Raw genomic sequence first — 55,605 nt, forward strand, 5'->3', positions numbered from 1 at the left:
CGCCACCACCAGCGAGACCCCCGCCGCTGTCTCGCCACCCTCGGCCTCACAATCGGACATCACGATCGATAACACGAGAACGCCGGAGCCCTGGGTTCGGGCGTATGCGCTACGTTTCGATCTGATCAGGGGTGTGGCGCTGCCCACGGACGAGTCCCTGAAGCTCCTTCACTCGATCTTGGAGGACCTGTGAGCATCCGTAGCGTGCCGAAGATCCAGTGGCGGAAGAGCAGCCGTAGCGGTGACACGGGCGGTGACTGCGTCGAGGTGGCGGGACTTGCCGCGAACGTCGGCATGCGGGACTCCAAGGACCCCGACGGGCCGAAGCTCGTCTTCGCCTCCGCCCAGTGGCTCGCGTTCGCGCAGCGGGTGAAGAGCGGCGCCCTCGACCTGGACTGACCCGACCGTCCCCCGGGCCCGCCTCCGGCGCACGAGCCGGGGACCGCTGCCCGTCTCCGGCGACGGTGCTCCGCTCCGGAGGCGGGGTGTCACTCCTCGGTGGCGGGGCTGCCGCCGGCGACGACCTCGGCGAGCAGGTCCTCCTCGGTGGAGCCGCGCCGCCAGTAGCCGGTGAAGACGACGGCGCGGCGGCCCAGCCCGCGCTCGGCCACCAGGTGCCGCCGCAGCGCCTTGACCACGGCGGACTCGCCCGCGATCCACGCGTAGGCGCCGTCCGGGACCTCCGCCGCGCGCACGGCGTCCAGCAGCCCGCCGGGGGAGACCCAGGTGACCTGCGCGTCGGCCGCGGTCGGCAGGTCCTGCCGGTCGCCGGGATGCGGGACGTCGATCCAGACCCGCGCGGACGTCCCGGCGGGCAGCCAGGCGAGGTTCCCGGCGATGGCGGGCAGCGCGGTGAGGTCGCCCGCCATCACCACCGGGGCGCCGGGCGGCGGCCGGAAGTCGCAGCCGCCGTTGTCGGGACCCGTCGGGCCGAGGACGGTGACGCGGTCGCCCGCGCTCGCCGCCGCCGCCCAGCGGGCCGCCGGGCCGGACGCGCCGTCCATGTGGAGCGCGAAGTCGACGTCCAGCTCGCCGGGGCGCTTGCCGCGGACGGTGTAGGACCGCATGATGCCGCGCACGGCCGGGTCCAGCGCCCGCCAGTCGGCGAACCACGTGTCGGCGCCGCTCCCGCGCGGCATCACGGGGGCGTCCTGGTGCGGGTGCGGCAGGAACAGCTTGAACCGCTGGTCGCGCCCTCCGCTGACGAAGCCGTCCACGGCCTCCCCGCCGAAGGTGACGCGCACCATGGACGGGCCGAGCCGCTCGGCCCGCAGGACGTGCAGGTCGAAGAAGGCGTACGGGTGCGCCGGTGTCCTCGGCATCGTCCGCCTCTCAGCCCGTCTTCTTCGCCGACCGGATGGACGCGGCGAGCGCCTCGACGACCGGCGCGCAGCCCTCGTAGGAGAAGCGGGGCTCGGCCTGCCAGGCGATGACCTGGCCCGCCTTCACCGCGGGCAGGTCCTTCCAGGACGGCTTGGAGCCGAGGTCCTTCGGCTGGAGCGCCTGCGTGCGGGAGTCGAGCAAGATGACGTCGGCCTTGTACTTGTCGGCGTTCTCCCAGCTCAGCTCCTCGAAGTAGCCGTCCTTGCCCGGCTTCTCCGGGACGATCAGGTCGACGCCGAGTTCCTTGAAGTAGATGAGGTCGGTGTTCTTGGCCGGGCTGGAGGCGTAGAACAGGTCGGGGCTCGCGGAGGCCGCCAGCACCTTCAGCCCCGGCTTGGCCTCGGCTGCGGCGCGCAGGGACTCGGCCGCCTTGTCGAACCGCGCCTTGGCGGCGGTGACCTTCGCCGACTTCAGGTCGGCGCCGAGCGCCGCGGCGAGCGCGGCGGTCCGCTCGATCGGCTTCGGCAGCGCGACGGCGCCCGTGGAGATGCCGGCGGAGGCCGCCAGCGCGAAGATCTTCTCCTTGCTCTCGGCCGGGACGTAGAAGAGCTCGCCCGGCACGAACATGTTGTCGACGAGCAGGTCGGGGCGCAGCGCGGCGTACTTCTCGATGTTGAACTCGCCGTAGGCGTTGCCGATGACCTCCAGCCGGTCGACGGGCAGGTTCCCGGCCTGCGGGTCGGGCTTGCCGTCCGCGAGCTTCGTCGGGCCGTACACGCCGACGAGCTGCCGGTCCACGCCGAAGTCGTAGAGGGCGGCGGCGGCGCCGACGTACGCCACGACCCGCTGCGGGCGCGCCTTCAGCCGGATCCGCGTGCCGCGGTCGTCGGTGAACGCCCAGGCGCCGCCGCCCGGCGAGGCCGTTCCGCTCGCGTCGTCACCGCCTCCGCACGCGCTGATGAGGGCCCCGAGGGCGAGGGCGCCGCCCGCGCCGAGCAGGCCGCGGCGGGTGAGGCTCTGTGCCCCGATGTTCGACATTTCCGACGTTCTCCCAAATCAAGGTGCACGGCCGGATGGTCGGCCGATGGCGACTTAGGTTAACCTAACCTAAGATCTTGTCCAGAGTGGGGGCCGTCACGGTGGTCCCCGGCCCTCCCCCGGAGCCCGTCACGTGTCGTCGACGAAGTCGCCGCCGGTCGCGCCGCCCGCGCCCGCCCCGCGGCCGGCGCCCGCCCCGCCGCCGGGCGCGCGGTGGGCCGCCGGGCTCGCCGGCGCGCTGCTGCTCCTGCTCGCCGCCGTCGTGCTGAGCCTCGGGGTCGGCGCGAAGCCGCTGCCGCCCGGCCAGGTCTGGGACGGGCTGCTGCACGCCGATTCGCCCGCGTACGCGCTCGTCCGCGAGATGCGCCTGCCGCGCACCCTGCTCGGGCTGCTCGCGGGGACGGCGCTCGGCCTCGCCGGCGCGGTCATGCAGTCGCTCACCCGCAACCCGCTCGCCGACCCCGGCATCCTCGGCATCAACGCGGGCGCCGCCGCCGCGGTCGTGTCGGCCATCTCCTTCCTCGGCGTCACCTCGTTCACCGGGTTCGTGTGGTTCGCGTTCGCCGGCGCGGGCGCCGTCGCGGTCCTGCTCTACGCGGTCGGCGGCGGGCGCGCCGCCACCCCGGCCCGGCTCGCCCTCGCCGGGTCGGCGCTGAACGCCGCGCTCTACTCCTACGTGAACGCGGTGCAGCTGCTCGACACGGCGTCCCTCGACCGGATGCGCTTCTGGACGGTCGGGTCGCTCGCCGCCGCGCAGGGCTACACCGTCGTCCGCGTCGCGCCGTTCGTCCTGGTCGGCTTGGCGGCGGCCCTGCTGCTCGCCCGCCCGCTGAACGCGATGGCGATGGGCGAGGACGCCGCCCGCGCGCTCGGCGCGGACCCCGTCCGCGTCCGGATCGCCGCGATCGTCACCGTCACGCTGCTGTGCGGCGCGGCGACGGCGGCGTGCGGGCCGATCGTCTTCGTCGGGCTGATGGTGCCGCACCTGGTCCGCGCGCTGACCGGCCCCGACCTGCGTCGGCTGATCCCGTACTGCGCCGTCCTCGCACCCGCCCTGATGCTCGCGGCGGACGTCCTCGGCCGCGTGGTCGTGCGCCCCTCGGAGCTCCAGGTCGGGGTCGTGATGGTCGGCGCGGGCGGGCCGGTCTTCCTGTACTTCGTGCGGCGGCCCAGGAGGTCCCTCTCATGAGCGGAGCGAACCGGGGGGCGTGGGGGGTCGTCCCCCCACAGGAAACGCAGAGCGGAGCGAACCGGGGGGTGTGGGGGGTCGTCCCCCCACAAGGAGCTCGCAGCGGGGCGACCCGTTCCGTCGTTGTCCGGACATCGGGGGTGTCGTTCCGGTTCCGGCCGCGTGCCCTCGTCGTCGCCGGGGCCTGCCTCGCCGTGGCACTGGGGACGGGCGTGCTGCTCATCGGCAGCGGCGACTTCCCGATGAGCCCCGCCGACGTCGTGCGGACGCTCGCCGGGCGGGGGTCGCCCGCCGACTCGCTCATCGTGAACCGGATCCGGCTGCCGCGCGTGGCGGCCGGGCTGGCGGTCGGCGCGGCGCTCGGGCTCGCCGGGGCGGTCTTCCAGTCGCTGGTCCGCAACCCGCTCGGCAGCCCCGACATCCTCGGGTTCAGCCAGGGCGCCGCGACCGGCGTCCTCGCCGTGATCGTGCTGACCGGCGCCGGCAGCATCGCGGTCGCTGCGGGCGCGGCCGCCGGCGGCCTGCTCACCGGCCTGGTCGTCTACTTGGTGGCCGGGCGGCGCGGCGCGCACGGGCAGCGGCTCATCCTGGTCGGCATCGGCGTCGCCGCGATCCTGACCGGCGTCAACGGCTACCTGATCACCCAGGCGCAGATCACCGACGCGGCCCGCGCGGTGCTGTGGCTGACCGGCAGCCTGGACGGCCGCGACTGGGCGGACGCCGCGCCCGTCATCGCGGCGCTCGCGGTGCTCGGCCCGCTCGTGCTCGCCGGGTGCGGGCGGGCGCTGCGAATGCTGGAGATGGGCGACGACGCGGCGCACGGCCTCGGCGTCCCGATCGACCGGGTCCGGGTGCTGCTCCTGGCCGCGGCGGTACTGCTGACCGCGCTCGCCGCCGCGGCGGCCGGGCCGGTCTCGTTCGTCGCGCTGACCGCGCCGCAGCTCGCCCGCCGCCTCACCCGCACGGCCGGGCCGAACCTGCTCCCGGCCGCGTGCATGGGCGCCGCGCTGCTCGTTGCCGCCGACTTCGCGGCGCAGCGCGGATTCCCCGGCCATCAGCTCCCGGTCGGCGTGGTGACCGGGCTGCTCGGCGGCGGGTACCTGGTCTGGCTCCTCGTGACCCAACGCAAGACGGGACGGATGTGATGAAGGACGCGACCGCGCGGCTCGCCGGCGCCGGGCTCACCCTGGCCTACGACAAGCGCACCATCGCCGAGGACCTCGACGTGGCGGTCCCGGAGGGCTCGTTCACGGTGATCGTGGGCCCGAACGCGTGCGGGAAGTCGACGCTGCTGCGGGCACTCGCGCGGATCCTCAAGCCCGCGGCCGGGACCGTGGTACTGGACGGCCGCCCCATCGCCGACTGGCCCGCCAAGAAGCTGGCGCGGACGCTCGGGCTGCTGCCGCAGTCGTCCATCGCGCCGGAGGGCATCACGGTCGCCGACCTCGTCTCGCGCGGCCGGTATCCGCACCAGAGCCTGCTGCGGCAGTGGTCGAGGGAGGACGAGCGGGTCGTCGCCGAGTCGATGGCCGCGACCGGCGTCGGGGACCTCGCCGACCGGCACGTGGACGAGCTGTCGGGCGGGCAGCGCCAGCGCGTCTGGATCGCCATGGTCCTCGCCCAGCAGACGCCGCTGCTGCTGCTGGACGAGCCGACGACCTACCTGGACATCGCGCACCAGATCGAGGTCCTCGACCTGTGCGCGCGGCTGCACGAGGAGGGCCGGACGGTCGTCGCCGTCCTGCACGACCTCAACCACGCCGCCCGCTACGCCACGCACATGATCGCGATGCGGGACGGCCGGATCGCGGCCGAGGGCGACCCGTCGTCCGTCGTCACCGCCGAGCTGGTGGAACAGGTCTTCCGGCTGCCGTGCCGGGTGATCGACTGCCCGGAGACCGGGACCCCGCTGGTCGTCCCGGCCGCCCGCACCCGCGTCGCCGCGCCGAACTGAGGCGCCCCCACCGGACGGGCGGCGGCCGGAATCGTTGTAGCCTAATAATGGTTGTAGGGCTATAACGATTGGAGGCGGCGTGCCCGAACTCAGCCCCCGGCGCAGGCTGGCGGTCCTGGCCATCTGCTGCCTGAGCCTGCTCATCGTCAGCCTGGACAACACCATCCTCAACGTCGCGCTCCCGTCCCTGCAGCGCGACTTCGGCAGCTCCCTGTCGGGGCTCCAGTGGACGATCGACGCGTACCTGATCGTCCTGGCGTCCCTGCTGATCCTGTCCGGCTCGACCGCCGACCGGCTCGGGCGGCGCCGCGTGTTCCAGACGGGGCTCGCCCTGTTCTCCGTCGGGTCGGTGCTGTGCAGCCTCGCGCCGTCCCTCGGCCTGCTCGTCGCGGCCCGCGTCGTGCAGGCGGTCGGCGGATCCATGCTCAACCCGGTCGCGATGTCGATCATCACGAACGTGTTCACCGGGCCGCGCGAGCGGGCCCGCGCCATCGGCGTCTGGGGCGGGGTCGTCGGGCTCAGCATGGCGATGGGGCCGCTCGTCGGCGGGGTCCTGGTCGACTCGGTCGGCTGGCGGTCGATCTTCTGGCTGAACGTGCCGATCGGGCTGGCGGCGCTCGTGCTGACCGCGCTGTTCGTCCCCGAGTCGCGCGCCCCGCGCCCGCGCCGGCCCGATCCGCTCGGCCAGGCGTTCATGATCCTGCTGCTCGGGACCCTGACCTACGCGATCATCGAGGCGCCCGGCCGCGGCCTGGCCGACCCGGCCGTCTACGGCGCCGCGCTCGTGGCAGCCACGTCCCTGGCCGGGTTCGTCGTGCACGCCCTGCGCGCCCCAGAGCCGCTGATCGACCTGCGCTTCTTCCGCAGCGTCCCGTTCTCCGGCGCGACCGTCATCGCGGTGAGCAGCTTCGCGGCGCTCGGCGGGTTCCTCTTCCTCAACACCCTCTACCTGCAGAACGTGCGCGGGCTGTCGGCGCTGCACGCGGGCCTGTTCCTGCTGCCGATGGCGGCGATGACCGCGCTGTCCGCCCCGCTGTCGGGACGGCTCGTCGGCAGCCGCGGCCCGCGGCTCCCGCTCCAGATCGCGGGGGCGGCGATGCTCGCCAGTACGCTGCTGTTCGCCGCGTTCGACGCCGAGACGCGCAACGCCACGCTGTTCACCGCGTACGTGCTGTTCGGGATCGGGTTCGGCATGGTGAACTCGCCGATCACGAACACCGCCGTGTCGGGGATGCCGCGCGCCCAGGCGGGCGTCGCCGCGGCCGTCGCCTCCACCAGCCGGCAGATCGGGCAGGCGCTCGGCGTCGCGGTCATCGGCGCCGTGCTCGCGGCCGGGACGACCGCCGCCGCGCACGCCGCCGCGCCGGCCTTCGTCTCCGCCGCCCGTCCGGCATACTGGGTCCTCGCCGGATGCGCCGCCGCCGTCCTGGCGCTGGGCACGGCCACCACCGGCCGGCGGGCCGCCCGCAGCGCCGCGCGCACCGCCGACCTGTTCGGCGCCGACGAGCCGGCGCCGGACGCACGCGATGTGACGGGAGCGAGTGCGCGATGACCGATCCCGCCGTCCAGCACGCCGACACCGCCGCGCGGGCCTGGCACAACCTGCGGGTCCTGCTGCACGAGCGCGGCGACCGGCGCCGCGAGGCGACCGAGGCCCTCGGCATGAGCTTCTTCAGGGTCAAGGCGCTGCGGTACATCGCCGCCGCGACCGCGCCGCTGACCCTGCGCGGCCTCGCCGAGCTGCTGCTCACCGATCCCCCCTACGTCACCCTGGTGGTGGACGACCTGGTCGGGCGGGGCCTCGTCGAGCGGACCGAGAACCCCGCCGACCGCCGCTCCAAGATCGTGACCGCGACGGCGGCGGGGCGGGCCGCGGCGGCGGAGGCCGAGCGGATCCTGGACACCCCGCCGCCGTCGCTCTACGACCTCCCGGCCGAGGACCTGGAGGTCCTCGACCGGGTCGCGGCGCGGCTCGTCTCCGAAGGCTGACCGGGCCGGGGCCTCAGGAGCCGGCGGGGACCTTGTAGGTCTCGGCGGCCTCCGACTCCATGGGCTGCCGCTCGACGACCAGGCCGCCGAGGGCCTTGGCGTCCGTCCGCAGGATGTAGGTCTTGCGGGTGCCCGGCTCGTCCACCTTCGAGAAGTCCATCGGCGTGCCGTAGCCGCCGTCGTGGGCGGTGGTGGAGCGGTGCGCGGTGACCAGGCCCTCGCGGGTGAGGTCCTTGGCGGCGCACGCCTTCTTCAGCGCGTCCGTGAAGATGACCGCGCCCGTGTAGCCGTTGACGACGGCGCTGTCGCGCGGCTGCCCCGGGTACTTCCTGCCGTAGTCGTCCGCCAGCTTCTTGATCGGCGCGAGGTCGGCGGAGATGGGCGCGCCGGCGCTGGCCAGGTAGAAGTCCTTGAGCAGCGCGGGCGCCGCCGCGGTCTGCAGGAGCTGCGGGGAGAACCCGGAGTTGCTCGCCACGATCGGCGCCGCCATGCCCTTGGCGCGGGCGAGGCCCGCCAGCGACGCCGACTGCTTCGGTCCGGCGCTCATCAGGATCGCCTTGACGCCCGCGCTCTTCAGCGCCGCGACCTGGGCCGACATGTCGTTGTCGGTCGCCTTGATCTTCTGCTCGACGAGCGTCAGGCCGAGCTCGCCCGCCGCGTACTTCGCGCCGGCGAGCGCGCTCTCGCCGTAGTCGCCCTCGAAGTACACGTGCCCGACCTTGTCGCCCTTCGCGAGGCCCTTCTCCCGGGTGAGGAAGTCCAGCGCGTTGATCATGTCGATGTCGTAGGTGGTGCCGGTCACCTGGATGTACCTGCTCCCGAGCAGCGTGGTCGACCAGGCGTTCGGGATGACGAACATCTTGTCCGCCGTGATGCGCCGCTTGAGCGCCGTCACCATCGGCGAGCCGACGAACTGGGCGATGCCGATGACGCTCGACTGCATCTCGCTGTACCCGGCGACGGCCTTCTGCACGTCGTAGCCGTGGTCGCGGACGACCAGCTCGATCTTGCGGCCGCAGACGCCGCCCTGGGCGTTCAGCTGCTCGAAGTACAGCTGCTGCGCCTGCGTGAGGCTCTTGCCGAGCGGCGCGTACACGCCGGTCAGGTCGGTCTCGACGCCGACGCGGATCGTGTCGTCGGTGACGCCGGGCCCGGTCTTGACGCCGTCCTTGCCGGTACCGCCGGACCCGCCTGACGCCTTGCCGCTGCAGCCCGCCGCCATGCCCAGCGGCAGCGCCACGGCCAGCGCGGCCGCGGCGACGCGGACCGCACGCGGCCTTCGTATGCGCTTCATCGGTTCTCCTTCGTAGATGCCCCGGCCTTCAGGCCGGGGAGGAAACGGGATCTTGTGGAGCAGGTCGGAGAAGCCGGTGTGTTTCGGCGTCCGCCAGGTTGGCTCGCAGCGCAGCTGCTAGAACGTGGGGTATGGCGCGGCAGGTCAGGCGGGGTTTTAGGTACCGCTTCTACCCCACAGCCGAGCAGGCGGCCGAGTTGTCGCGCACGTTCGGCTGTGTGCGGCTGGTGTACAACAAGGGGCTGGAGGAACGCACCCGGGCCTGGAACGGCGAGCGGCGCCGCATCTCCTACGCGCAGTCGTCAGCCGCGCTGACGCAGTGGAAGAAGACTCCGGAGCTGGCGTTCCTTGCCGAGGTGTCGTGTGTGCCGCTGCAGCAGGCGCTGCGGCATCTTCAGGCGGCGTTCGCCAGCTTCTTCGCCAAGCGTGCCGCGTATCCGCGGTTCAAGTCGCGCAAGCGGTCGCGTTGCTCGGCCGAGTACACCCGCAGCGCCTTCACCTGGCGCGACGGCCACCTCACGCTGGCCAAGATGACCGCGCCGCTGGACATCCGCTGGTCGCGGCCCCTGCCCCAGGGGGCCGAGCCGAGCACGGTGACCGTCTCTCGCGACAGCGCCGGACGCTGGTTCGTGTCCCTGCTGTGCCAGGACACCATCCCTGCGGCTCCGGCCACGGATGCGGCGGTCGGGATCGACGCCGGGATCACCTCCCTGATGGCCCTGTCCACCGGGGAGAAGATCATCAATCCCCGCTACGAGCAGTGTGATCGCGCCCGCCTGGCGAAGGCGCAGCGGGAGCTTGCCCGCAAGGCTCCGGGTTCGGTGAACCGGGACAAGGCCCGCCGGAAGGTGGCCCGGGTGCATGCGCGGATCGCCGACCGGCGCCGCGACTTCCTGCACAAGCTGTCGACCCGTCTCGTCCGTGAGAACCAAACGGTCGTGATCGAAGACCTCGCCGTCGGCAACCTGCTCAGGAACCGCAAGCTCGCCCGCGCCATCTCCGACGCGGCGTGGCGGGAACTGCGGTCGATGCTGGAGTACAAGTGCGCCTGGTACGGGCGCGACCTGGTGGTGGTCGAGCGCTGGTTTCCCTCCTCCAAGCTGTGCGGGACCTGCGGCACGGTCCGCGCGACGCTGCCGCTGGACGTCCGCGAGTGGACGTGCGGGTGCGGCGCGGTGCATGACCGCGACGTGAACGCGGCACGCAACATCCTGGCCGCCGGGCTGGCGGTGTCGGCCTGTGGAGACGGTGTAAGACCTCAACGGGACTCCTCCCGGACGGGGCACTCGTCGGCGAAGCAGGAAGCCCGGCGGGCGACCGCCGGAATCTCCCGCCTTCAGGCGGGAGAAGAAGTCAAATCGGTTGCTCCTCTTGCTCGAATCGGGTGAGGGGACGCGCGGCCCGGCGCCGGGACGCGGCGGCGCGCAGCCGCGTCCACGCCCCGGTCAGGCCGCCGGGAAGGAACAGCACGACGGCGACGACGGCGGCGCCGTACAGGATCCGGGCGGCCTCGGCGGGGGAGACGCCGCCCGAGCCCGGCGCGGCGACGAGCGGCAGGTCGTCGCCGAAGCGGGTGAGGAGCTGGGGCAGGACGGAGACGAACACCGCGCCCGCGACGGCACCGGCCGCGGTGCCGAGCCCGCCGATGACGATCATGGCGAGGTAGTCCAGGGACAGGAACACGCCGAAGTAGTCGGGGACGGTCCGCCGGAACGCCAGCGCGAGGAGCGCCCCGGCCGCGCCCGCGTACATCGACGACAGCACGAACACCCCGGCCCGGTAGCGCGCCACCGGGACGCCCATCACCGCCGCCGCGGTCTCGTGGTCGCGGATGGTGTTGAGGGCCCGTCCCGGCCGGCCGCGCAGGATGCCGCGCGCGATCCACACGGCCGGGACGAGCAGCGCGACGGCGAGGAACCACAGCCGCTCCAGCGCGCCGAGCGGCACGGCGAACACCACCAGCTCGGGCGCGTCGTCGAAGCGGAACCCGGCGATCTCCAGCGGCGGGACGTCCCGACCGTTGAACCCGCCGGTGACGCTCTCGGCGTTGAACAGCAGGTGCTGCCCGATGAAGATCAGCGCCAGGGACGCGATGCCGAGGTAGGTGCCGCGCAGCCGTCCGGCGATGGGGCTGAACAGCCCGCCCGCGACGCCCGCGAGCACGATCGCCCCGGCGAACGCCAGCGGCGTCGGCAGCCCGAGGCCCGCGAGGCGCGGCCCGGAGTCGGACGCGAGGTAGACGTACCCGTAGGCGCCGACCGCCAGGAAGAAGGCGTGCCCCATCGACAGCTGCCCGGTGGCGCCGGTCAGCAGGTTCAGGCCGATGGCGCCGATCGCCGCCGACATCGCGAACAGGCCCGTCTGCAGCCAGAACGCGTCCAGGTAGAACGGCAGGGCGAGCAGGACGAGGGTGCACGCGGCGGCCGCCGCGCACCGGATCCGGAGGTCAGACACGCGACAGCTCCCTCGTCCCGAACAGCCCGGCGGGGCGGACGAGCAGCACCGCGAGCATCACCAGGAACGGCGCCACGTCGCCGATGCCGCGCCCGAGGAACGCCAGGTCGCCCTGGTACCCCGTCACCAGCGACTCGGTGAGGCCGACGGCGAGGCCGCCGACGAGCGCGCCCGTCGTGGAGTCCAGGCCGCCGAGGATCGCGGCCGGGAACGCCTTCATCGCGGCGAACGAGGTCGCGCGGTCCAGGCCCGGGGTGGGGAAGACGGTCAGGAACAGCGCCGCCACCGCCGCGAGCGCCCCCGCGATCGCCCACGCGGCGAGCGAGACGCGGGTCAGCCGGACGCCCATGAGCGCGGCGGTCTCGCCGTCCTCGGCCGCCGCCCGCATCGCCACGCCCCACGGCGTGAAGCGGAACGCCAGCAGGAACGCGCCGATCAGGACGGCCGCGGTCACGAAGGCGGCGATGCGCGTCTGCGCGATGCCGACGCCCGCGACGTGGACGATCCGGTCGCCCCACGGGTCGCCCGGCGACAGGACCTGCGTGCCGATCTCCCGGGTCAGCGCCGTGGTCAGCACGATGTCGACGCCGATCGTGACGATCGCCAGCACCGAGTGGTCCTCGACCCGGGCGCGCCGCAGCACCAGCAGCTCCACCAGCGCCCCCGCCGCGGCCGCCGCGGCGACGCCCGCGCCGAGCGCCGGCAGGAAGCCGATGTCGTCGTGCAGCACGGCGGTCACGTAGCCGCCCGCCAGCAGCAGCGACGCGTGCGCGAAGTTGACCACCTCGGTGGCCTTGAAGATGATCACGAAGCCGAGGGCGATCAGCGCGTACACCGATCCCGCCGACACCCCGTTGACCACCAGCTCGATGAACGTGCTCAAGGATTTCCCTCCGAGTCGGGGGCGGCCGCGGGCTCGTGCGCGGCGCCGAGGTAGGCGCGGACCACCGCGGGGTCGCGCTGCACGGCCTCGGGCGCGCCGCCCGCGATGCGCCTGCCGAAGTCCAGGACGGTGACCTCGTCGGCCAGCCGCATGACCATCCCCATGTCGTGCTCGACGAGCAGGACCGAGAGGCCGAGGTCGGCGCGGGCGCGGAAGACGACCTCGGCCATCCGCCGCCGCTCCGCGCCGTTCATCCCGGCCACCGGCTCGTCCAGGAGCAGCAGCCGGGGTTCCATCGCGAGCGCGCGGGCCAGCTCGACCCGCTTGCGCACGCCGTAGGACAGCAGCCCGACGGGCGCCGCCAGGTGCTCGCCGACGCCGACGAACCGGGCGATGTCGCGGACGCGGGCACGGTGCCGCGCGTCCTCCCGGCGAGCCCGCGGCAGCCGCAGGCCGGCCGAGGCGAACCCGGCCCGGGTGAGGCGGTGCCGCCCGAGCATCAGGTTGTCCTCGACGGACAGGTGCCGAGACAGCGCGATGTTCTGGAACGTCCGGGCGACGCCGAGGGCCGCGATCCGGTGCGGCGGCAGCGCGGTCAGCTCCGCCCCGCCGAACCGCACGCTGCCCTCACCCGCCCGGTAGACGCCGGACAGGACGTTGAAGCAGGTCGACTTGCCCGCGCCGTTCGGCCCGATGATCGCGTGGATGCTGCCGGGCGCGACGGTGAAGTCCACCCCGTCCAGCGCCGTCAGCCCCGCGAACCGCACCGTGAGCCCGCTGACGCGCAGCTCGCCCGCGTCTTCCCCGCCGCCGCTCATCCCGCGGACCACCGCTCCAGCGAGGGGCCGTCCTCGCGGCCGGGCGCGGCGGCGTCCTCGCCGCCCACGCCGAGGTAGCGGCGCCTGACCTCGTCGCTCGCCGCCAGCTCCGCCGACGGGCCGTGCAGCGTCACCGCGCCGACCTCCAGCACGTGCGCGGACGACGACAGCTCCAGCGCCAGCGCCGCGTTCTGCTCGATCAGCAGGATCGCGGTGCCCTGCAGGTTGATCTCCCGGACGGTCTCGGCGATGCGCTCGGCCATCAGCGGCGCGAGCCCGAGCGTCGGCTCGTCCAGCAGCAGGACGGCCGGGCACGCCATGAGCGCCCGCCCGATCGCGAGCATCTGCTGCTCGCCGCCCGACAGCAGCCCGGCGCGCTGGCGCGCCCGCTCGGCCAGCAGCGGGAACAGCGCGAGCACCCGCGCGCGGGCCTTCGCGGCGTCGGTCCGGCTCGGCGCGCCGAGCGCGCCCGCCCGCAGGTTCTCCTCGACGCTGAGCCGGCCGAACACCCGGCGGCCCTCCGGCACCTGCACCACCCCGGCCGCCACGACGGTGGCCGGGTGCAGCCCCACCAGGGACCGCCCGCCGAGCCGCACCGTACCCGCGTCCACCGCGCCGCGGTGGAACGGCAGCGTGCCCGAGATCGCGCGGAGCAGCGTCGTCTTGCCGGCCCCGTTCGCGCCGAGCACGGCCGTGACCGATCCCGCCGGGACGTCCAGCGAGACCTCGCGCAGGGCCCGCACCGCCCGCCCGTAGCTCACCGACAGACCACGGACCGCGAGGGTCCCGTTCGCCATGCGCCCCTCCAGAAGACTCGTGTGACCGGCACCCCAGCACGGGCCCCCGACCTGCGTCCACGGGCCGCGGGCAAGACGTGGCGGGCGTCCAATCGAACGTTGTTCGGGTTGTGCGGGGAGCACAGTGCGGCCCGAATCGGGCGGGCGTTCGACCTTCCGGGGGCCCGGGTGCGTATGACCCGTCATGAGGCAGACGGCACGGAACCGTTCGCGGCGGCCCGGCGCTCTCGCCGGCGCTCTCGCGCTGGCCGCCGCGCTCACGGGCGCCTGCGGGTTCGACCCCGCCCAGTTGGGCGCGGCCCGTCCCGCCGCGCAGGGCACCCAGGCCGCGTCCGGCGCGCCGGCCGGGGGGACTCCGCGCGGGTTCGACGAGCGCGAGTTCCAGGAGGACGTCGGAACCGCCGTGACGATCACCGACGACTTCTGGCGGCGGCACTGGGACCGCCTGTTCACCGGTGAGTACGACTCACCGCGCGTCGCCGGCCTCTACGACGGCCGCGACCCCGCCTCGGCGCCGGTGTGCGGCCGCGAGCGCCTCGAACCCGACAACGCGGCCTACTGCCCGGCCGGGGACTTCGTCGCCTGGGACGCCCACCTGATGCGGTCGGGCTACGCGCGCGGCGACGCGTGGGTCTACCTGGTGATCTCGCACGAGTGGGGCCACGCGATCCAGAACCGGCTCCGCCGCGGGCTGGTGTCGCCCGCGGCGGAACTCCAGGCCGACTGCCTCGCGGGCGCCGTCCTCTACGGCTCGTCCGACGACGGCACGCTGAAGTTCGAGGACGGCGACGAGCAGGAGCTGGTGGACGCCTTCAAGGTCATCGGCGACAAGGCGCCGTGGACCAAGCCCGGCGACCACGGCTCGGCGGTCCAGCGGCTGCGCAGCTTCTCGCGCGGCGGCGAGAACGGCGTGCGCGCCTGCTTCACCTGAGGCGGCGCTCCACCGACTCGACCTTGGCGTCGAGGGCGCCGGTCACGCCGGGCCGGATGTCGGCCTTGACGACGAGGCTCACCCGCGGCGCCCTGGCCGCGACCGCGTCGGTGGCGGCCTTCACCACGGCCATCACCTCGTCCCACTCGCCCTCGATCGTGGTGAACATGGCGTCGGTCCGGTTGGGCAGGCCGCTCGCCCGCACCACCCGGACCGCCTCGGCGACGAGTTCGCCGACCTCCTCGCCCGCACCGAGCGGGGTGACCGAGAACGCGACGAGCATCGCGCACCTCCCGAACCTAGGGCTGGACGACCTGCCTCACCACGATCTCATCCAGCCGCCGCTCGACGACCACCCCCACCGGCCAGTCGCGCACGAGGCAGCGCAGCAGCGCCGCCTCGTGCTCGGCGAAGGAGGGGTCGCAGCCCTGCTGCTCGAGGCTGGAGCGGATCGCCAGGACGTAGTCGGCGTCGGTGAAGCCGGGGACCTCGCGGACCATCGCGGTGGTCGTGGCGCGGTGGGAGTTGAGCCCGGCGAAGGAGCGGCCGCATCCGCAGCCGCCGTCGGGATCGTTCCGGTCGCGGGCGCACACCATGCCGATGTGGACGAGTTCGCCTTCGACGCACCAGTCGAAGTCGTTGTCGCGGAATCCCTGGCTGGAGTTGGTGGCGGTGAGAAGTTTCAAGGCCATGCCCCCCTCGGCTCGCGGACGCCCGACCACCGTACGACGAGGGTCTGACGTAACGTCGGGGACATGAGCGAAGACGACGTCCTGCTGCACCGCGACGGCCCCTTCACCACGATCACGATGAACCGGCCGCGCCGCCGCAACGCGCTCTCCCGCGCCTTCCTCGTCCGGCTCACCGAGGCGTTCCAGGAGGTCGGCGGGACCGACGCCCGCGGGGTGGTCCTCGCCGCGAACGGCCCGGTCTTCTCCGCCGGGCACGACTTCGCCGACATGGCCGGGGCGTCCCACGCCGACGTCCGCGACCTGCTGCGGGTGTGCACCGACCTGATGCGGACGATCCAGTCCGTCCCGCAGGTGGTGGTGGCGCGCGTGCACGGCCTCGCGACCGCCGCCGGCTGCCAGCTCGTGGCGAGCTGCGACCTGGCCGTCGCCGCGCGGAGCGCGGGCTTCGCGGCGCCCGGCGGCAAGGGCGGCTGGTTCTGCCACACGCCCCTGGTGGCGATCTCCCGCAACGTCGGCCGCAAGCGCGCCGCCGAGATGGCCCTCACCGGCGAGGTGTTCGACGCCGCCACGGCCGCCGAGTGGGGCCTGGTCAACTACGCGGTGCCCGACGAGGAGCTCGACAAGGCCGTCCAGGACCTCCTGCGGCGCGCCACCCAGGGCAGCCCGCGCAGCAAGGCCCTCGGCAAGCAGGCGATGTACGCCCAGTTCGACCGTCCCGAGCAGGACGCCTACGCCTACGCGGTCGAGGTGATGGCCGCCTCCAGCCAGACCCCGGAGGCGCAGGAGGGCATGACGGCGTTCCTGGAGAAGCGCCGCCCGGAATGGCCCGCCTAGGGCCTGTACAGGGGGATACCGGAAAGGGCCGCTCCGTTCTCGGGAACGGTTCGCCGGGTGTGTAGGGCGGGCGGGACTCGAACCCGCGACCGGGAGATTATGAGTCTCCTGCTCTGACCAGCTGAGCTACCGCCCCGTGGCGTCGCCCCGCACCGTCCGGGGACTTCGCCGGGTGCAATCCTAGCGGCGGGCGTTTCACGGCGGCCACCGCGAACGCCGATGTCCTCGGAACGCGATGTCCTACCTGAGGGGGTGGGATGTCATACCTGGTACCGAGTGACGGGTCCGGGTACCCGTCGGTAGGGTCCCGCGTATGTCCAGACGCATCCTCGCTCTCGTGCCCGTCCTGCTGGCGCTGGTCTTCGCCGGCGCCTGCGACGGCGGGTCCGGCGGGCCCGCGAAGAAGGCCGACTTCGACGCCGCGCAGACGCTTCGGCAGGCCGCGCAGGCCATGGGGGCCCTGAAGAGCGTCGCGTTCACCCTGGAGTCCGACGGCAAGACCCCGGTCATGGTGAAGAGCGGCGACATGAAGCTGCTCCGCAGCGGCGACGCCCAGGGGACGCTGACGGTCGAGCAGCAGGGCCAGAACGTCGAGATGAAGGTCGTCGCGGTCGGCGACAGCATCTACCTGGACGCCGGGACGGGCGGCTGGCGCAAGCTGCCGAAGGCCCTGGCGGCGAGCGTCTACGACCCGGCGGCGGTGCTCGATCCGCAGCGGGGGATCGCGAAGCTGCTGACGTCGGCGCGGGAGCCGTCGCCGGAGGCGGTGGAGAAGGTGGACGGCAAGGAGGCCTACCGGGTGGCCGCGAAGCTGCCGAAGGACCAGGTCGCGGGCCTCATCCCGGGCATCAACGAGGACATGGACGGCCAGGTGTGGGTGAGCAGGGCCGACCACCGGCTGCTCAAGGTGCGGGGCGCGTTCCCGAAGGGGCAGGGCGCCGTGGTGATCAGGTTCACCGAGTTCGACGCGCCGTACAAGATCAGCGCGCCGCGGTGAGCGCGCGTCGCCGGGTCGCGATCGGGGCCGGCGGCGCGGTGGTGCTGCTGGCCGCGCTGGACGCCTACGTCGTCACGACGATCCTGCTGCCGGTGGTCAAGGACCTCGGGATCCCGGTGAACCGGCTGGAGCGGGTGACGCCCGTCCTGACCGGGTTCCTGCTGGGGTACGTGGCGGCGATGCCGCTGCTCGGGCAGCTGTCGGACCGGTTCGGGCGCCGGCCGGTGCTGCAGGCCTGCCTGGTGTTCTTCGCGGTCGGGTCGGTGGTGACGGCGCTGGCGCAGGACGTCCCGGTGCTGACGGCGGGCCGGGTGGTGCAGGGCGTGGCGGGCGGTGCGCTGCTGCCCGTGACGATGGCGCTGGCCGGTGACCTCTGGGAGGAGCGGCAGCGGCCGGTCGTGCTCGGCGCGGTGGGCGCGGCGCAGGAGCTGGGGAGCGTGCTGGGCCCGCTGTACGGGGCGGGGATCGCCGCGGCGTTCGACTGGCGGGCGGTCTTCTGGATCAACCTGCCGCTCGTGGCGGTCGCGATGGCGGCCGTGCAGGCCGCCGTGCCGGGTGGACGCGCGGCCGGGTCCCCACAGGAAGCGCGGCCGGGCGTGGACGTCGTGGGCGGCCTGCTGCTGGCGCTCGGTCTCGGGTTGCTGGTCGTCGCCGTCTACAACCCCGAGCCGGAGGAGGCGGCGCTGCCGTCGTGGGGCCTGCCGGCGCTGGGCGCGGGCGCCGTCGTCCTGGCGGTGTTCGTGCTGTGGGAGATCAGGTCCCGGACGCGGCTGCTCGACCTGTCGGGCGTGCGGCGCGGGCCGCTGCTGGCGACGCTCGGCGTGAGCCTGCTGTCGGGCGCGGCGCTGATGGTGACGCTGGTGGACGTCGTGCTGGTCGCGCAGACCGTCCTGCACAAGGACGCGACGGACGGCGCGCTGCTGCTGACGCGGTTCCTCGTGGCGCTGCCCGTCGCGGCGGTGGCGGGCGGACTGGTGGCGCGGCGGGTGGGGGAGCGGTGGCCGATGGCGGTGGGGATGGCCGTCTCCGCCGGCGGCTACCTGCTGATCGCCGGCTGGCCGGCCGACCTGGCGAGCGCGTCGTACGGCCCGCTGCCGAGGATGGACGTCGACCTCGTGGTGACCGGCCTCGGCCTCGGCCTGGTGATCGCGCCGGTGTCGTCGGCGGTGCTGGCGTTCGTCCCGGCGGCGCGGCACGGCGTCGCGTCCGCGGCCGTGGTCGTCGCGCGGATGATGGGGATGCTGCTCGGGATCTCCGCGCTGACCGCGTGGGGGTTCCACCGGTTCCACGCCCTCACCGCCGACCTGAAGCCGCCGCTGCCGTTCCTGATGTCCAAGGACGAGTTCGCGCGGCAGATGAAGACCTACAACGCCGCCCTTCAGGACGCGCTGCGGACCGAATACCAGGAGATCTTCTGGATCACCGCCGGAATGTGCCTGCTGGGCGCGCTCCTCGCCCTGGCCGCCGGGGGCCCGCGAGGCGCCGGGACGCCGGAGGGCGCCGGGGCCCTGCCCGATGGCCGGATCCGGTCATCGGCTCGGCATAACGGCCCTGAAATGGGAAATGATTCGGCCACCGGAGATGTGCCGATCAACGAACGCGGGAATATCCTGGGAAAGGACGGCTAAAGGCCTCTTGCCGGGAGGGCACACCCGGGGAGGTGATCGCAGATGCGCGGGTCCGGCATCGGGCCGGGAGGCACGCCGGCCGCCAGGCTGCGCCGGCGGCTCGGTCTGGAGCGCAGCGAACTGCGCCGCCCGGTCGACCGCGTCCAGCGGCTGATCGCCCTCGGCCTCCTCCTGCTGCTGCTCGCCGTCGCCCCGCCGCTCGCCGCCTGGACGGCGTCCTGGTCCTACTCCGCGGGGACGCGCGCCGAGCAGGCGGAGCGGGCGGAGCGCCACCAGGTCGTCGCCACGGTCACCTCGACCGGCGGCCTCGGCTCCTCCGGCGACCGCTACATCCACGAGACCGTCCAGGCCAGCTGGCCGGGCGCGGACGGCCGGCCCCACGTCGGGACGCTGCCGAGCTGGAAGAACGCCAAGGTCGGCGCGCACCGGACGATCTGGGTGGACCGGCAGGGCGAACCGACCGTCCGGCCCCGCCCGCACAGCCGCACCGTCACCGACGCCGCCTACGCGGCCGGCGCCACCGTGCTCGGCTGCGCGGTCCCCGTCCTGTGCGCCTACGCCTTCGTCCGCCGCCGCTGCGACCGGCACCGCGACGAGATGTGGGAGGCCGACTGGGCCCGCCTGGACTCCGCGGGCCACAACCCGCGCTCCTGACGCGGGCCCCGCATCGCCTAGGGACCGCCTAGGGCAGGAGGGCGCGGGCCGTCTGGACGAGCACCGCGTTGTCGGTGGCGGGCGAGCCGTCGGGCAGTTCGAGGGTGTCCTCCAACCCGATGCGGACGTCGAGGTTCAGCCGGACGGCGAGCCGCAGCACCGGCCAGGCCCCGCCCTCCTCGCCGTGCAGCAGGATCGGGCGCGACAGCCGGGTGCCGAGCTCGTGCAGGAGGTCCTTGGCGGTGTCGGTCGCCGTCTCCGGGTCGGTGTCGGTGACCTCCGCCAGGATCCGCAGCACGTGGTGGGCGTGCGGCCAGCGCAGGAACCGCTCGGCCGCGTCGGTGCCGGAGAAGACGCCGGCCTCGATCGCGACGCCGCGTTCGAACAGCGCCTCGGCGACCAGCTCGGCGCCCTCCTCGTGGAAGTTCACCGAGGCGTGGTCGGGAAGCACCGTCCAGGAGCGCACCAGGGCGGCGCGCTCGACCGGGTCGGGCGCGGCCCAGGCGCCGGTCGTCACGCCGACGGGCATCGACGGGACGGCGGCGCGGACGGCGGCGACGGTCTCGGCGACGCGGGGCGCCCGCAGCGTGTCGGCGCCCGCGTCGTCCTTCGGGTGCAGGTGGGCGTCCTGAGCGCCCACGTCGGCGGCGGCGCGGACCGCGGCGGCGATCTCCTCCGGGGACGTCGGCACGCCCTCGGTCCGGCTTCCGTTCGGGCAGACCTGGAGCATGCCCACGATCATCTCAGGTGCCGGTCAGGGCGTGATCACGCAGGGTCCCCCGCCGCAGACGTCCACGACGGTGCCCGTCGTGAGGAACACCGCCTTCTGCCGGCGCGCGTCGGCGTTGTTGCGCGGATCCGAGTGCGGATCGCGCCCCTCGGTGGGGGGCGTGTTCGTGAGCGGCGGGACCGGCGAGCCGCTGTCCCAGACGACCATGGCGGAACCGCCGTAGGACGAGCCGAACGTCGGGATGCCCCAGTAGGGCGCCTCGTCCGGGACCCGCCCGGGGACGACGGTCGGCGCGTGGACGCGGGCGCCGATCGTGCGCGCCTCGACCTCGGCGGCGACCGGCGCGACCTGGTGGTCGCCGAACGCCACGTGCATGAGCACCCGGTGCTTCGGCGTGTTCGGGAGCGGGTCGTCCGTCATGTGCCACGCGTAGCCGTTGGCCTCGCCGCGGTCCCACAGCATCTGGATCAGCGCGAGACCGATCTGCTGGTCGAGCCTGTCCGGGTAGAACAGGTCGAGGACCTTCGCGTACTGCGGGAAGTCGGCGCTGCGGTTGAGCAGCGTGCTGTAGTTCATCGCCGGGACGCCGAGGACGGCGCGGCGGACGTCGGGCGAGACCGCGGTGAGCGCGCCGCCCATGATGCCGCCCTGGCTGTTGCCGTCGTAGGTCAGCTCGGCCCCGGTGTCGATCAGTGGCGCGCCCGCGGCGTTCTGGAACGCCTTGTTCCCGGCGAACCCGCGGGTCATCGCGCGTCCGAGGAAGGTGAAGTTCACGAGGCTCTGCTGGAGGCGGTCCGCGACCGTCCGGAAGCGGGTGAGGTCGGCGAGCGCGGAGACGACGTTCGGAACGTCCTCGTCCGCCATGCCGATCCACTTGGTCGCGCAGAACACGAAGCCGTGCTCGGCGGCCATCGCCTTGACGTTGCCCGCGTCGACCTCGCCCTCGTTGCCGAGCAGGCCGTGCCCGTAGAGGGCGGGGCGCGCGGGCCGGGTGAGCGCCGAGCGCGGGATCTCGCACTGGAACGGGACGGCCTGGGAGTTGCCCGGCAGCCGCGAGGGCAGGCCGTCCGCGCCGCGGTGCAGGGCCGAACCGGGCACTCCGCCGTACTGGTCGAGGTAGCTCGGCGCCCAGACGATCCCCTTCACCTCGCGGGCGATCTTGTCGTCCACGTCGTCGGCGACCTGCGTCACGAGGAACGAGGGGGAGCGGTCGCCGAGCCCGCGCAGCGCGTCGTCGCGCATGTGCAGCACGGGCCCGGTGAGGCTCTGCCGGCTCGCGACGGTGAAGTCCCAGGCGAGGTAGAGGCCGTCCCGGCCCACCCCGCGGGCCTTGAGCGCGGCGAGGACCCGCTTCTCCTGGCGCTGCCGCGCCGCGAGCGGGTCGGTCGACGGCAGGTCCGGCCCGAGGATCTTGGCGAACGCGGCGTTCGGCCCGATCGGGTTCCCGGACGCGTCGCGCAGGTTGCGCAGCGCGACGGCGTAGCGATGGCCCTCGCGGAAGTTGCGGGCCGGGCGGACGATCAGCGCCCGGCGGTCGGCGGGCGCGTTGGCGTCCAGTTCCGCCCAGTACGGCCAGAGCTCACCGGTGGCGGTGTCGACGATCACGATCGGGGCGTCGTCGCGCAGCGAGGCGCCGATGTCGGTGACGGGCGCGGCGCCGGTGCGGGCGAGGTCGAGGCCGGGGACGCGGCTGAGCAGCATCGAACCGGGGGAGAAGCCGTCCGCGCGGTTCCACTCGGCCGGCGACACGGGGACGCCGAGCGCGTTCTTCAGCGTGGTGCGCATGTGGACGCGGCGGCCGGTGGCCGTGCCGCCGTCCGCGACCGTGTACCAGTCGTTCGGGAACGGCAGCAGGCACGCGGCCGGGTCGATCGGGTCGCAGCCGTCGCCCTCCTGCGCCGCGGCAGGCGGCGCGGCGGCCGGGCCGGTCAGCAGCGCGAGGGACGCGGCGAGCGCCGCGAATGCCGACAGGGTGCGCTGGGGGAGACGCAACGTCCACCTCCGGGGGATCCGCGGCGATAGCGGGATCTTGGTCTCAGTGCACGCTCAGGTCAATGGGTGTCCGGAACTGGTCAGCCTTCTTGTCGGCTGAGGTCGGCCCGTAGGAGCGCAGGACGACGGGCGCGCCCAGCGCGTCCTCGATCGTCTCCACGGGATCGCCGAGCGGGGCGTAGACGGGGCGCGCTGCCAGGAGGCGGCGGGTGAGGGCGGCCTGGCGGTCGAGGTCGGGCGGCCCGGTCTCCAGCCGCCCGACCCGTCCGCCGTCCATCTCGTAGGAGCGGCAGACACGCAGGTCCGGACGCGCCCCCGCTACGTCCAGGTGCGTGACCGCCAGGCCGTCCACGCCGCCCGCCGCCTCCAGTGCGTACCGGAGGGCGACGGCGTCCAGGTGGCCGACGCGGAACGCGCCCTGCCAGCGTCCCGTGCCGTTGTGCGGGTCGGGGAGGTCCGCGGTCAGCGCCGGGTCCTCGGTGACGAACGGGCCGGGGCCGTGGCGGGTCGCGTACGCGCGCAGCACCCCGAGCCGCGCCGCGGACGCGCCCGCCTCGGCGAGCAGCGTCTCGGCGTTGGCGAACGTCGTCGTCGACCACGTCGTGTACGGGTGGAAGCCGTGCCACTCGTCCAGCAGGACGCCCTGGGCGCCCTCGAACACAACGTCCCCGGCGCGGAGCAGGGCGGCCAGGTGGTCGGGGCCGACTATCCGCACGTGCTCGGCGAAGGCGGTGAAGGCGTCGGCGCAGGCGCCGACGTCCGGGACCTCCTCGCCGTCGGGGAACACGGCCCTGTACCAGTCGCGGACGGCGGCGAGCCGGCGCCGCAGCCGGGCGGGCGACAGGCAGTCGCCCGCCCGCGGCGGGTCGTCGTGCGCCAGGGCATAGGACGCGGTCTCGCCGACGCCCATCCCGCACGACCCGTGCCGGGCCGCACCGCGCGCCGACTCCCGCGCGCGGTTGGCGGCCCGGTGGTAGGGCGTCGTCAGCAGCGCATCCCGGTCGACGGTGAGCCGGGCGAGCGCGTCCGGGACGCCGAGCGTCCGCAAGTGGTCGGCCTCCGCCGCGAGCGCCAGGGGGTCGACCAGCATGAACCGCGACAGGTGCGTGCGGACGCCCGGCACGAACGTGCCCGAGCCGAACTGGGCGAACGTGTGGTGCCGCCCGTCCGGCGCGACGACGTTGTGCGCCGCCTGCGCGCCGCCGTTGAACCGCACGACCGCCGTCGGGAGACGGGCTCCCGTGGCTGGCGCGGCGGTGCGGCAGAGGTGGTCGACCACCGTGCCCTTGCCCGCGTCCCCGAAGCCGAGGTCGACGACGATCACGTGGCCCATGGCTCAGAGGCGGGTCGTCGCGGACGGGCCGGCGGAGTCCAGGCCGGGCGGCGTGGCGGAGACCGCGACCGGGGCGCGGGCGGCGTCCAGCCGGGCGAGCGCCCGCGACACCGAGGCGCCGGCGTCCGAGCCCGCCTCCGCCAGGTGCTCCAGCCCCTCGCCGAGGTCGATGGCGTCCTCGGCGAGCCCGATCGTCAGCGCGATCGTCTCGCAGACCGCATCCAGGTCGTCCAGGTAGAGCACGTTCTGGCCGAGCAGGCCCTGCCAGAAGTCCTTCAGCTCGCGGCTCCCGGAGTGGTAGGCGCCCTCCGGGATGATGAAGTACACGTCGTACTTGCGCCGCAGCTCGCGGACGAGCTCGGCGATCGGCACGTCCTCGTCCGGCTCGCCGCCGATCACCGCGGCGATCTCGCGCCGCTTCGCCGCCGGGTAGGCCAGCTCGTCCCCGATCATGAAGAGGTAGCCGCGCCTGCCGCGCTTCTCGAAGCAGTCGATCGAGGTGTGCCGCGCCATGAAGTACATGGCCAGCTCGTACGACTCGCGCATCTGGCCGCCGCCCCCGCCCTCGAGGAGGATCTTGCCGAGGTCGTCGTCCATCCGGTTGTCGGCCTCGAACTGCCCGATCTGCAGCGGCGCCCGGTCGCAGGTCGCGTCGCCGACCGCGCCGAACAGGATGTGCGGGTGCTCGACGTACCCCTTGCGCAGCAGCAGCCCGAGCAGGTCGGGGAGCTTGGACTGGAGCGTCCGCGGCACGGTCCCCATCGAGCCGGTCACGTCGAACAGCACGCCGATCGCGAGCGACTCGGGGTGGTCGTGCGAGTCCCGGCTCTCCCGGGCGGTCACGCCGCGCGGGTCGAGGTCGGGGTGGACGGTGGTGGCGCCGCCGTCGGAGTAGGCGAACGCGCTGGCGCCGGTGGACGCGCGGTAGCTCGCGCGGGCGGCGTAGACGTCGGTGGACCAGTTTCCGCTTCCCATGGTCTCTCCTTCAGGCGGGAACGGGCAGGTGGAAGGGGCGGAAGCGGCGCGGGCCGTAGAGCCGCTCCAGCAGCTCGTCGAGTTCGGCCAGCAGCCGCCAGGCGTCGGAGGGGCGCCGGTTCTGCGCGGGCAGCGTGCAGCCGCGCGCGAACGAGCGCATCGCCTTCGGGGCCTTGTCGCCCATGAGTTCGGTCATGCACCGGGTGGCCATGAAGATGTCGGTCGCCGGGCTCGCCGGCCGCCGTCCCGGCACCTCGGGCGGGTACCGGTCGGCGTACCGGTCGACCATCGCCGGGACGCGCCCCGAGGGGTCGGTGTGCGCGTAGCAGCCGGGGACCGAGTAGCACCAGTCGACCAGGACCAGGCCGTGCTTCTCCGGATGGATCATCACGTGGTCGGGGAGCACCGCGCCGTGCAGCACGCCGGCGCGGTGCGCGAAGCCGAGGCCCGCCAGCAGCCGCCGCCACATCCAGGCCGCGTCGCGCGGGTCGACGCCGCCGGGGTAGGCGCGCCCTACCTCGGCCAGGGTGTGGAAGCCGTCCAGCGCCTCGATCGCGTTGACCTGCCGCTGCGCGCCGGTGGCGGCGTCGCGGTGCCGGAACGACTCGACCAGCCGCGGGACGTACGGCAGGAACCGCCCGTCGCCGTCCTTGACCAGCTGGCGGAGCGCCACGGCCTCCCGTTCGACCAGGTCGCCGTCGGCCGGGTCGCGCGGCATCTTCAGCAGCACCTCGCGGCCGGGCTCCGGACGCGCCGCGTACAGCACCGCGAGGTCGCCGCCGATGGGGTCGCCCTCCAGCCGGTACGCGTGGCGGCGCGTGGTGATCAGCGTCTCGTCGCCGCGGTTGTAGGCGCGCCAGAGCGAGGTCAGCCTGACGAACGCGTCCCGGGTCCGGCCGCCGTTCGCGTCGGGGTGGACGAGCCGGGCCAGCCGCCGGTAGCGCCGCACCGCCTCCGCCTCGTCGTCGCCGAAAAGGTCCGCGGGCACCCGCGCCCCGTCCAGCAGCGCCAGCGCATCCTCCAACTCGCTCGCACTCATCTGTGCTCCCTGTGGGGTGGCGACCCCCCACACCCCCCGGTTCGCTCCGCTCATCTGTGCCTCCTGTGGGGGGCCGACCCCCCACACCCCCCGGTTCGCTCCGCTCATCTGATTTCCTCCTCCCTGCTCGGCCGCAGCAGCGCCGGGTGCAGGAGGCGGGCGTCGCCCGCGCGGTAGAGGCGGGGGCGCGGGCCGCCGCGCCGGCCGCCGCGGTCGGACGTCGCGCCGGTGCTCTCCACGAACCCGGGCACCGACAGGACCTTGCGGTGGAAGTTGCCGGCGTGCAGCTCCTCGCCCCACACCGCCTCGTACACCGCGCGCAGTTCGGGGATGGTGAACTCGCCGCCGCAGAACGCCGTGGCGAGCGGGGTGTACTCCAGCTTCCCGCGGGCCCGCTCCAGCCCGTCCGACAGGATCCGCGCGTGGTCGAACGCCAGCCGGCGGGTGGTGCCGGGGCGCTGGTCCCCGGACTCGGTCAGGCCCAGCGCGTCCACCGGCACCCACGCGGCGTCGGCCGCGTCGCCGCCCGCCTCGGGGTCCGGCAGCTCGGGCGCGAACGCCAGGTGGGCGACGGAGATGACGCGCATCCGAGGGTCGCGGCCGGGGGAGCCGTAGGTGCCGAGCTGCTCCAGGTGGACCCGGCCGAGCATGCCGCCCTTGGCGCTGAGCCCGGTCTCCTCGGCCAGCTCCCGGACGGCCGCGTCGGGCAGGTCCTCGGCGTCGGTGCCCTGGAGCGGGCCGCCCGCCTGGACGAACCCGCCGGGCAGCGCCCACATCCCTTCGTAGGGGGCGTTCCCCCGCCGCACCAGCAGGACGTGGAGGGCGCCGTCGCGGATGGTGAGCGCGACCACGTCCACCGTCACGGCGACCGGGTCGTAGTCGCGCGGATCGTAGTTCGCGAGGAACTCGCTCTCTTCGCGCCTCGGCTCGGGGGCCATCCGCTTCCTCCCATCGATCTCGGACTGAGTAAATCTCAAAGTGAGTTCATCTCGATATGAGAAGAACATAACCCGGACGGAGGCCGCTGTCCAGTCCGTTCCCCTGAGACGGAACGAGGGCGCCGCCCCGGGAAGGGGGCGGCGCCCTCGTTCGAGACGCCCTCGGGTGTCCGGTGGAGCCTCGGTTCGGCGGAACTCTACAAAACAGAAGTTCTCCGGCGCGGACTCGTCAGCGGCGGTGCCGGCCGCCGTGCGGTGGCTCGTGGTGCTCCCCGCCCTGGCCGCGCCCGCCCTGCGGGCCGTACGGTCCGGCCCGGTGGCCGCCGGAGTCGTGGCCGCCGGACGAGTACGGGTCCGGGACGCCCGGATCCAGCGCGTACGGGTCTTCGACCGGGCCGGACGGGTACCGCTCGCCGGGCTGGGGCTCGCGGGCGAACTGGCCGCCCGGCTGCCGTCCCGCCGAGTACCGGCCGGTCGGGTAGGGGGTCTCCGGCGTGCCGGGCCGCCGCTCGGCCGGCCAGCCTCCCGTCCCGTAGGGCCCGGGGGAGGAGTAGGGGTCCCGCGCGCCGGGCGGCGGCGCCATGCCCGGGGGTGGCGCCATGCCGGGCGGCGGTGCCATGCCGGGCGGCGGGGCGGGGGCGAGCCGCGCGGCGAGCGGGCGCTCGGGCGGCGAGTCCAGGAGCAGCTTCATCTGGCTCTTGCGGCGCCCGTAGAGCAGGTAGATGACGAGCCCGACGGCCATCCAGACGGCGAAGTACCCCCACGTCCGCACGTTGAGGTTCAGCATCAGCCAGCCGACCGCGACGATCGTCACGAGGACGACCAGCGGCGCCGCGGGCATCCGGAACGGGCGGTGCAGGTCGGGCTGAGAGCGGCGCAGCGCCAGCACCGCCGCCGCGACGAACAGGAACGCGAACAGCGAGCCGATCACGACGAGCTGCTCCAGGGTGAGCACGTCGATCGTCTGCGACATCACCACGGCCGCGCCGCCGGCGAGGAGCGTGGCGCGGGAGGGCACCTTGTAGCGGCTCATCGCGGCCAGGGGGCGCGGCAGCAGGCCGTCCCGCGAGATCGAGAACACCACCCGGGTCAGGCTGATCATCAGCACCAGGATCACGGTGGTCAGCGCGAGCATCGCGCCCACGTCGACGATCTTGCCCATCGCGCCCGCGCCGACCGAGTCGAACGCGGCGGCGAGCAGCAGCTTGTCGGAGTTCAGCTTGGCGATCCCGTCCATCCCCATCATGCCGACCAGCGCGAACGCGACGGCCACGTACAGCACGATCGCGGTGAGCAGGGCGGTGAGGATCCCGCGCGGGACCTTGCGGGGCGCGTCGTCGGTCTCCTCCGACGCCGTCGCGATCAGGTCGAACCCGATGTAGGCGAACGCGATCACGGGCGCGGCCGCGAACATGCCCCAGGCCCCGAACACCTGCGGGGTGCCGCCGCCGACCGCGCCGAGCACGGCGTCCAGCACCGTCTTGTCGCCCGCGGGCGCGGGCTGGGAGGGCGGCAGGAACGGGGTGAGGTTGCCGGGGTGGAAGAACTTCAGCGCGGTCGCGATCACGAGGCCGATCACGATGACCTTGGCCATCACCATGAACCACAGCGACTTCAGGCTCAGCCGGCTGCCGCTGGCGAGCATCAGGACGACCAGCAGCAGGATGCCGAGGGCGAACACGTCCGGCCCCTTCTGCTGGCCGATCACGTCGCCGAGCCAGCCCGGGATCGGCACCCCGAAGTCGTGCAGGGCCTGCGTCGCGTAGAGGGACCAGACGCGCGCGAGCACCGACGCGGCGAGCAGCAGCTCCATGAGCAGGGCCCAGCCGACCACCCACGCCCAGACCTCGCCGAACGCGACGTAGCTGAACGAGTAGGCGCTGCCCGCAACCGGGATGATCGAGGAGAGCTCGGCGAAGGCGAGCGCCGCCAGCACGCACACGCCGCCCGCGATGAGGAACGACACGAGCACGCCGGGTCCCGCCGTGCTGGACGCCTGCTCGCCGGCGATCTTGAAGATGCCGGAGCCGATCATGACGCCCAGGCCGAGCACCACGAGGTCGCGGGTCCGGTAGACCACGCGGAGCCGGTGCCGCCCGCCGTAGAGCCGGCCGGTCGCCTGCTCGACGGGCAGTCGGCGGAACATGTTGTTGCGCATGCGCATGTCCAAGGTCATAGGTGGTCCCCCAGGGCCTGAACCCGCGCCGCTGTTCGCGAGGTGATGGCTTGCCGAAGTCCCTAAGAATTCACCAAGTATGGGCAAAATAGCAACGTTTTGTGGGTGATTGCTGTACTCGCGCCGTTGGCGGATGCTGCCAAACCGCAGGTCGACGACGTGCCGCAGCGGGTCCCTCACGCTCGGCACAGGGAGGCCGAATCCCTTTCTGGTGGAGCGTTCCGAGCGAATACGCCTCATTTCCAATGGGGAAAGCGCTTAATGATCTTTGCTTCGCGTGGACCACCCCGGGGGACGCGTCCGGGGTCGGCCGACGCGGACGGTGGCGCGGGGCCAAGATCGATGGCACCGTAGGGGCGCCGCGTTCGTCTGGAGGTCCGGTGTTGCGCTCCCCGTCGCCCTCGCAAGCGTCGTCGTTCTCCCGAGCATCGTCCCCGCTCCGTCCGCCCGCACCGCCGGCGCGCAAGAGGCGGCGCACGGCCGTCACCGCCGCCCTGGCCGCGCTGACGGTCGCCGCGTCCCTCACCACCCCGGCCGCCGCGGGCGCCGCGCCGGTTCCGCGGCCCGCGCCCGGACATCCCGCGCCGCCGGCCAAGCAGGCGGTCGCGACCGGGTTCGGCGGCGCGGTCTCCACCGTCGACCCCGACGCCAGCCGGACGGCCCTGGAGGTCCTCAGGCGCGGCGGCAACGCGATGGACGCGGCGGTCGCGTCCGCCGCCACGCTCGGGGTCACCGAGCCGTACGTGTCGGCCATCGGCGGCGGCGGCTACATCACCTACTACGACGCGAGGACGCGCCGCGTCCACACGCTCGACGGCCGCGAGTTCGCGCCGCGGCGGATGCGGCCGGACTCGTTCGTCGACCCGGCGACCGGCAAGCCGCTGCCGTTCGACCAGGCCGTCACCAGCGGGCTGAGCGTCGGCGTGCCGGGCACCCTCGCCCAGTGGGACCTCGCGCTGCGCCGCTTCGGCACCCGCGACCTCGGCGCCCTGCTGCGTCCGGCGATCAGGGTGGCGGACCGGGGGTTCGTCGTCGACCAGGAGTTCCACGACCAGACCGCGGTGAACGAGGCGCGCTTCCGCGACATCGTCCCGACCCGCGAGCTGTTCCTGCCCGGCGGGAAGGTGCCCGAGGTCGGCTCGGTGTTCCGCAACCCCGACCTCGCCGACACCTACCGCCAGCTGGCGAGGCGCGGCACGGACTGGTTCTACGGGGGCGGGCTCGGCCAGGAGATCGTCCGGACGGTCGCCAAGCCGCCGGTGGACCCGAAGGCCGAGCGCAACGTCCGCCCCGGCCTGATGGAGCGCGGCGACCTCGCCGAGTACCGGGCGGTGCCGCGCAAGCCCACCCACGTCTCCTACCGGGGCACGGACGTGTACGGCATGCCGCCGTCGTCGTCCGGCGGATCCACGGTCGGGGAGGCGCTCAACATCCTCGGCAACTTCCGGCTCGACCCGCGCGACCCGGTCACGGCCCTGCACTACTACCTGGAGGCGTCCAAGCTCGCCTACGCCGACCGCGGCCGCTACGTCGGCGACGCCGACAAGGTGGACGTGCCGCTGGACGAGCTGCTCTCCTCCGGGTTCGCCCGCGAGCGCGCCTGCCAGATCAAGCCGGACCAGGCGGCCCCCGCGCCGGTCGCCCCCGGCTCGCCCGACGGGCGCTACGACCCGTGCGTCCCGGCGGGCACCCAGACGAGGGCGCTGGCGTTCGAGGGCCCGCAGACCACCCACCTCGTCGTCGCCGACAAGTGGGGGGACGTCGTCTCCTACACGCTGTCGATCGAGCAGTTCGGCGGCAGCGGCATCACCGTCCCGGGACGCGGGTTCCTGCTGAACAACGAGCTGACCGACTTCTCCTTCCAGCCGCCGGCGCCCGGCCAGGCGCCCGACCCGAACCTGCCCGGCCCGCACAAGCGGCCGCGCAGCAGCATGGCGCCGACCGTCGTGCTGAAGGACGGGCGCCCGATGCTCGCGGTCGGCACGCCCGGCGGCTCGACGATCATCACCACCGTGCTGCAGATCCTGATGAACCGCGTCGACCTCGGCATGGACCTGCCGACCGCGCTCGCCGCGCCGCGCGCGACGCAGCGCAACACCCCGCAGGTCTTCGCCGAGCAGGCGTTCATCGACCGGTACGGCCGCGACCTCGCGGCCCGCGGCCACCGGCTGGAGCTGTTCCCCGGCCCGCCGCGGGGCGTGATCGGCGCCGCGACCGGGCTGGAGTTCCTGCGGCCCGGCCTCGTCCAGGCGGTCGCCGAGCCGACCCGGCGCGGCGGCGGCAGCGCGCTCGTCGTCCGTCCGGCCCGTTGACACTTGCCTACCCGGGTGCGTGCCCGGGCGGTGAACGGGAAGGAGTCGTGCCATGGCGCACTCATACGTGCAGGTGACGACCGCGACCGACTCCCGCGCCGAGGCCGCCGAGCTGGCCCGGTCGGCGGTCGCCGAGCGGCTCGCGGCCTGCGCGCAGCTGGTGGGCCCGATCGCCAGCACCTACTGGTGGGAGGGCGAGATCGAGGCGGCGGAGGAGTGGCTGGTGCTCTTCAAGACCTCCGCCGACCGGTTCGACGAGCTGGCCACCCTGATCACCGAGGGGCACTCCTACGACACCCCGGAGATCATCGCGACGCCGGTGGTGGCGGGCAGCATGGACTACCTCGCCTGGGTCACCGAGCAGACCGAGCCGGGGGAGCGGGACGAGGCGATCGCGGAGGACGACCAGGATTGATCGTGTGACCGCCGTCATGGCAGGGTAAGCCTTCAATTACGCGATACGGGCGAAATGTCCGATCGCGGCGGCGGAAGGCGGTCGAGGTGCACGAGATCAACGGGGTGCCCGAGGCTGGCGGCGGAGTCCACGAGCTCGGCGCGGGCCACGGGGCCGGCGAGGACCACGGGCTGTTCGGGCCGGGCTCGGTGACGTGGCACGTCATGGGCGAGCCCGTGCTGATCGTCGGCGGGATCCGGGCGCTGCTGCTCCAGGCGCTCCACCCGCGCACGATGTGGGGGACCGCGCAGAACTCCGAGCTCATGGACCCCTCCGCGGCCTGGGCGCGGCTCGTCCGGACGGTCGAGTTCGTCCGCGTCCGCACCTACGGGACGCACGAGGAGGTCGAGCGGGTGGGCCGCCGCGTCCGCCGGCTGCACTCCAAGCTGACCGGTCTCGACATGCGCACCGGCGAGGCCTTCCCGGTGGACGACCCCGAGAACCTGCTGTGGGTCCACATGGGGGAGGTCGACTCCTACCTGGACGTGGCGCGCCGCGCCGGGGTGCCGCTGACCGCCCGCGACGCCGACGCGTTCGTCGACGAGCAGCGCCGCGCCGCCGCGGTCGTCGGCCTCGACCCGGCGGACGTGCCGGCCACCGTCGCGGAGATGCGCGACTACTACGAGGAGATGCGGCGGCGGATCTGGGCGTGCCGGGAGGCGCGCGAGGGGCTCCGCCGCATGTTCAGCCCGGCCGTGCCGCGGCCGCTGCTGCCGCTGAAGCTCGCGGCGCCGGGCCTCGGGGTGCTGGTGGTGTCGACGCTGCCGCGCTGGGCCCGCCGCATGTACGGGCTGCCCGGGCTGCCGACGTCGGACCTGGCCGCGACGGTGACGCTGAAGGGGCTCTACCGCACCACGCAGGTCGTCCCGGAGCGGTTCCGGTACTCGCCGGACGCCCGGCGGGCCAAGCGGCTCACGCGCGAGCAGGAGACGGGCCTGCCCACCTGGTCGATCGCCTCCTGAGCCTCACCCCGTCGGGGGAGCGTCCGGCACCGCGTCGCGGTCGCGGGCGCCGTGGCGGGGGAGGAGCAGCGCGGGCAGGATCAGCAGCGCGGTGAGGATGAGGGCGACCCAGAACGTGTGCGCGAACGCGGCCGCCAGCTTGGGCGCGAGCTGCTCGCGGACCCGCTCGGGGAGCCGCCCCATGGCGCCCGCGGCGCCGCCCCCGCCGCCCGCCTGCGGGATCCGGTCGCTGATCTGGCGGGACAGGACGACGGCGAGCAGCGCCGTGCCCACCGACCCGCCGAGCTGGATGATGATGTTCAGCGTGCTGCTCGCCCGCGGCACCACCGCCCGGCCCAGCGTCGTGAGCGCCGCCGACATCGTGGGCATCATCGTGCAGCCGAGCCCGAGGCCCCGCACGTAGAGGGCGCCGCCGAGCAGCCAGTAGGAGGTGTCCGCGCTCACCATCGCGAACGGGACGGTGCCGAGGACCAGCACGACGATGCCGAACGGGACGATCCGCCCGGCGCCGAGCTTGTCGGTCACCACGCCGGCGAGCGGCATCGCGGTCGCTGCGCCGAGGCCCTGCGGGGCGAGCAGCAGGCCCGCCGCGAACGCGCCCTCCCCGCGGGCGGTCTGGTAGTACAGCGGGATCAGCAGCATCGAGCCCATCAGCGCGATCCCGACGAGGAACACCGCGACGGCCGCGGTCGCGAACGTCCGGTCGGCGAACAGCCGCACGTCGATCAGCGCGCGTTCGCGCCGGCGCAGGCTGTGCAGCGCGAACAGCCCGACCAGGGCCGCGCCGCAGGCCAGCCAGGCGATCGTGGCCGGCCGCCCGAAGCCGCCGCCGCTGCTCGCCGTGGACAGGCCGTAGATGAGCAGGACGAACCCGGGCGGCAGCAGGGCCAGGCCGCGCAGGTCGAGCCCGGGCGCCGTGTGCGCCCCGTGGTCGTGCGGCACCTTCCACCAGGCGAGCGCGAGGGCGAGCGCGCCGACGGGCAGGTTGACGAAGAAGATCCAGCGCCAGTCGACGTCCTGGACCAGCCAGCCGCCGAGCACGGGGCCGAGCACGGGCCCGAGCAGCATCGGGACGCCGACGATGCTCATGACGCGGCCCATCCGGCGCGGCCCGGCCGCCATCGTCAGGATGGCCATGCCGGTCGGCATGAGCATGCCGCCGCCGAGCCCCTGCACGACCCGGAAGACGATCAGCGATCCGATGTCCCAGGCCGCGCCCGACAGCACCGACCCGAGGACGAAGAGCACGATGGAGGTCATCCACACGCGGCGCCCGCCGAACCGGTCGACGGCCCAGCCGGTGAGCGGGATGACGGTGCCCATCGCCAGCATGTAGCCGGTGATCACCCACTGGATCGTCGACAGGCCGGTGGAGAAGTCGCGCCCGAGCGTCTCCAGCGCGACGTTGACGATCGTGGTGTCGAGGATCGCCATGAGGGTCCCCGACACGATGACCAGGCCGAGGACGATCGTCGGCCGGTCGAGGCGTTCGCCGCCCGCGGCGCCTCCCGGCGGCGCCACCCCCGTGGAAGGGCTCTCGGCCATGGTCGGCCTCCTCGCGTCGGGTTCCGGTTGCCCCGTTTCCGTCGGTCTGGGCGCGAAACGCCCCGAGGTCCGTCAGTCGTCGGCCGCCGCTCCCGGCGGGTCGCTCAGCCGCGGCGCATGAGCCGCCCGACGGCCGCCATCAGCTCGGTCGACATCGCGTCGCCCTTGCCCTCCTCGGCGCCCTCGGCCACGCAGTGCCGGACGTGCCCGTCCAGCAGGCCGAGCGCCACCTTGTCCAGCGCCGCCTGGACGGCGCTGATCTGCGTGAGGATGTCGATGCAGTAGCGGTCCTCCTCGACCATCCGGTCGATGCCGCGCACCTGGCCCTCGATCCGGGCCAGCCGCGTCTGCAACTGGTCCTTGGTGGCGGTGTACCCGCGGGTGGGGGTCTCGCTGGTCGCCATCTCCGTCCTCGCAATCCTTCCGGGGGCGCACGCCCGGGTACCCCTGGGGGACATCCCCCAACAGGTACCTTATGCGCTGGACGTCGCGCTCACGGTGCAGGCACGTTCCACGCGCTGATGACCGGCCGGTCGTGCTCGGTGCCCAGCGCCGAGACGGTCCCGGTGTCGAGGGCGAACAGCCGCCCCAGCGCGGGCTCCAGTCCGAGCCACCGCGCCGTCAGCACCCGCAGGACGTGCCCGTGCGCGACCAGCGCGACGTCGCCGTCCGCGAGCAGCGGCCGCGTCCGCGCGAGGACGGCGTCCGCCCGCGCGCCGACCTGCCCCACCGTCTCACCCGGATGGCCGGCGTCGCCCGGAACCACGCCGTCGTCCCACAGGTACCAGCCGGGGCGCTCCTTGCGGATCTCCTGGGAGCTGACGCCCTCGTAGCCGCCGTAGTCCCACTCCCACAGGTCGGGGTCTGCATCGTCCGCCGGCAGGCCCGCGAGCTCGGCCGTCCGCCGTGCCCGCTCCGCGGGGCTGACCAGCGTGCGCGTGATGGTCCGCCCGGCCAGCGCGCCGCGCAGCGCGCCGGCCTGCTTCTCGCCCAGCGCGGTCAGCGGCACGTCCGTCCGCCCGGTGTGCCGCCGCGCCCGGCTCCACTCGGTCTCCCCGTGCCGCACCAGGATCAGTTCGCCCATGACCGCCTGTCTACCCGGCGCTTGCCATTCGAAGAACCCCCGGAACGGGTGAGAGGGCGGGTGAGTCCGTCAGGCGAGGACCTCGGCGAGGGGCGTGTGGGGGAGGCCGTGGGCCTCGGCGACGTGGTCGTAGACGAGCGCGCCGGCGTGGGTGTTGAGGCCGAGGGCCAGGGCGGCGTCGGCGCGCAGGGCCTCGCGCCAGCCCTTGTCGGCGATCTGGACGGCGTAGGGGAGCGTCACGCCGGTCAGGGCGTAGGTGGAGGTGTTGGGGACGGAGCCGGGCATGTTCGCGACGCAGTAGAACGTCGATCCGTGCACCTTGTAGGTGGGGTCGGCGTGCGTGGTGGGCCGGGAGTCCTCGAAGCAGCCGCCCTGGTCGATCGCGATGTCCACCAGCACCGAACCGGCCTTCATGCCGGCCACCAGCTCGTTGGAGATCAGCTTGGGCGCGCGGGCGCCGGGGATGAGGACGGCGCCGACCACCAGGTCGGCGGCGCGGGCCTCCTGCTCGATCGTGTAGGCGCTGGACACGAGGGTGCGGAGGCGGCCCTGGTAGACGGCGTCGATCTCGCGCAGCCGGTCCACGTCGACGTCCAGGACGGTGACGTCCGCGCCCATGCCGACGGCGATCTGCGCGGCGTTGAGGCCGGACACGCCGCCGCCGATGACGACGACCTTGGCGGGCGCGACGCCGGGCACGCCGCCGGGCAGGACTCCGCGGCCCCCGTTGGACGCCATCAGGTTGTAGGCGCCGACCTGCGGGGCGAGCCGTCCGGCGACCTCGGACATGGGGGCGAGCAGCGGCAGCGAGCCGTTCGGGAGCTGCACGGTCTCGTACGCGATCGCGGTGGAGCCGGCCGCCAGGAGCGCGTCGGTGCACTCCCGCGAGGCGGCCAGGTGCAGGTAGGTGAACAGGACCTGCCCCTCGCGCATCCGGTGGTACTCGGGCGCGATCGGCTCCTTCACCTTGAGGACCAGCTCGCCCTCGGCCCAGACCTCGTCCGGGCCGTCGAGGATCTTGGCGCCGGCGGCCGCGAAGTCGTCGTCGGGGATCGCCGAGCCGGTCCCCGCGCCCCGCTCCACGAACACCTCGTGGCCGCGCCGCGTGAGCTCGTGCACGCCCGCGGGGGTGATCGCCACCCGGTACTCGTGGTTCTTGATCTCTCGTGGGATACCGATCTTCACCGGGGGGCTCCTCCGTCAACGCTGACCAGGACGTACGCCTCCAGCGTGCGGCGCGGAGCCGACCCCGGGCTATGCACAGCCTGTCAAGGCATCGACCCTTTCGACGACATGGTGTAAAGAGCGGTCCGCGGAGGCCGAGGAGCGCGGCCGTTGGAGCGCTCCGAACTAGGCCGGGGCCGGGGGGAGCCACTCGTCGGCGATCGCGACCGTCAGCTGCTCCAGCAGCGGGCCCGCGCGGCGCACGCGGCGCTCGTCGTCGGGCTCGATGTCGGCCAGCGCGTACGCCGCCTGGATCCGGGCCTTGCGGAGCTGCTCGCCGGTGAGGCTCCGGCGGCCGGCCACCGCGACGACCGGCGCGCCCGCGCGGGCGGCGGCGCGGGCGACGTGGACCGGCGCGCCGCCGCGCAGCGACCGGGCGTCGAGCACGCCCTCCCCGGTGACGACCAGCCGGGCGCCGCGGGCCTTCTCGGCGAATCCCAGCAGGTCGAGCATCAGGGCCGGACCGGGCTCGATCGTCGCGCCGAGGAAGGTGAGGGCGGCGAACCCGACGCCGCCCGCCGTCCCGGCGCCGGGCAGGTCGCGGGCCGCCCTGCGGGCCGCCGCCTCGGCCAGGTCGGCCCAGCGGCGCAGGCCCAGGTCCAGCAGGCGCACCTCGTCGCGGTTCGCGCCGCGGCGCGGCCCGTCCACGGCGGCGGCGCCGGTGCGGCCGAGCAGCGGCCCGGCGGGCTCGCCCGCCACGACCACCTCGACGCCCGACATGTCGAGCAGGCCGCGCAGGTCGAGGGCGTGCAGCGAGCGCAGCGCCGCCCCGCCGGGCGGCAGGTCCCTGCCGAGCGCGTCCAGCAGGCGCCCGCCGAGGCCCTGGACGAGGCCCGCGCCGCCGTCGGTGCAGGCGCCGCCGCCGAGGCCGAGGACGATCCGCCGCGCGCCGAGCCGCACGGCGTGCGCGAGCAGCTGCCCCGTCCCGAGGCTGGAGGCGGTGAGCGGGCGCGGCCTGCCGCCGGGCAGCCGCCGCAGCCCGGACGCCTCCGCCAGCTCGACCACCGCGCTGTCGCCGTTCAGCGCCAGCCGCGCCGTCACCGGCCGGCCGGTCGGCCCGCACACCTCGACCTCGACCCGCCGCCATCCGGCCGCCACCGCGGCCTCGACGGTGCCGTCGCCGCCGTCGGCCACGGGCAGCTCCACGAGCGCGACGCCGGGCCGCGCGCGGCGCAGCCCGGCGGCGAGATGCCGGGCCGCCCGCGCCGCGGTCAGCGCTCCCGGGAACCTGTCAGGCGCCAGCAGGACGTGACCTGGCGGGGACGGGTGGGAGGGAGAGTCCGCGGACACCACAGCCACGCCTTTCACGCCGGGGGGTAAAGCCCTACCTTCTGCTTACGCCATGACGGCACTATTTGACACCCGCAACCGCCCCTGAGACTTCCAAACGGGCGAGTTCTGTCGCGGAGCGGTCACCGTGCGTCCGGTGTTTCCCCGGCCGGGGCGGATCGTGCGCGGACGATCCGGCGGGATCAGGTGACGCCGAGCCACTCCTCGATCGGATGGATGGCGAAGAAGACCACGAAAAGGGCGGCCACGATCCAGAGCGCGGGGGAGACCTCGCGGGCCTTCCCGCGGGTGACCTTGATGACCGCGTAGCCGACGATGCCCATGCCGAGGCCGGTGGTGATCGAGAACGTGAAGGGCATCAGCACGATGGTGAGGAACGCCGGGATCGTGATCTCCAGGTCGTTCCAGTCGACCTTGGAGACCTGCGTCATCATCAGCGCGCCGACGACCACCAGGGCGGGCGCCGCGGCCTGCGCCGGGACGGTCGCCGCCAGCGGGGTGAGGAACAGCGTCACCGCGAACAGCGCGCCCGTGGCGATGTTGGCCAGGCCCGTGCGCGCGCCCTCGCCGACGCCCGCGGCCGACTCGACGAACACGGTGTTCGCGGACGAGCTGGTGAGGCCGCCGAACGCGGCGGACAAGCCGTCCACCGACAGGATCCGGCCGAGGCGCGGCACCTCGCCCTTCTCGCTCACCAGGCCCGCCTCGTCGCTGATGCCGAGGATCGTGCCCATCGCGTCGAAGAACCCGGACAGCACCAGCGTGAAGAGCACGACCAGCGCGGTGATGACCCCGGCCCGGCCGAACCCGCCGAACAGGGAGATCTCGCCGAACAGCCCGAAGTCGGGGGCGGCGAACAGCTTGTCGGGCATGTCCGGGGTGACCACGCCCCAGCCGCCCTGCTTGACGGTGGCGTTCTCCTGGATGAGCACGGCCCCGACGGTCCCGGCGATGATGCTGATCAGGATGGCGCCGGGCACCCGCCGCACGTACAGCACGATCATCAGCAGCAGGGTCGCCGCGAACACCAGCGTCGGCCAGGTCTCCAGGCGGCCGCCGGTGCCGAGGGACAGCGGCGGGCTGGTGGCGCTGGAGGTGACGAACCCGGCGTCGTAGAGGCCAACCAGCGCGATGAACGCGCCGATCCCGACCGCGATCGCGTGCTTGAGCGCCAGCGGGATCGCGTTCATGATCCGCTCGCGGATGCCGGTGACCGCCAGCAGCACGATGACCGCGCCCTCGATCACCACGAGGCCCATCGCCTGCGGCCAGGTCATCACCGGGGCCGCCTGGAACGCCACGACCGCGTTGATGCCGAGGCCCGCGGCGAGCGCCAGCGGGGCGTTGCCGACCAGCCCCATGATCACGGTGGTGACCGCGGCGGACAGCGCCGTCATCGTGGTCAGCTGCGGGATCGACAGGGTCGCCCCGGTGACGTCCTTCGCCCCGCCGAGGATGAGCGGGTTCAGCAGGATGATGTAGGCCATCGCGAAGAACGTGGTGACGCCGCCGCGCAGCTCGCGCGGGACGGTGGTGCCGCGCGCGGTGAGGTCGAACAGCCGCTCCAGCGGCCCGCGCCCGCCCGCCGGCGGTGAATCGTCGGTCGGTCCGGCTTTGGTCTTGGACATGACGGGCGCTCCGCTTTCAGCAGCATTGTCTTCGGAAACGGCGAGCACAGGGTAGCCCTACCGGGCGGGGGTGTGGCCACCGGCTCCCCCCGGGAAGGAGGTGTCGGGACGTGATTCCCGCCCTCCGCAGCGTGACGGGGGCGATGCGTCCCCTATAGCCTGCCCTGGTGCGAATGCGAGACTCCGCCGGGGCGACGGCCCTGGACTCCTACGCGTGGCTGCTCGCGTCCGTCCCCGAGCGGACGCGGTCGTCATTCCGCGCGCGGATGCTCGGCCCGCTGGAGGAGTACGACAGCACCAGGCAGGCCGATCTCGTGCACACGCTGGAGGTCTTCCTGTCCTGCTCGGGGTCCTGGAGCCGCACCGCGGCGCGATTGCACGTCCATGTGAACACGCTTCGGTACCGAATCCGGCGAATCGAGGACCTGACCGGACGGGATCTCGGCAGACTTGAGGACCGAGTCGACTTCTTCCTCGCCCTGCGCGCGGCGAGCACCTTGTAGGCGGTGGTCACACGATGGATCGGGAGACACTGGGGCAGCGCATCCGCGCCCTGCGGATCCGGCAGGGCGTGAGCCAGGCGCAGCTCGCCTTCCCCGAGCTGTCCGACAGCTACATCTCGCTGATCGAGAGCGACAAGCGGGTGCCGGCCCCGAGCGTCGTCGAGCTGCTGGCGGCGAAGCTGAACTGCTCGGCGACCTACCTCGTCAGCGGCGTCAGCGAGGACGTCGTGGACGAGCTGCGCGTCACCCTCGACTACGCCGAGATCGCGCTCAGCAACGGCGCGGCGGCGGAGGCGCGGGCCCGCTACGCCGAGGTGCTCGGCAGCGCCGACGCGGTCGCGCTGCCCGAGATGCTGCACCAGGCGCGCTGGGGCCACGCCCTCGCGCTGGAGGCCGCCGGCGAGCTGGAGGCCGCGATCGCCGAGCTGAAGGCGCTGACCGAGCAGGCCTCGGCCGAGGCCGACCTCGACCACTGGGCGAAGGTGCACGTCGCGCTGAGCCGCTGCCTGCGCGAGCGCGGCGACATCAGCGCGGGCGTGGAGGCCGCCGAGACCGCGCTGCGGCACCTGATCGCCACCGGCGCCGACTCCACCGACGCCGCCGTGGACCTCGGCGCGGCGCTGCTGTCGGCGTTCATCGAGCGGGGCGACCTCGTCCGGGCCCGCCAGCTCGCCGCCCAGCTCGTCGAGCGGGCCGAGCGCATCGGCAGCCCCCGTGCCCGGATGGTCGCCTACTGGGAGGCCGCCTACGTCGCGGAGATCCGCGGCGAGTACGACGAGGGCGTCGCGCTCGCCGAGCGGGCGCTCATGCTGGCCGGCGACGGCGAGGACCCCCGCAACCTCAACCGGCTCCGCGTGATCTACGCCGGACTGCTGCTGCGGGCCAAGCCCGACCAGGCCGCCCGCGCCCGCGAGCTGCTCGCCCGGGTGCGCGAGGAGATCAGCGCCAGCTCGTCCGGCGAGATCGACGTCGCCTGGTGCCTGACCGAGCTGGCCCGCGCCGAGACCGCGCTCGGCCGCCCCGCCGAGGCGGTGGCCCTCGCCGAGGAGGCCCTCGACCTGCTCGGTGACGCCCCGCGCCGCGCCACCGCGGGGGCGCTGACCGTGCTCGGCGAGGCGTCGGTGCGGCTCGGCCGGCACGACCGCGCGGTCGAGGTGCTGACCCGGGCCGCGACCTGCCTGGAGGAGATGGAGTCCTCCCGGGAGGCCGCGCAGGCGTGGTTCGACCTCGCCGAGGTGCTGGCCGGGACGGGGACGTCCGACGAGCCCCGCATGGCCGCCTACCGCCGCGCCCTGACCTGCGTCGGGGTGTAACCGAACCGTCCAGGGCGCCGCCGCGTCAATGAATAATGCTGCGGTTGGCCTGAGATGGGGGAGTTGCTCGTGTTCGGTGTTGTACGTCCGTGCCGTCATGTGCTGTGCGGGTCGCTGTTCAAGGACTGGATGGCCCACCTGTGCGGGCTGTGCCTGACGCTGCGGGCCGAGCACGGCCAGGCCGCGCGGCTCGTCACCAACTACGACGGGCTGCTCGTCTCGGTGCTGGTGGAGGCGCAGTCCCCGGAGCTGTCGCCGCGCCGCAAGGCGGGGCCGTGCGCGCTGCGGGGGATGAAGACCGCCGAGGTCGTCACCGCGCGGGCGCAGGGCGCGCAACTCGCCGCGGCCGCGTCCCTCCTGCTCGCCGCGGGCAAGACCCGCGACCACGTGGCCGACGGCGACGGGCCCTACGCGCGGCGGCTCGTCGCCGCCGCGGCCGGGCGGATGGCCGACAGGTGGGACGCCGCAGGCGGGCGCACGGGCGCCGCCGTCGGGTTCGACCCGGCGGTGCTGCGCGACGCCGTCGCCCGGCAGCCGGTCCTGGAGGCGGCGCCCGGCCTCGGGCTGCTCGACCTGACCGAGCCCACCGAGACCGCCGTCGCCGCCGTGTTCGCGCACACGGCCGTCCTCGCGGGCAAGGAGGCCAACGCCGAGACGCTCGCCGAGGCGGGCCGCTTCTTCGGGCGCCTGGCGCACCTGATCGACGCCGTCGAGGACCTCGCCGCCGACGAGGAGGCGGGCGCGTACAACCCGCTCCTCGCCACCGGCACCACCCCCGAGGAGGCCCGCCGGCACGCCGACGACGCGCTGCACGGCCTGCGGCTCGCGCTCGCCGACCTGGAGCTGGAGCGGCCGCGTCTCGTCCGGGCCCTGCTGGACCGCGAGGCGGGCCGCTCGGTCGAGCGCGCCTTCGCCGCCCCCGTCGACCTGTCGAAGGGGCCGCGCCCCCCGCGGCCCGGGCTGCCGATCCCGTGCTTCACCGGGGCGCTGGTCTGCGCGACCTGCGGGATCTTCCAGCCCGAGTGGAGCGAGCACCACGGCGAATCGTTCTGCGACCGCTGCTGGTGCAGCCGGCACGCCGACGGCTGCGACTGCTCCGGCTGCGACTGCTCCGGCTGCTGCGACTGCTGTGACTGCGACTGCTGCGATTGCGACTGCTGCGACTGCGGGTAACCGATCGGTGCCGTTCTCCCCGATCGCGCCATCGCGCGACCCGGGACGTGCCATGGTGGCGGGCTCAGTAGGGTAGACGGAGCCCTTCGACTCACTAGAGAACCCGGCCATCCATGAACATGTTCACGTCCCGCCGCCCCCTGCGCCGCCTCGGCCTGATCGCCGCCGCCGCCCTCGCCTTCGGCGCCCTCAGCGCGCCGCCCGCGCTGGCGCACACGAAGCTGGTCGGCAGCACGCCCGAGAAGGGCAAGGCGGCGGACTCGGTCACCGAGGTCACGCTGGTCTTCAGCGACAAGATCAGCGTGGCGAAGGTCGTCGTCAGCGACGGGCAGAAGAAGGAGTTCCAGGCGGGCGCGGCCGAGCGCGCCGGGACCAAGGTCACGCAGAAGCTGACCGGCCCGCTGCCCGCCGGCTCCTACACGGTCGCCTACCGGGTCGTGGGCGAGGACGGGCACCCGATCGAGGGCGACGACCTGGCGTTCAGCGTCACCGGCGGCGGCGGGGCGGCCGCCTCGCCCGGGCCGTCGGCGGGCGGGGTCGGCGCCGAGGAGCAGACGGGCCCGGCCGCCAACACCGACGAGCAGCCGCTCAAGATCGACCAGGAGCAGGCCGCCGAGAAGGACTCCGGCTCCGGGATGCTCCTGTGGGTGCTGATCATCGCGGGCCTGCTCGTGGGCGTCGGCATCGGGGTGCTCATCGTGTTCCGCGCCAAGCGCAAGCACCAGGCGGCAACCGGCGGTGAGTAAGGGCAGCCTGGCCGTCTGGCGGGCGGGGGCGGCCGCCCTGGCCGCGTCCGCCGTCCTGCTGGTGGCCGGGCTCGTCCTCGGCGGCTCGGTCACCGAGAAGGTCATCCCCGGCCTCGGCGACGCGGGCGCGCTCACCCGGTGGGGGCTGCCGGTCTCCCGGATGGCGATGGACCTGCTGTCCGCGCTGACCGTCGGCGCCCTGCTGGCCGCGGCCGCGTTCCTGCCCGTCGAGGGCGGCCGCGCCGCGCCGCGGCTGTCGAAGGACGCCCTCGGCTACCTGGGCGCCGCCTCCTGGATCGCCGCCGCCTGGGCCGCCGCCGCGGCGGCCACGCTGGTGTTCACCGTCGCGGACGTGCTGGGCCAGCCGGTCGGCGACGTCCTCACCGGCAGCGAGCTGAGCAGTTACGTCGGCTCGCTGCCGCAGGGCACCGCCCTCATGATCGTGGTGCTCCTCGCGGTCGTGGTCGCGCTGCTGGCGCGCACCACCACCACGCCCGCCGCCGCGTTCGGGCTGCTCGCCATGGCCGGGATCGCGCTGCTGCCCGCGCCGCTCACCGGGCACTCGGCCTCGGCCGCCAACCACTCCACCGCGACGACGGGCGTCGCCCTGCACGTCGCCGCGGTCGCCCCGTGGGTCGGCGGGCTCGCGATCGCCTGCGTCCACGCGCTGCTGCGCCGCGACCGGCTGGCGCTGGTCACCGACCGGTTCAGCCGGATGGCCCTGTGGTGCTACGTCATCGTCGGCGCCAGCGGCCTGGTGAACGTGATCGCCCGGCTGCCCGACCCGCGGGAGATGGTCGAGACCGACTACGGGCGGCTCGCGCTCGGCAAGATCATCGCGTTCTGCCTGCTCGGCTGGTTCGGCTGGTGGCACCGGACGCGGACGCTGCCCGCGGTGGCCGGCGGCAGGCCGGGGGCGTTCGCCCGGTTCGCCTCCGTCGAGGCGGCCGTGATGGCCGCCACCATGGGCCTCGCCGTCGCGCTGGCCCGGACCGCGCCGCCCCCGCCGGCCGAGCCGGAGTCCGCGGTCAAGTCGCTGCTCGGCTACGACATGCCGCCGCAGGTCACCCCGCTGCGGCTGCTGACGCTCGGCCAGTTCGACCTGTTCTTCGCCGCCCTCGTCGCCGTGCTCGGCGCTCTCTACCTCGCCGCCGTGGTCCGGCTGCGGCGGCGCGGCGACTCCTGGCCCCTCGGCCGCACCGCCTCCTGGCTCATCGGGCTCGTGACGATCCTCGCCGTCACCCAGACCGGCATCGCCCGGTACGCGCCGATCCTGTTCAGCGTCCACATGGCGCAGCACATGGTGCTCAACATGCTGACGCCGATCTTCCTGGTCATCGGCGCACCGGTGACGCTGGCGCTGCGGGCGCTCAAGCCCGCCCGGCTGCGCGGCGACCGCGGGCCGCGCGAGTGGCTGACCGCCGTGCTGCACAGCCGGTACCTCGCGGTCGTCGCCCATCCCGCGGTCGCGACGCTCGTCTTCGTGGTGAGCACGTTCGCGCTGTACTTCACGCCGCTGTTCGAGGCCGCGATGCGCAACCATCTCGGCCACATCGCGATGATGGTCCACTTCCTGGCCAGCGGCTCCCTGTTCTTCTGGGTGCTGCTCGGCGTCGACCCGGCGCCGCGGAAGCTGCCCTACCCCGCCCGCCTCCTGCTGCTGTTCGTCACGATGCCGTTCCACGCCTTCTTCGGCATCGCCCTGATGAACATGAGCCAGGCGCTCGCCCGCGGCTGGTACACCTCCGTCGATCCGCCGTGGGGCACCACGATCCTGCACGACCAGCACACCGGCGGCGCCATCGCGTGGGGCTTCGGCGAGGTCCCGACGTTCCTCGTCCTGATCGTGCTGGCGTTCCAGTGGTACGTCCACGACCAGCGGCAGGCGCGGCGCATGGACCGCAAGGCCGACCGGGCGGCGAAGGCCGGCGGGCGGCCCGAGGACGACGAGCTCGCCGCCTACAACGCCCGCCTCGCGAAGCTCGCCGAGCGCGACCGCGCCGCCGGGCCGCAGGGCGCCGCCGAGCAGCAGGGCGCCGCGGAGCAACAGGACCGGGCGTGAGCGTGCGCTCCCCCGTGCGGGGGAGGGGCCCGACCGCCCGTTCTGCGAGGATCGAGCCGTGCTCCGTGTGCTCCGCCCGCTGATCGAGCCGGTGACCTGGCGGCGCTGGTCCCACCTCGTCGTGGGCGGCGCGCTGCTGATGCCGTACTGGTTCCTCGCGATCAGCCTGATCCCGCTGCTGCCGATGGGCAACGGCCTGTTCAAGGCCGTGCTGATGCTGGTCTTCATGCCGGCCGCGGCGACGTTCGTCACCGGGCTCGTGCCGACGGTGCGGCTGCTGGAGAGCTCCCTCGCCAAGGAACTCCTCAGGGGCCCGGCCGCGGCGCTCGTGCCCGGCTCGGCGGTCTCCTGGGAGAGCCGCGCCCGGGCCGCCGCGTGGTTCACCCTGCACCTCGGCACGGGAGTGGTGGTCAGCGGGCTGAGCCTGGCCCTTCCGCCGGCCGCCGTCGTGATGGTCCTCGCGCCGGCGGTGAGCTGGGACACCCGGTTCCTGGAGTCCTGGGGATGGCAGAGCGCCTGGCACCAGTGGCCCGCGCCGCCGATCGGGGTGGCGTCGCTGGCCCTGCTGCTGGCGCTGATCGTCGGGGCGGGCGCGCTGCTGGCCCGGCTGGCGCCGGTGTTCCTCGGGCCGTCCGCCGCCGAGCGGCTGGCGGACATGCGGGCCGAGGCCGTCAAGCTCGCCGAGCGCAACCGGCTGGCCAGGGAGCTGCACGACTCGGTGGGGCACGCGCTCAGCGTGGTGACCCTCCAGGCCGGCGCGGCCGGGCGGGTGCTCGACAGCGACCCGGGGTTCGCGCGCGAGGCGCTCGCCGCGATCGAGGAGTCGGCCCGGGCCGCGCTGGAGGACCTCGACCACGTCCTCGGCCTGCTGCGCGACGACCGGTCCCGCCCGGCCCCGCAGGCCACGCTGAAGGACCTCGGCCGGCTGCTGGAGCAGACGCGGATCGCGGGCGTGGCGCTGGACGCGGAGGTGGACCCGGAGGTGGAGCACGTCCCGGCCGCGGTGTCGCGGGAGGCGTACCGGATCGTCCAGGAGGGCCTGACGAACGCGCTCCGGCACGCGGGGAAGGTACCGGTGCGGCTCCGGCTCGGCACCGACGGAGAACGGCTGGAGGTCGAGATGACCAATCCGCTCGGCGCGACCCGAGGCGAGGGCGCGGGCCACGGCGGCGGCCGCGGCCTCGGCGGCGTCCGCGAGCGCGTCACCGTGCTGCGCGGCGAGATGTGCGCGGGGGCCGACGGCGACCGCTGGCGCCTGCGCGTCTCCCTGCCGCTAAGGTCCGGGGCATGACGATCAAGGTTCTGCTGGTCGACGACGAGCGGCTGATCCGGGCGGGGCTGGCCGCCATCATCGACGCCGAGGACGATCTCGCCGTCGTCGGCGAGGCCTCCGACGGGTCGGAGGTGCCGGGCGAGGTGCGCCGGCTGCGCCCGGACGTCGTCCTGATGGACGTGCGGATGCCCCGGCTCGACGGCATCCAGGCGACCCGGCACCTCCTGGCCACCGTGCCGGAGCCCCCGCGGATCATCGTCGTCACCACGTTCGAGAACGACGAGTACGTCTACGACGCGCTGAAGGCCGGCGCCAACGGCTTCCTGCTCAAGCGGACGCGCCCGGAGGAGATCCTGCAGGCGATCCGGATGGTCGCGCACGGCGACAGCCTGCTGTTCCCGGCGGCGATCCGGGAGCTGGCCGGGCGGCACGGGCCGTCCGGCGCCGGGGGCGCGGACTGGCACGGCCGGCTGACCGGCCGGGAGGGGGACGTGCTGCGGCTGATGGCCAAGGGCTACTCGAACGCGGAGATCGCCGAGGAGCTCTTCGTGAGCCCGCAGACGGTGAAGACGCACGTCGGGAACATCCTCGCGAAGACGCAGGCCCGCGACCGGACGCAGGCGGTGATCTTCGCCTACGAGACGGGCTTCATCACGCCCGGGTGAGGTGGCAGGGTGACCGCATGAGGGACTTCCGCTTCGGGTTCAACGTCTTCGACATCGTCTCCCGGGAGGACTTCGCCGAGCGGTGCCGCCGCGGCGAGCGGTACGGCTACGACGTCGCGCTCGTGCCCGACCACCTCGGCGCCCCGGCCCCGTTCCCGACCATGGTGGCCGCCGCGGACGCGACCGAGCGGCTGCGCGTCGGCCCGCTCGTGCTGAACGCGGGGTTCTGGAACGCGCACCTGCTCGCCCGGGAGGTCGCCACCGCCGACCGGCTCACCGGGGGGCGGGTGGAGCTCGGGCTCGGCGCCGGGCACATGAAGTGGGAGTTCGACGCGGCCGGGATCCCGTGGGAGCCGTTCGGCGCCCGCGCGGAGCGGATGACCGGGCTGATCGAGGAGCTGGGCCGGCTGTTCGGCGGGGGCGACTACGCGCGGCACCGGCCGGTGGCCGAGTTCTTCGGGCTGGCGGAACTGGCGCCCGTGCAGCGCACCGGGTTCGGCGGGTCGGGCCCGCCGCTGCTGGTCGGCGGCACCGGCGACACGATCCTGCGGGCGGCCGCCCGGCACGCCGACATCGTCGGGATCGCGGGCGCGTACCAGATGAAGGGCGAACCGCCCGGGACGTTCCGGTTCGGCACCGCCGAGGAGGCGGAGGAGCGGGTCCGCTTCGCCCGCCGGCACGCCGGGGACCGGGCGGCGCGGATCGAGTGGAACGTGCTCGTCCAGCATGTGCAGGTGACCCCCGACCGGCGGGCCGAGGCCGAGCGGATGCGCGCCGAGCGCGTCCCGTACATGACGGTCGAGCAGATCCTCGACACCCCGTTCGTCCTGCTCGGGACGGAGGCGCAGATCGCCGAGCAGCTCCGGGAGCGGCGCGAGCGGTACGGGTTCTCCTACATCACGGTGCACTCGCCCTTCATGGACGTCCTCGGCCCGGTGATCGAGCGGGTCTGAGCCCCTCGGCGGCCGGACGGGCGCCGGGCGGTCCTCGGCCCGCAATTCGAACAGGGCTTACGCCTCATTTACCTACAGGTAGCTACAAAAGAGACAGAAAGGAATAAGAGCGACGATCGGGGGATCATGGACGCCGTTACCCTGGCCGGGCTGCGCAAGCCGAGGCCCTATCCGGCGGTGTCGGTGCTGATGCCGACGCACCGCTCCGCCCGGGAAGGCCGGGAGGACCGCATCCGGCTGCGCAACCTGCTGGGGGAGGTCCGGCGCCGGCTCCACGACGACCCCAAGGTGGCGCCCGACGCCGCCGACCATGTCGTCCGGGGGCTGGAGCGCGCCGCGGGCGAGGTCGATCCGCGGCACGCGTCCGACGGGCTGGTGCTCTTCGCCGCCCCGCGCGGCGAGCACCACGCGTTCACGATCGGCCAGCCCGTGGACGAGCGGGTGGTCGTCGACACCGGGTTCGCCACCCGCGACCTCGTCGCCGACTACACCCGCACGCCGCGCTACTGGCTGCTGTCCCTGTCGGACCACTGCACGCGGCTCTGGAGCGGGCTCGGCACGGAGCTGGTCGAGCACGCGCGCGGCGGGTTCCCCGTCGAGCCGGAGCCGATCGACGAGGCGAGCGCCGGGCGGCTGGCCCGCCGGGCCGCCCAGGGCGGTGACGGCGAGCGCCGGCGGCAGGCCATGCGGGACGTGGTGTCCGCGCTCGAACGCGTCCTCGCGCGGGACCGGCGCCCGCTGATCGTCGCCGGCGTCACCCGGCACCAGGCGCTCTTCGACGAGGTCGCCGGGCCGCACGTCACCGTGGCGGGCCGCGTCGACGGCAGCTTCGAGGGCGTCGCGCCGAGCGCGCTCGCCGAGGCGGCCCGGCCCGCGCTCGCCGCCTACGAGGACCTCCGCGAGGTCGGCGTGCTGTCGGAGCTGGAGGCGGCGCGCAGCATCCAGCGGTACGCGGGCGGGCTCTGCGAGGTGACGGAGCTGGTCGAGGAGGGGCGCGGCGAGCACCTGGTCGTCGAGCGCGGCTACTACGCGCCCGCCGTGCGCAGCGGGGGCGAGCTGATCCCGGTGGACGGCATGCCCGGCGTGCTCAAGGGCGCGGACGTGGTCGACGACGCCGTCGACCACGTCATCGAGACGGTGCTGGAGTACGGGGGCGAGGTCACCTTCGTCTCGGACGGCTTCCTGATCGACCACGACCGGATCGCGCTGGTGACGCGCTACTGAGCCGGGCCCGCGCAGGACGGGTCGTGCCAGCCCACCCAGCCCAGCGACCAGAACCGTCCGGCGTGCGGCCGCCAGCCCGCCGGGTGCGCGGGCCAGGACGCCTCCGGCGCCGTCCCGTCCGGGAGGGGCACGACGACCGTGCACACGCCCGGCGCGGGCGGCCGTCCGGCGCGGACGTCGAAGGTGCCGAGGCGCGTCCACCACACGGGGTACATCAGGGCGGTCCTGACGGCCCAGTTGAGCGACGCGTCCGTGACGACCCCGCCGGACGCCGGACCGGCGAGCGGGGGCTCGGCCGGCACGCGGCGCGCGTGCGGTCCCATGACGAACGCCAGCGCCGCGAGGTTCACGCCGGCGAGGGCGACGGCCGTCAAGGCCGTCCTGTTCAGCCTGGACGCCACGAGCAGACCGCAGAGCAGGGCGAGCGCGGCGAGCGTCGCCTCGCGCAGGTGCAGCGCGCCCCGGTCGGCGGTCAGGAACGTGACCTCGGGGAAGTCGAACCCGATGAAGACGTGGGTGCGGAGCCGCTCGCCTGCGTAGGCGGCGACCCAGAGCCCGGATCCGCCCAGCAGCAGCGCGCACGCCGCCGCCAGTCCGACCGCCCTGCCGGTGGCGAGGCGCAGGAGGGCGGCGGCCCCGGCGAGCGCGTAGACCAGCGCCACGCACGCCAGGTAGCGGCCGTAGGCGAAGTTGCCCACCCGGTGTTCGTCCGGCAGCGCGGCCGAGGAGGCGTAGGCGATGCCGCAGGTCGCGGCGAGCAGCACGCCCGCCATGATCCTGTCCGCCGCGGGCGCGCGCCGCCGCGCGAGGACCGCCGCGACGGCCACCAGCCCGGCCCCGGCCAGCCCCCAGGTGGACACGATCAGGTACCAGAGCTGCCCGGCCGCCCCCGACAGCGCCCACTCCTGCCCGGGGACCGTGGTCAGCCGCGACGTCAGGATCCCGGCGAGGTCCCGCGTGCCGCGCGGATACAGCTCGGCGCGGATGTGCGCGTTCAGCGCCGCGCCCGCCGCGTACCCGGCGACCGTGACCGCGCCCCCGGCGAGCACGGCGCGGACCCTCCGGCGTCCGGGCAGGGCCATGACCAGCAGGGCGGCGCAGTGGACGGCGAGGAGGACCGACCCGCGGGTGTGCACCGCCGCCGTGCAGGACGCGACCAGGCTCGCGAGGGCGGCGTCGAGGGCGCGGCCGCCGCGGACGAAGCGGTCCAGGGCCAGCAGCCACGCCAGGACGAGCGTCGGCAGGACGGCGTCCGCGAGCGCGAAGGCGCCGAAGAACGTCGTCGCGGGCAGCAGCGCCGCCGCGAACGCGAGCGGCAGGGCGGACCGGCGGGCGAGCCCGAACCGGCGCGCCGCCGCGTACCCGAGCGGGAACAGCAGCGCGCCCAGCACCGCGTTGATCGCCATGACGGTCGTGTAGACCGTCGCCGGCTCGTGGGAGAACCAGAAGGCGGGGGCGAGGACGACGGGGTACCCGCCCTGGTAGAAGGTGTTGCCGGACAGGTCGCCGCCCGGCCCGCCGGCCAGCAGCCGGGCGGCGAGCAGGTAGCCGGTCTCGTCCGGGTTCGCGGCCGGGCCGGTCCGCGCCCAGGCGAACCAGAGGCGGACGGCCGCCTGGGCGAGCACGCCGGCCGTGAGGAGCCAGGGCAGCGCGCGCGGGAACCGCCGGGTGCGGTCCGGCGGGGCGGTCGGCGCCTCGGCGGCCGGCCGGGAACCCTGGCGGCGGGGCGGGAGCAGGGCGAGCGTCATGCGCCCCACGGTTCCGGCGGGCTGTCATGATCGTGTGCCGGTGATGTCCGGATCTCGTGACACGAGCGGCCAGATGATCGAGAGCGGCCGATAATGTGCGGGTGGCGAGCATTCTGTTCATCGAGGATGATCCGTCCGCCCGGGCGGCGCTGGAGCTGGCGCTGACCCGCCAGGGGCACGGGGTGACGTCCCGGGCCACCGGCGAGGACGGGCTGGAGGCGCTGCGGGCGCGGCGTCCCGAGATCGCGATCCTGGACGTGATGCTGCCCGGCATCGACGGGATCGAGGTGTGCCGCCGCATCCGCCGGGAGGACCCGCTGCCGGTCATCCTGCTGACCGCGCGGGGCGACGACCTCGACGTCGTCCTCGGCCTGGAGGCGGGCGCCGACGACTACGTGGTGAAGCCCGTCGAGCCCCGCGTCCTGGACGCCCGTATCCGCGCGGTCCTGCGCCGCGCCGACCAGACCCGCATGGACCGGTCCGTCTACGGCGACCTCGTCATCGACCGGACCTCGCTGAAGGTCACCAAGGACGGCGCCGACCTGCGCCTCACCCCGACCGAGCTGCGCCTCCTGCTGGAGCTGACGCGGCGGCCCGGCCAGGCCCTCACCCGCCAGCACCTGCTGGCCGAGGTGTGGGAGCACACCTACCCGGGCGACTCGCGGCTCGTGGACGCCTGCGTGCAGCGCGTCCGCGCCAAGATCGAGGACGAGCCGGCCGAGCCGCGGCTGATCGAGACGGTCCGGGGCTTCGGCTACCGGTTCACGGCGCCGTGAGGCGCCTCCGGTTCGGGCTGCGGATGCGGCTCGCGGCCGCGTTCACCGCGGTCGCGCTGCTGGCGTCCGTGCTCGCCTCCGGCATCTCCTACGTGCTCCTGCGGCGGGTGATGCTGCAGCGCGCCCAGGACGCGGTGCTCAACGACGTCCGCACCGCCCTCGCCCAGCAGGTCCCGCCCAACCTGCCGCCCGACGCGGAACCCCTGGTCGCCGCGGCCCTGAAGGACGCGCTCGGCTCGGGCCCGGGACGCGAGGCGGTGGCGGTGCCGTTGCGCCTGGACGGCGGCGTCTCCCTTCCGCCCCCGGGCAGCCTGAACGTCGTCGTCACCCGCGAGTTCGCCCGGCGCGCGATGCGGGGGGTGGTGTTCCAGCGCGTCGTGAAGCACGACAGGGCGTTCGGCAGCGATCCCTACCTGCTCGTCGGCGCCCGCGTCACCGGTTACGAGACCACGGTGGACGAGCCGGCGCGGACCACGCCGCCGATGGTGTTCGTCACCGCGAGCCTGCGCCGGGAGGCCGCCGACCTGGGGCTGTTCACCCGCACCCTGCTGATCGCGGACGCCGCGGCGCTGGCGGCCGCGCTCGGCCTCGCGCTGCTGGCCACCGGGGGCGTGCTGCGCCCGGTGCGCCGCCTCGGCGCCGCCGCCCGCGCGCTCGGCGAGGGGAGGCTGGAAACCCGCGTGCGGGTGCGGGGCCGCGACGAGCTGGCCGACCTCGCCGTCACCTTCAACCGGACCGCGCAGGCGCTGGAGCGGACGGTGACGGAGCTGCGGGCGATGGAGGCCGCGTCCCGCCGGTTCGTCGCCGACGTCTCCCACGAGCTGCGCACGCCGCTGACCTCGATGATCGCCATGACGGGCGTGCTGGCCGAGGAGGCGGAGGAGGGCGGCGACGGGGCCGCGGTCCGGCTCGTCGCGGAGGAGACGCGGCGGCTCGTCCAGCTCGTCGAGCACCTGATCGAGATCAGCCGGTTCGACGCGGGCGCCGCCGCCCTCGTCCTGGACGACGTCAACGTCGCCGACGCGGTCGCGGCCACCCTGGACGCGCGCGGCTGGCGGGAGGAGGTGGCGGTGGAGGGCCCCGCGGACCTGTTCGTCCGGCTGGACCCGCGGCGGTTCGACGTCATCGTCGCCAACCTCGCCGGCAACGCCCTCAAGCACGGGCGCCCGCCGGTCTCGCTGCGCTTCGGACGGCCCGAGGACCCGGAGGCCGGCGGCGTCCGGGTCGTGGTCGCCGACCACGGCCCCGGGCTCCCCGACGACGTGGTCTCCGTGGTCTTCGACCGGTTCGTCAAGGCGGAGGCGGCGCGCTCGCGCAGCGAGGGCAGCGGACTCGGCCTGTCGATCGCGAAGGAGAACGCCCTGCTGCACGGGGGCACCCTGGAGGCGGCCAACGGGCCGGAGGGCGGCGCCGTGTTCACCCTGTGGCTGCCCGACGGAGAAGGAGGCGAGGGCCCATGAGGCGACGGCACCGGGTGCGGGCGCTCCTGGCGGCGGCGTCCTGCGCCGCCGTGGCCGGCTGCGGGATCCGGCCGACCGGGATCATCGCCGCGGGAGATCCGCCGATGGCGCAGGCGCACGCCGCCGCGATCACCGTCTACCTCGTGCGGGGCGGCGAGCCCGGGCGGGGCGGCAAGCTGGTCCCGGTGACGAGGCCCGGGCTGCCCGGCCAGGCGAACCTGGCCATCGAGCAGCTCACCGTGCCGCCGACCGAACGGGAGCGGCTGATGGGGCTGCGCACCGAGGTCCACGAACGGCTCGACGCGTACTCGGTCGACGACGTGTCCACCCCGGTGGGCCGTCGTGCCCAGCTGGTCGTCCGGCCGGCCGACCGGAAGACCGGGACGAGGAGGTGGTCGCGGACGGCCATGGCCCAGATCGCGTGCACCGGGCAGACCATCCAGGGCATCCAGAACGTCAACCTGTGGAGCACGTTGAGCTCGACCAGGAACGAATGGAGGGTCCTGACCTGCGAGGATTTCTCCGACATGCTCGGATGATCAGCCCCGCGTCAGCCACTGGGCGGTGATGTCGCCGAGCACGGACCGGACGGTCAGGATCGCGATGCCGAGGACCAGGACCGGCATCACCACCCATCGCTCCACCTTGCCGTCCGTCCGCGGGATGACAGGCAGTTCGACCCGCCACGGCAGCGGCCAGAAAACGGGACAGCCCCGCGGTGTCAGGCAGTCGCCGGCGACGTGGGCCAGGCAGCCGAGCGTCACCGCGAACCCGACGAAGCTCATGTCGATGTTGCGCATGAGCCAGACGGCGATCAGGGCCAGTGCGCAGTCGGCCAGCGCCGACTGCGGCTCCGCACCCTCGAAGTCGAGCCCGACGCCGCGCAGCCCGAGGCCCACGATCATGAACAGGCAGGCCCACCAGGCCCAGATGTAGTGGGTGGCGAGGGTGTCCATCGCCCAGCCGATGCCGACCGCGAACAGGATCGAGTGGGTGGCGTGCCGGTGCCCGCCCGACAGCTTCCCGATCCACTTGCACATGTGGTTCGTGATCGGCCCGAAGGTGTTGGCGATCCGGCCGTTGTGGTGGTCGATGTCCGGCAGGATCGCGGCGCCGGCGCACACCACGGCGCCCGCCATGACCTGCTCCGGCGACAGCGCCACCGCGTGCTCGCCGAGCAGCCGCTCCTGCCCGATGATCGGGACGGCGGCCAGCCACGCCAGCGCGCCGCTCAGGGCATGCGTCTTGCCCATCATGTGCCGTTCCCCCGCCTTCCAGCGCGTATCGCCGCCCGTCTCAGGGCGGGACTCTAATCCGCTCCTGATCGTTTTCGGCGAAGACGCGCCGAAGGGGGCGTCACGTCCCTTTGATGCGCGGAGGGACCCGCCGGTTCCGCCGTCAGACGGCGTTCCGCTCCCGCGCGGAGACGACCGCCTCGACGTTCTCCTCGGCCCATTCGGTAATGGCCCCGATGGGCTTTTGGAGTGAGTGGCCGAGCGGCGTGAGGGCGTACTCGACGCGCGGCGGCACCTCGGCGAAGACGGTCCGGGTGAGCAGGCCGTCGCGTTCCATGGCGCGGAGCGTCTGGGTGAGGACCTTCGGCGTGACGCCGCCGATCAGGTTGCGCAGCTCGGTGAACCGGCGGGGGCCGCCGCTCAGGCTGAGCACGACGAGGACCGACCACTTGTCGCCGATCCGGTCCAGGATCAGCCGGGTCGGGCAGTCGGGGTCGAACGCGTTGCCCTTCATAGTTTCCACAGGGTACCTATGGCACGTTGAAGTGACCAGTATCTGATAGATACCTTCGGCGGCGACGACGACGTTCGAGGAGGTCATCGATGAGGATTCTGCTGATCGGCGCGACCGGCATGGTCGGCCGGCGGATCGCCGCCGAGGCCCGCGGCCGCGGTCACGAGGTCACCGGTGTCACCCGCGGCGGGAACGAGGGGACGGCCCGGGCCGAGGCGGGCGACGCCGCCGCGATCGCCCGGCTGGCCGAGGGGCACGACGCCGTCGTGCTGAGCGTGCCGCCGCCCCGGGACGGTTCGGAGACCGAGGGGCCCCTGCTGGCCGTCACCCGCGGCGTCCTGGACGCCCTGCGGCGGGCCGGCGTCCGCCGCCTCGTCGTGGTCGGCGGCGCGGGAAGCCTGGAGGCCGCGCCCGGGGTGCGGCTGGTGGACACCCCCGAGTTCCCCGCCCTCTACAAGAGCGAGGCGCTCGCCGCGGCCGCGCAGCTCGGCGTCATCCGGACGGAGGCAGGCGACCTGGACTGGACGTTCATCTCGCCTGCCGCGGTCATCGCGCCCGGCGAGCGCACGGGCACGTTCCGGCTGGGCGGCGACCGGCTCCTCACCGACGCCGGCGGCGACAGCCGCATCAGCGCCGAGGACTACGCCGTCGCCCTGGTCGACGAGCTGGAGAAGGGCAACGCCGTCCAGCGCCGGATCACCGTGGCGTACTAGGCCGTGTTTAGGAAGTCTTGTCCCAGGTCGGCATGTCGTGTCTGGAGATGAGTGAGGTCTCCGGTAGATGGATCAACGACCAAGAAGACC

Annotated in this window: 52 protein-coding genes, 1 tRNA gene and 2 pseudogenes; 29 read left to right on the forward strand and 26 right to left on the reverse strand. The window is 74.1% G+C overall.

Annotated elements, in window-relative coordinates; translation table 11 throughout:
- A pseudogene (locus tag ABWI07_RS40140) lies at positions 1 to 193 on the forward strand (hypothetical protein); the annotation flags it as partial.
- Complete coding sequence (locus tag ABWI07_RS40145) at positions 190 to 399, forward strand: DUF397 domain-containing protein (protein WP_353821729.1); 210 nt, start codon at positions 190 to 192, stop codon at positions 397 to 399. The pseudogene ABWI07_RS40140 and the gene ABWI07_RS40145, both read left to right, overlap by 4 nt.
- A gap of 89 nt (positions 400 to 488) precedes the next feature.
- On the opposite strand, the gene ABWI07_RS40150 is transcribed toward ABWI07_RS40145, so the two are convergent.
- Complete coding sequence (locus tag ABWI07_RS40150; RefSeq protein WP_353821730.1) at positions 489 to 1,322, reverse strand: siderophore-interacting protein; 834 nt, start codon at positions 1,320 to 1,322, stop codon at positions 489 to 491.
- Between the two features lie 10 nt (positions 1,323 to 1,332).
- The gene (locus tag ABWI07_RS40155; protein WP_149257527.1) at positions 1,333 to 2,361 is read right to left on the reverse strand and encodes an ABC transporter substrate-binding protein; all 1,029 of its coding nucleotides are present in this window, start codon (positions 2,359 to 2,361) and stop codon (positions 1,333 to 1,335) included.
- A gap of 133 nt (positions 2,362 to 2,494) precedes the next feature.
- Here ABWI07_RS40155 and ABWI07_RS40160 point away from each other — a divergent pair, with 133 nt between their 5' ends.
- From ABWI07_RS40160 to ABWI07_RS40180, 5 genes are all read left to right on the forward strand, one after another.
- Entirely contained in the window at positions 2,495 to 3,550 is a 1,056-nt protein-coding gene (locus ABWI07_RS40160; protein WP_353821731.1) for a FecCD family ABC transporter permease, read from the forward strand.
- A 140-nt stretch (positions 3,551 to 3,690) separates the two neighbouring features.
- Positions 3,691 to 4,695 carry a FecCD family ABC transporter permease gene (locus tag ABWI07_RS40165; protein WP_353821732.1) on the forward strand — a complete coding sequence of 335 codons (1,005 nt, stop codon included), beginning with the start codon at positions 3,691 to 3,693 and terminating at the stop codon, positions 4,693 to 4,695.
- Positions 4,695 to 5,504: an ABC transporter ATP-binding protein gene (locus ABWI07_RS40170; protein WP_353821733.1), complete on the forward strand. Its 810-nt coding sequence runs from the start codon at positions 4,695 to 4,697 to the stop codon at positions 5,502 to 5,504. Before ABWI07_RS40165 ends, ABWI07_RS40170 begins: the two co-directional genes overlap by 1 nt.
- A 79-nt stretch (positions 5,505 to 5,583) precedes the next feature.
- Entirely contained in the window at positions 5,584 to 7,056 is a 1,473-nt protein-coding gene (locus ABWI07_RS40175) for a DHA2 family efflux MFS transporter permease subunit (protein WP_353821734.1), read from the forward strand.
- Positions 7,053 to 7,493: a MarR family winged helix-turn-helix transcriptional regulator gene (locus ABWI07_RS40180; protein ID WP_149257522.1), complete on the forward strand. Its 441-nt coding sequence runs from the start codon at positions 7,053 to 7,055 to the stop codon at positions 7,491 to 7,493. Before ABWI07_RS40175 ends, ABWI07_RS40180 begins: the two co-directional genes overlap by 4 nt.
- 13 nt (positions 7,494 to 7,506) lie before the next feature.
- Here the strand turns inward: ABWI07_RS40180 and ABWI07_RS40185 are convergent, their stop codons facing one another.
- Positions 7,507 to 8,787 (reverse strand): ABC transporter substrate-binding protein, encoded by a 1,281-nt coding sequence (locus tag ABWI07_RS40185; protein ID WP_353821735.1) that lies wholly within the window; start codon positions 8,785 to 8,787, stop codon positions 7,507 to 7,509.
- Positions 8,788 to 8,918: 131 nt separating this feature from the next.
- Between ABWI07_RS40185 and ABWI07_RS40190 the strand changes: the two genes are divergently transcribed.
- A complete protein-coding gene (locus ABWI07_RS40190; RefSeq protein ID WP_353821736.1) occupies positions 8,919 to 10,175 on the forward strand; it encodes an RNA-guided endonuclease InsQ/TnpB family protein in 1,257 nt (418 codons plus the stop codon).
- Here the strand turns inward: ABWI07_RS40190 and ABWI07_RS40195 are convergent.
- The 4 genes from ABWI07_RS40195 to ABWI07_RS40210 are packed head-to-tail and all read right to left on the reverse strand — an operon-like array spanning position 10,141 to position 13,739.
- Complete coding sequence (locus ABWI07_RS40195) at positions 10,141 to 11,241, reverse strand: branched-chain amino acid ABC transporter permease (RefSeq protein WP_235036572.1); 1,101 nt, start codon at positions 11,239 to 11,241, stop codon at positions 10,141 to 10,143. The two genes, ABWI07_RS40190 and ABWI07_RS40195, sit on opposite strands and share 35 nt — an antisense overlap.
- Complete coding sequence (locus ABWI07_RS40200; protein ID WP_149257520.1) at positions 11,234 to 12,124, reverse strand: branched-chain amino acid ABC transporter permease; 891 nt, start codon at positions 12,122 to 12,124, stop codon at positions 11,234 to 11,236. The genes ABWI07_RS40195 and ABWI07_RS40200 overlap by 8 nt, the downstream gene beginning before the upstream one ends.
- Entirely contained in the window at positions 12,121 to 12,942 is an 822-nt protein-coding gene (locus tag ABWI07_RS40205) for an ABC transporter ATP-binding protein (RefSeq protein WP_353821737.1), read from the reverse strand. Before ABWI07_RS40205 ends, ABWI07_RS40200 begins: the two co-directional genes overlap by 4 nt.
- Positions 12,939 to 13,739: an ABC transporter ATP-binding protein gene (locus tag ABWI07_RS40210; RefSeq protein WP_149257518.1), complete on the reverse strand. Its 801-nt coding sequence runs from the start codon at positions 13,737 to 13,739 to the stop codon at positions 12,939 to 12,941. The genes ABWI07_RS40205 and ABWI07_RS40210 overlap by 4 nt, the downstream gene beginning before the upstream one ends.
- Positions 13,740 to 13,923: 184 nt before the next feature.
- Between ABWI07_RS40210 and ABWI07_RS40215 the strand changes: the two genes are divergently transcribed.
- Positions 13,924 to 14,670 carry a neutral zinc metallopeptidase gene (locus tag ABWI07_RS40215; RefSeq protein WP_353821738.1) on the forward strand — a complete coding sequence of 249 codons (747 nt, stop codon included), beginning with the start codon at positions 13,924 to 13,926 and terminating at the stop codon, positions 14,668 to 14,670.
- On the opposite strand, the gene ABWI07_RS40220 is transcribed toward ABWI07_RS40215, so the two are convergent.
- Positions 14,663 to 14,953, reverse strand: coding sequence for an MTH1187 family thiamine-binding protein (locus tag ABWI07_RS40220; protein ID WP_141577257.1), 291 nt, complete (start codon positions 14,951 to 14,953; stop codon positions 14,663 to 14,665). The genes ABWI07_RS40215 and ABWI07_RS40220 overlap by 8 nt on opposite strands.
- A gap of 16 nt (positions 14,954 to 14,969) precedes the next feature.
- Positions 14,970 to 15,362: a DUF7715 family protein gene (locus tag ABWI07_RS40225; protein WP_149257516.1), complete on the reverse strand. Its 393-nt coding sequence runs from the start codon at positions 15,360 to 15,362 to the stop codon at positions 14,970 to 14,972.
- 63 nt (positions 15,363 to 15,425) lie between these two features.
- Here ABWI07_RS40225 and ABWI07_RS40230 point away from each other — a divergent pair, with 63 nt between their 5' ends.
- Positions 15,426 to 16,196 (forward strand): enoyl-CoA hydratase-related protein, encoded by a 771-nt coding sequence (locus ABWI07_RS40230; protein ID WP_149257515.1) that lies wholly within the window; start codon positions 15,426 to 15,428, stop codon positions 16,194 to 16,196.
- 62 nt (positions 16,197 to 16,258) lie between these two features.
- Here ABWI07_RS40230 and ABWI07_RS40235 read toward each other — a convergent pair.
- Positions 16,259 to 16,332, reverse strand: a tRNA-Ile gene (locus tag ABWI07_RS40235).
- Positions 16,333 to 16,509: 177 nt separating this feature from the next.
- Here ABWI07_RS40235 and ABWI07_RS40240 point away from each other — a divergent pair.
- From ABWI07_RS40240 to ABWI07_RS40250, 3 genes are read left to right on the forward strand one after another with little or no spacing between them, the layout of a single operon-like run.
- Positions 16,510 to 17,193 carry an LppX_LprAFG lipoprotein gene (locus ABWI07_RS40240; RefSeq protein WP_353821739.1) on the forward strand — a complete coding sequence of 228 codons (684 nt, stop codon included), beginning with the start codon at positions 16,510 to 16,512 and terminating at the stop codon, positions 17,191 to 17,193.
- Positions 17,190 to 18,821, forward strand: a complete 1,632-nt coding sequence (locus tag ABWI07_RS40245; protein ID WP_149257512.1) for an MFS transporter — start codon at positions 17,190 to 17,192, stop codon at positions 18,819 to 18,821. Before ABWI07_RS40240 ends, ABWI07_RS40245 begins: the two co-directional genes overlap by 4 nt.
- Positions 18,822 to 18,863: 42 nt before the next feature.
- Positions 18,864 to 19,475 carry an Rv1733c family protein gene (locus tag ABWI07_RS40250; protein ID WP_149257511.1) on the forward strand — a complete coding sequence of 204 codons (612 nt, stop codon included), beginning with the start codon at positions 18,864 to 18,866 and terminating at the stop codon, positions 19,473 to 19,475.
- A gap of 28 nt (positions 19,476 to 19,503) precedes the next feature.
- Here the strand turns inward: ABWI07_RS40250 and ABWI07_RS40255 are convergent, their stop codons facing one another.
- The 7 genes from ABWI07_RS40255 to ABWI07_RS40285 all read right to left on the reverse strand — a co-directional run bounded on the left by ABWI07_RS40255 (position 19,504) and on the right by ABWI07_RS40285 (position 28,658).
- Positions 19,504 to 20,205, reverse strand: a complete 702-nt coding sequence (locus ABWI07_RS40255; RefSeq protein WP_149257510.1) for a 3-keto-5-aminohexanoate cleavage protein — start codon at positions 20,203 to 20,205, stop codon at positions 19,504 to 19,506.
- A gap of 24 nt (positions 20,206 to 20,229) precedes the next feature.
- Positions 20,230 to 22,197 carry a hypothetical protein gene (locus tag ABWI07_RS40260; protein ID WP_353821740.1) on the reverse strand — a complete coding sequence of 656 codons (1,968 nt, stop codon included), beginning with the start codon at positions 22,195 to 22,197 and terminating at the stop codon, positions 20,230 to 20,232.
- A gap of 43 nt (positions 22,198 to 22,240) precedes the next feature.
- Complete coding sequence (locus ABWI07_RS40265; protein ID WP_353821741.1) at positions 22,241 to 23,530, reverse strand: adenylosuccinate synthetase; 1,290 nt, start codon at positions 23,528 to 23,530, stop codon at positions 22,241 to 22,243.
- A gap of 3 nt (positions 23,531 to 23,533) precedes the next feature.
- On the reverse strand, positions 23,534 to 24,505 hold the full coding sequence (locus tag ABWI07_RS40270; protein WP_353821742.1) for a hypothetical protein: 972 nt from the start codon (positions 24,503 to 24,505) through the stop codon (positions 23,534 to 23,536).
- A 10-nt stretch (positions 24,506 to 24,515) separates the two neighbouring features.
- Positions 24,516 to 25,544 (reverse strand): molecular chaperone DnaJ, encoded by a 1,029-nt coding sequence (locus ABWI07_RS40275; RefSeq protein ID WP_353821743.1) that lies wholly within the window; start codon positions 25,542 to 25,544, stop codon positions 24,516 to 24,518.
- 104 nt (positions 25,545 to 25,648) lie between these two features.
- Entirely contained in the window at positions 25,649 to 26,482 is an 834-nt protein-coding gene (locus ABWI07_RS40280) for an NUDIX hydrolase (protein ID WP_149257506.1), read from the reverse strand.
- 229 nt (positions 26,483 to 26,711) lie between these two features.
- Positions 26,712 to 28,658 carry an amino acid permease gene (locus ABWI07_RS40285; RefSeq protein WP_353821744.1) on the reverse strand — a complete coding sequence of 649 codons (1,947 nt, stop codon included), beginning with the start codon at positions 28,656 to 28,658 and terminating at the stop codon, positions 26,712 to 26,714.
- A gap of 380 nt (positions 28,659 to 29,038) precedes the next feature.
- On the opposite strand from ABWI07_RS40285, the gene ggt reads away from it, so the two are divergent.
- The 3 genes from ggt to ABWI07_RS40300 all read left to right on the forward strand — a co-directional run bounded on the left by ggt (position 29,039) and on the right by ABWI07_RS40300 (position 32,386).
- Positions 29,039 to 30,970, forward strand: a complete 1,932-nt coding sequence (gene ggt / locus ABWI07_RS40290) for a gamma-glutamyltransferase (RefSeq protein ID WP_353821745.1) — start codon at positions 29,039 to 29,041, stop codon at positions 30,968 to 30,970.
- A 52-nt stretch (positions 30,971 to 31,022) separates the two neighbouring features.
- The gene (gene cutA / locus ABWI07_RS40295) at positions 31,023 to 31,385 is read left to right on the forward strand and encodes a divalent-cation tolerance protein CutA (RefSeq protein ID WP_353821746.1); all 363 of its coding nucleotides are present in this window, start codon (positions 31,023 to 31,025) and stop codon (positions 31,383 to 31,385) included.
- Between the two features lie 86 nt (positions 31,386 to 31,471).
- The gene (locus tag ABWI07_RS40300) at positions 31,472 to 32,386 is read left to right on the forward strand and encodes an oxygenase MpaB family protein (protein ID WP_353821747.1); all 915 of its coding nucleotides are present in this window, start codon (positions 31,472 to 31,474) and stop codon (positions 32,384 to 32,386) included.
- 3 nt (positions 32,387 to 32,389) lie between these two features.
- Here ABWI07_RS40300 and ABWI07_RS40305 read toward each other — a convergent pair whose 3' ends face one another.
- The 6 genes from ABWI07_RS40305 to ABWI07_RS40330 all read right to left on the reverse strand — a co-directional run bounded on the left by ABWI07_RS40305 (position 32,390) and on the right by ABWI07_RS40330 (position 39,157).
- Positions 32,390 to 33,931 (reverse strand): DHA2 family efflux MFS transporter permease subunit, encoded by a 1,542-nt coding sequence (locus ABWI07_RS40305; RefSeq protein ID WP_353821748.1) that lies wholly within the window; start codon positions 33,929 to 33,931, stop codon positions 32,390 to 32,392.
- 104 nt (positions 33,932 to 34,035) lie between these two features.
- On the reverse strand, positions 34,036 to 34,335 hold the full coding sequence (locus ABWI07_RS40310) for a metal-sensitive transcriptional regulator (RefSeq protein ID WP_117399389.1): 300 nt from the start codon (positions 34,333 to 34,335) through the stop codon (positions 34,036 to 34,038).
- Positions 34,336 to 34,424: 89 nt separating this feature from the next.
- Positions 34,425 to 35,015, reverse strand: coding sequence for a histidine phosphatase family protein (locus ABWI07_RS40315; protein WP_149257503.1), 591 nt, complete (start codon positions 35,013 to 35,015; stop codon positions 34,425 to 34,427).
- A gap of 69 nt (positions 35,016 to 35,084) precedes the next feature.
- Positions 35,085 to 36,200, reverse strand: coding sequence for an alanine dehydrogenase (gene ald / locus ABWI07_RS40320; protein ID WP_353821749.1), 1,116 nt, complete (start codon positions 36,198 to 36,200; stop codon positions 35,085 to 35,087).
- Between the two features lie 165 nt (positions 36,201 to 36,365).
- On the reverse strand, positions 36,366 to 37,532 hold the full coding sequence (locus ABWI07_RS40325; RefSeq protein WP_502912897.1) for a glycerate kinase: 1,167 nt from the start codon (positions 37,530 to 37,532) through the stop codon (positions 36,366 to 36,368).
- A gap of 179 nt (positions 37,533 to 37,711) precedes the next feature.
- Positions 37,712 to 39,157: an NCS2 family permease gene (locus ABWI07_RS40330; protein WP_149257501.1), complete on the reverse strand. Its 1,446-nt coding sequence runs from the start codon at positions 39,155 to 39,157 to the stop codon at positions 37,712 to 37,714.
- Positions 39,158 to 39,327: 170 nt separating this feature from the next.
- Here ABWI07_RS40330 and ABWI07_RS40335 point away from each other — a divergent pair.
- The 9 genes and pseudogenes from ABWI07_RS40335 to ABWI07_RS40375 all read left to right on the forward strand — a co-directional run.
- Positions 39,328 to 39,660: pseudogene (locus ABWI07_RS40335) on the forward strand (PucR family transcriptional regulator); the annotation flags it as partial.
- A 14-nt stretch (positions 39,661 to 39,674) separates the two neighbouring features.
- Positions 39,675 to 40,973, forward strand: coding sequence for a helix-turn-helix domain-containing protein (locus tag ABWI07_RS40340; protein WP_353821751.1), 1,299 nt, complete (start codon positions 39,675 to 39,677; stop codon positions 40,971 to 40,973).
- 69 nt (positions 40,974 to 41,042) lie between these two features.
- Positions 41,043 to 42,146, forward strand: coding sequence for a DUF5685 family protein (locus tag ABWI07_RS40345; RefSeq protein ID WP_353821752.1), 1,104 nt, complete (start codon positions 41,043 to 41,045; stop codon positions 42,144 to 42,146).
- 113 nt (positions 42,147 to 42,259) lie between these two features.
- Positions 42,260 to 42,892 (forward strand): copper resistance CopC family protein, encoded by a 633-nt coding sequence (locus ABWI07_RS40350; protein ID WP_353821753.1) that lies wholly within the window; start codon positions 42,260 to 42,262, stop codon positions 42,890 to 42,892.
- On the forward strand, positions 42,885 to 44,954 hold the full coding sequence (locus ABWI07_RS40355) for a cytochrome c oxidase assembly protein (RefSeq protein ID WP_353821754.1): 2,070 nt from the start codon (positions 42,885 to 42,887) through the stop codon (positions 44,952 to 44,954). The genes ABWI07_RS40350 and ABWI07_RS40355 overlap by 8 nt, the downstream gene beginning before the upstream one ends.
- 58 nt (positions 44,955 to 45,012) lie before the next feature.
- On the forward strand, positions 45,013 to 46,245 hold the full coding sequence (locus tag ABWI07_RS40360; protein WP_353821755.1) for a sensor histidine kinase: 1,233 nt from the start codon (positions 45,013 to 45,015) through the stop codon (positions 46,243 to 46,245).
- Entirely contained in the window at positions 46,242 to 46,892 is a 651-nt protein-coding gene (locus tag ABWI07_RS40365; RefSeq protein ID WP_149257496.1) for a response regulator transcription factor, read from the forward strand. Before ABWI07_RS40360 ends, ABWI07_RS40365 begins: the two co-directional genes overlap by 4 nt.
- A gap of 17 nt (positions 46,893 to 46,909) precedes the next feature.
- Positions 46,910 to 47,845 carry a TIGR03621 family F420-dependent LLM class oxidoreductase gene (locus ABWI07_RS40370; RefSeq protein ID WP_353821756.1) on the forward strand — a complete coding sequence of 312 codons (936 nt, stop codon included), beginning with the start codon at positions 46,910 to 46,912 and terminating at the stop codon, positions 47,843 to 47,845.
- Positions 47,846 to 47,971: 126 nt separating this feature from the next.
- A complete protein-coding gene (locus tag ABWI07_RS40375; protein ID WP_353821757.1) occupies positions 47,972 to 49,069 on the forward strand; it encodes a baeRF3 domain-containing protein in 1,098 nt (365 codons plus the stop codon).
- Here ABWI07_RS40375 and ABWI07_RS40380 read toward each other — a convergent pair.
- Positions 49,063 to 50,817 carry a hypothetical protein gene (locus tag ABWI07_RS40380; RefSeq protein WP_353821758.1) on the reverse strand — a complete coding sequence of 585 codons (1,755 nt, stop codon included), beginning with the start codon at positions 50,815 to 50,817 and terminating at the stop codon, positions 49,063 to 49,065. The two genes, ABWI07_RS40375 and ABWI07_RS40380, sit on opposite strands and share 7 nt — an antisense overlap.
- Before the next feature lie 101 nt (positions 50,818 to 50,918).
- Here ABWI07_RS40380 and ABWI07_RS40385 point away from each other — a divergent pair, with 101 nt between their 5' ends.
- The 3 genes from ABWI07_RS40385 to ABWI07_RS40395 are packed head-to-tail and all read left to right on the forward strand — an operon-like array spanning position 50,919 to position 53,592.
- Positions 50,919 to 51,593 carry a response regulator gene (locus tag ABWI07_RS40385; RefSeq protein WP_160160848.1) on the forward strand — a complete coding sequence of 225 codons (675 nt, stop codon included), beginning with the start codon at positions 50,919 to 50,921 and terminating at the stop codon, positions 51,591 to 51,593.
- Positions 51,590 to 53,053, forward strand: a complete 1,464-nt coding sequence (locus ABWI07_RS40390; RefSeq protein ID WP_235036565.1) for an ATP-binding protein — start codon at positions 51,590 to 51,592, stop codon at positions 53,051 to 53,053. Before ABWI07_RS40385 ends, ABWI07_RS40390 begins: the two co-directional genes overlap by 4 nt.
- Positions 53,050 to 53,592 (forward strand): hypothetical protein, encoded by a 543-nt coding sequence (locus ABWI07_RS40395; RefSeq protein WP_149257491.1) that lies wholly within the window; start codon positions 53,050 to 53,052, stop codon positions 53,590 to 53,592. The genes ABWI07_RS40390 and ABWI07_RS40395 overlap by 4 nt, the downstream gene beginning before the upstream one ends.
- On the opposite strand, the gene ABWI07_RS40400 is transcribed toward ABWI07_RS40395, so the two are convergent.
- A complete protein-coding gene (locus ABWI07_RS40400) occupies positions 53,593 to 54,309 on the reverse strand; it encodes a metal-dependent hydrolase (RefSeq protein ID WP_353821759.1) in 717 nt (238 codons plus the stop codon).
- Between the two features lie 142 nt (positions 54,310 to 54,451).
- Positions 54,452 to 54,802 (reverse strand): winged helix-turn-helix transcriptional regulator, encoded by a 351-nt coding sequence (locus tag ABWI07_RS40405; RefSeq protein WP_235036564.1) that lies wholly within the window; start codon positions 54,800 to 54,802, stop codon positions 54,452 to 54,454.
- An 89-nt stretch (positions 54,803 to 54,891) separates the two neighbouring features.
- Between ABWI07_RS40405 and ABWI07_RS40410 the strand changes: the two genes are divergently transcribed.
- Positions 54,892 to 55,515 carry an NAD(P)-dependent oxidoreductase gene (locus tag ABWI07_RS40410; RefSeq protein WP_149257489.1) on the forward strand — a complete coding sequence of 208 codons (624 nt, stop codon included), beginning with the start codon at positions 54,892 to 54,894 and terminating at the stop codon, positions 55,513 to 55,515.
- The last annotated feature ends 90 nt before the right edge of the window (positions 55,516 to 55,605 follow it).

Origin of the sequence: Actinomadura sp. NPDC000600, from assembly GCF_040492135.1 — a bacterium.
GTDB lineage: Bacteria > Actinomycetota > Actinomycetes > Streptosporangiales > Streptosporangiaceae > Spirillospora.

Coding starts and splice junctions, on each gene's coding strand:
- ABWI07_RS40405 (WP_235036564.1), bottom strand. CDS start 54,802: ATGAAGGGCAACGCGTTCGACCCCGACTGCCCGACCCGGCTGATCCTG.
- ABWI07_RS40315 (WP_149257503.1), bottom strand. CDS start 35,015: ATGGGCGAACTGATCCTGGTGCGGCACGGGGAGACCGAGTGGAGCCGG.
- ABWI07_RS40180 (WP_149257522.1), top strand. CDS start 7,053: ATGACCGATCCCGCCGTCCAGCACGCCGACACCGCCGCGCGGGCCTGG.
- ABWI07_RS40150 (WP_353821730.1), bottom strand. CDS start 1,322: ATGCCGAGGACACCGGCGCACCCGTACGCCTTCTTCGACCTGCACGTC.
- ABWI07_RS40285 (WP_353821744.1), bottom strand. CDS start 28,658: ATGACCTTGGACATGCGCATGCGCAACAACATGTTCCGCCGACTGCCC.
- ABWI07_RS40215 (WP_353821738.1), top strand. CDS start 13,924: ATGAGGCAGACGGCACGGAACCGTTCGCGGCGGCCCGGCGCTCTCGCC.
- ABWI07_RS40270 (WP_353821742.1), bottom strand. CDS start 24,505: ATGGGAAGCGGAAACTGGTCCACCGACGTCTACGCCGCCCGCGCGAGC.
- ABWI07_RS40265 (WP_353821741.1), bottom strand. CDS start 23,530: ATGGGCCACGTGATCGTCGTCGACCTCGGCTTCGGGGACGCGGGCAAG.
- ABWI07_RS40280 (WP_149257506.1), bottom strand. CDS start 26,482: ATGGCCCCCGAGCCGAGGCGCGAAGAGAGCGAGTTCCTCGCGAACTAC.
- ABWI07_RS40305 (WP_353821748.1), bottom strand. CDS start 33,931: ATGGCCGAGAGCCCTTCCACGGGGGTGGCGCCGCCGGGAGGCGCCGCG.
- ABWI07_RS40370 (WP_353821756.1), top strand. CDS start 46,910: ATGAGGGACTTCCGCTTCGGGTTCAACGTCTTCGACATCGTCTCCCGG.
- ABWI07_RS40395 (WP_149257491.1), top strand. CDS start 53,050: ATGAGGCGACGGCACCGGGTGCGGGCGCTCCTGGCGGCGGCGTCCTGC.
- cutA (WP_353821746.1), top strand. CDS start 31,023: ATGGCGCACTCATACGTGCAGGTGACGACCGCGACCGACTCCCGCGCC.
- ABWI07_RS40155 (WP_149257527.1), bottom strand. CDS start 2,361: ATGTCGAACATCGGGGCACAGAGCCTCACCCGCCGCGGCCTGCTCGGC.
- ABWI07_RS40210 (WP_149257518.1), bottom strand. CDS start 13,739: ATGGCGAACGGGACCCTCGCGGTCCGTGGTCTGTCGGTGAGCTACGGG.
- ABWI07_RS40375 (WP_353821757.1), top strand. CDS start 47,972: ATGGACGCCGTTACCCTGGCCGGGCTGCGCAAGCCGAGGCCCTATCCG.
- ABWI07_RS40255 (WP_149257510.1), bottom strand. CDS start 20,205: ATGCTCCAGGTCTGCCCGAACGGAAGCCGGACCGAGGGCGTGCCGACG.
- ABWI07_RS40230 (WP_149257515.1), top strand. CDS start 15,426: ATGAGCGAAGACGACGTCCTGCTGCACCGCGACGGCCCCTTCACCACG.
- ABWI07_RS40240 (WP_353821739.1), top strand. CDS start 16,510: ATGTCCAGACGCATCCTCGCTCTCGTGCCCGTCCTGCTGGCGCTGGTC.
- ABWI07_RS40410 (WP_149257489.1), top strand. CDS start 54,892: ATGAGGATTCTGCTGATCGGCGCGACCGGCATGGTCGGCCGGCGGATC.
- ABWI07_RS40220 (WP_141577257.1), bottom strand. CDS start 14,953: ATGCTCGTCGCGTTCTCGGTCACCCCGCTCGGTGCGGGCGAGGAGGTC.
- ABWI07_RS40205 (WP_353821737.1), bottom strand. CDS start 12,942: ATGAGCGGCGGCGGGGAAGACGCGGGCGAGCTGCGCGTCAGCGGGCTC.
- ABWI07_RS40340 (WP_353821751.1), top strand. CDS start 39,675: ATGGATCGGGAGACACTGGGGCAGCGCATCCGCGCCCTGCGGATCCGG.
- ABWI07_RS40190 (WP_353821736.1), top strand. CDS start 8,919: ATGGCGCGGCAGGTCAGGCGGGGTTTTAGGTACCGCTTCTACCCCACA.
- ABWI07_RS40350 (WP_353821753.1), top strand. CDS start 42,260: ATGAACATGTTCACGTCCCGCCGCCCCCTGCGCCGCCTCGGCCTGATC.
- ABWI07_RS40330 (WP_149257501.1), bottom strand. CDS start 39,157: ATGTCCAAGACCAAAGCCGGACCGACCGACGATTCACCGCCGGCGGGC.
- ABWI07_RS40275 (WP_353821743.1), bottom strand. CDS start 25,544: ATGAGTGCGAGCGAGTTGGAGGATGCGCTGGCGCTGCTGGACGGGGCG.
- ABWI07_RS40380 (WP_353821758.1), bottom strand. CDS start 50,817: ATGACGCTCGCCCTGCTCCCGCCCCGCCGCCAGGGTTCCCGGCCGGCC.
- ABWI07_RS40365 (WP_149257496.1), top strand. CDS start 46,242: ATGACGATCAAGGTTCTGCTGGTCGACGACGAGCGGCTGATCCGGGCG.
- ABWI07_RS40310 (WP_117399389.1), bottom strand. CDS start 34,335: ATGGCGACCAGCGAGACCCCCACCCGCGGGTACACCGCCACCAAGGAC.
- ABWI07_RS40250 (WP_149257511.1), top strand. CDS start 18,864: ATGCGCGGGTCCGGCATCGGGCCGGGAGGCACGCCGGCCGCCAGGCTG.
- ABWI07_RS40185 (WP_353821735.1), bottom strand. CDS start 8,787: ATGAAGCGCATACGAAGGCCGCGTGCGGTCCGCGTCGCCGCGGCCGCG.
- ABWI07_RS40225 (WP_149257516.1), bottom strand. CDS start 15,362: ATGGCCTTGAAACTTCTCACCGCCACCAACTCCAGCCAGGGATTCCGC.
- ABWI07_RS40170 (WP_353821733.1), top strand. CDS start 4,695: ATGAAGGACGCGACCGCGCGGCTCGCCGGCGCCGGGCTCACCCTGGCC.
- ABWI07_RS40400 (WP_353821759.1), bottom strand. CDS start 54,309: ATGATGGGCAAGACGCATGCCCTGAGCGGCGCGCTGGCGTGGCTGGCC.